The 55508-nt window shown below is 72.3% G+C and carries 57 protein-coding genes, 3 tRNA genes, 1 other RNA gene and 1 pseudogene (1 of these 62 running past the window's edge); 8 read left to right on the top strand and 54 right to left on the bottom strand.

What is annotated here, in order from left to right:
* From D6718_09330 to D6718_09290, 9 genes are all read right to left on the bottom strand, one after another.
* A protein-coding gene (locus tag D6718_09330) for a hypothetical protein (GenBank protein RMG44803.1) crosses the window boundary here: on the bottom strand, positions 1-928 show its 5' portion. The gene continues 1022 nt to the left of window position 1, outside the view; 928 of the gene's 1950 nt are visible here — the first part of the coding sequence; it begins with the start codon at positions 926-928; its stop codon lies off the left edge, out of view.
* Between the two features lie 37 nt (positions 929-965).
* On the bottom strand, positions 966-1742 hold the full coding sequence (locus D6718_09325) for a hypothetical protein (GenBank protein ID RMG44802.1): 777 nt from the start codon (positions 1740-1742) through the stop codon (positions 966-968).
* 72 nt (positions 1743-1814) lie between these two features.
* The gene (locus tag D6718_09320) at positions 1815-2540 is read right to left on the bottom strand and encodes an AAA family ATPase (protein ID RMG44801.1); all 726 of its coding nucleotides are present in this window, start codon (positions 2538-2540) and stop codon (positions 1815-1817) included.
* Between the two features lies 1 nt (position 2541).
* Positions 2542-3423, bottom strand: a complete 882-nt coding sequence (locus tag D6718_09315) for an RNA polymerase sigma factor RpoD/SigA (protein RMG44800.1) — start codon at positions 3421-3423, stop codon at positions 2542-2544.
* Between the two features lie 177 nt (positions 3424-3600).
* The gene (locus tag D6718_09310; GenBank protein ID RMG44799.1) at positions 3601-4026 is read right to left on the bottom strand and encodes an Hsp20/alpha crystallin family protein; all 426 of its coding nucleotides are present in this window, start codon (positions 4024-4026) and stop codon (positions 3601-3603) included.
* 95 nt (positions 4027-4121) lie between these two features.
* Positions 4122-6023 carry a molecular chaperone DnaK gene (dnaK, locus tag D6718_09305; protein ID RMG44798.1) on the bottom strand — a complete coding sequence of 634 codons (1902 nt, stop codon included), beginning with the start codon at positions 6021-6023 and terminating at the stop codon, positions 4122-4124.
* 64 nt (positions 6024-6087) lie between these two features.
* Positions 6088-7425 carry a DUF4388 domain-containing protein gene (locus D6718_09300; GenBank protein RMG44797.1) on the bottom strand — a complete coding sequence of 446 codons (1338 nt, stop codon included), beginning with the start codon at positions 7423-7425 and terminating at the stop codon, positions 6088-6090.
* Between the two features lie 3 nt (positions 7426-7428).
* Positions 7429-9381 carry a hypothetical protein gene (locus D6718_09295; protein RMG44796.1) on the bottom strand — a complete coding sequence of 651 codons (1953 nt, stop codon included), beginning with the start codon at positions 9379-9381 and terminating at the stop codon, positions 7429-7431.
* Positions 9381-9824 carry a DUF1844 domain-containing protein gene (locus D6718_09290; GenBank protein RMG44795.1) on the bottom strand — a complete coding sequence of 148 codons (444 nt, stop codon included), beginning with the start codon at positions 9822-9824 and terminating at the stop codon, positions 9381-9383. The genes D6718_09295 and D6718_09290 overlap by 1 nt, the downstream gene beginning before the upstream one ends.
* A 177-nt stretch (positions 9825-10001) precedes the next feature.
* On the opposite strand from D6718_09290, the gene D6718_09285 reads away from it, so the two are divergent.
* Positions 10002-10784, top strand: a complete 783-nt coding sequence (locus D6718_09285) for a nucleoside triphosphate pyrophosphohydrolase (GenBank protein ID RMG44794.1) — start codon at positions 10002-10004, stop codon at positions 10782-10784.
* Positions 10785-10800: 16 nt separating this feature from the next.
* Here the strand turns inward: D6718_09285 and D6718_09280 are convergent, their stop codons facing one another.
* The 4 genes from D6718_09280 to murJ all read right to left on the bottom strand — a co-directional run bounded on the left by D6718_09280 (position 10801) and on the right by murJ (position 14790).
* Positions 10801-11751: an acetyl-CoA carboxylase carboxyltransferase subunit alpha gene (locus D6718_09280; GenBank protein RMG44793.1), complete on the bottom strand. Its 951-nt coding sequence runs from the start codon at positions 11749-11751 to the stop codon at positions 10801-10803.
* 104 nt (positions 11752-11855) lie between these two features.
* Positions 11856-12731 (bottom strand): site-specific tyrosine recombinase XerD, encoded by an 876-nt coding sequence (xerD, locus tag D6718_09275; GenBank protein RMG44822.1) that lies wholly within the window; start codon positions 12729-12731, stop codon positions 11856-11858.
* Between the two features lie 20 nt (positions 12732-12751).
* Positions 12752-13213 (bottom strand): D-tyrosyl-tRNA(Tyr) deacylase, encoded by a 462-nt coding sequence (locus tag D6718_09270; GenBank protein RMG44792.1) that lies wholly within the window; start codon positions 13211-13213, stop codon positions 12752-12754.
* Entirely contained in the window at positions 13210-14790 is a 1581-nt protein-coding gene (murJ, locus tag D6718_09265) for a murein biosynthesis integral membrane protein MurJ (GenBank protein ID RMG44791.1), read from the bottom strand. Before murJ ends, D6718_09270 begins: the two co-directional genes overlap by 4 nt.
* Between murJ and ssb the strand changes: the two genes are divergently transcribed.
* Both ssb and D6718_09255 read left to right on the top strand, forming a co-directional pair.
* Complete coding sequence (gene ssb, locus D6718_09260) at positions 14657-15325, top strand: single-stranded DNA-binding protein (protein RMG44821.1); 669 nt, start codon at positions 14657-14659, stop codon at positions 15323-15325. The two genes, murJ and ssb, sit on opposite strands and share 134 nt — an antisense overlap.
* A gap of 56 nt (positions 15326-15381) precedes the next feature.
* A complete protein-coding gene (locus tag D6718_09255; GenBank protein ID RMG44790.1) occupies positions 15382-16281 on the top strand; it encodes a hypothetical protein in 900 nt (299 codons plus the stop codon).
* Positions 16282-16291: 10 nt separating this feature from the next.
* Here D6718_09255 and D6718_09250 read toward each other — a convergent pair whose 3' ends face one another.
* From D6718_09250 to D6718_09205, 10 genes are all read right to left on the bottom strand, one after another.
* Positions 16292-17008 carry a hypothetical protein gene (locus D6718_09250; protein RMG44789.1) on the bottom strand — a complete coding sequence of 239 codons (717 nt, stop codon included), beginning with the start codon at positions 17006-17008 and terminating at the stop codon, positions 16292-16294.
* Positions 17009-17033: 25 nt separating this feature from the next.
* Positions 17034-17110: transfer RNA gene (locus D6718_09245), tRNA-Arg, on the bottom strand.
* A 60-nt stretch (positions 17111-17170) separates the two neighbouring features.
* Entirely contained in the window at positions 17171-17692 is a 522-nt protein-coding gene (locus tag D6718_09240; protein RMG44788.1) for an adenine phosphoribosyltransferase, read from the bottom strand.
* Positions 17679-17996, bottom strand: coding sequence for an acylphosphatase (locus D6718_09235; protein ID RMG44787.1), 318 nt, complete (start codon positions 17994-17996; stop codon positions 17679-17681). The genes D6718_09240 and D6718_09235 overlap by 14 nt, the downstream gene beginning before the upstream one ends.
* Complete coding sequence (gene rocF, locus D6718_09230) at positions 17993-18883, bottom strand: arginase (GenBank protein ID RMG44786.1); 891 nt, start codon at positions 18881-18883, stop codon at positions 17993-17995. Before rocF ends, D6718_09235 begins: the two co-directional genes overlap by 4 nt.
* A gap of 58 nt (positions 18884-18941) precedes the next feature.
* Positions 18942-19018: transfer RNA gene (locus D6718_09225), tRNA-Pro, on the bottom strand.
* Positions 19019-19085: 67 nt separating this feature from the next.
* Positions 19086-19715: a DedA family protein gene (locus tag D6718_09220; GenBank protein ID RMG44785.1), complete on the bottom strand. Its 630-nt coding sequence runs from the start codon at positions 19713-19715 to the stop codon at positions 19086-19088.
* Between the two features lie 17 nt (positions 19716-19732).
* Complete coding sequence (locus D6718_09215) at positions 19733-20359, bottom strand: protein-L-isoaspartate(D-aspartate) O-methyltransferase (GenBank protein RMG44820.1); 627 nt, start codon at positions 20357-20359, stop codon at positions 19733-19735.
* Positions 20360-20394: 35 nt separating this feature from the next.
* Positions 20395-21159: a 5'/3'-nucleotidase SurE gene (gene surE, locus D6718_09210; protein RMG44784.1), complete on the bottom strand. Its 765-nt coding sequence runs from the start codon at positions 21157-21159 to the stop codon at positions 20395-20397.
* Between the two features lie 69 nt (positions 21160-21228).
* Positions 21229-21879: an OmpA family protein gene (locus D6718_09205; protein ID RMG44819.1), complete on the bottom strand. Its 651-nt coding sequence runs from the start codon at positions 21877-21879 to the stop codon at positions 21229-21231.
* A gap of 138 nt (positions 21880-22017) precedes the next feature.
* Between D6718_09205 and D6718_09200 the strand changes: the two genes are divergently transcribed.
* The gene (locus D6718_09200; protein ID RMG44783.1) at positions 22018-23163 is read left to right on the top strand and encodes a sulfotransferase; all 1146 of its coding nucleotides are present in this window, start codon (positions 22018-22020) and stop codon (positions 23161-23163) included.
* Positions 23164-23198: 35 nt separating this feature from the next.
* Here the strand turns inward: D6718_09200 and D6718_09195 are convergent.
* The 7 genes from D6718_09195 to hprK form a co-directional block, all read right to left on the bottom strand.
* Positions 23199-23275 (bottom strand) — tRNA-Pro (locus D6718_09195).
* A 44-nt stretch (positions 23276-23319) separates the two neighbouring features.
* A complete protein-coding gene (locus D6718_09190) occupies positions 23320-23979 on the bottom strand; it encodes a hypothetical protein (GenBank protein RMG44782.1) in 660 nt (219 codons plus the stop codon).
* A gap of 57 nt (positions 23980-24036) precedes the next feature.
* Positions 24037-25878, bottom strand: coding sequence for a phosphoenolpyruvate--protein phosphotransferase (gene ptsP / locus D6718_09185; GenBank protein RMG44781.1), 1842 nt, complete (start codon positions 25876-25878; stop codon positions 24037-24039).
* Positions 25878-26153, bottom strand: a complete 276-nt coding sequence (locus tag D6718_09180; GenBank protein RMG44780.1) for an HPr family phosphocarrier protein — start codon at positions 26151-26153, stop codon at positions 25878-25880. The genes ptsP and D6718_09180 overlap by 1 nt, the downstream gene beginning before the upstream one ends.
* Positions 26150-26683 carry a PTS sugar transporter subunit IIA gene (locus D6718_09175; GenBank protein ID RMG44818.1) on the bottom strand — a complete coding sequence of 178 codons (534 nt, stop codon included), beginning with the start codon at positions 26681-26683 and terminating at the stop codon, positions 26150-26152. The genes D6718_09180 and D6718_09175 overlap by 4 nt, the downstream gene beginning before the upstream one ends.
* Positions 26560-27441 carry an RNase adapter RapZ gene (gene rapZ, locus D6718_09170; GenBank protein ID RMG44779.1) on the bottom strand — a complete coding sequence of 294 codons (882 nt, stop codon included), beginning with the start codon at positions 27439-27441 and terminating at the stop codon, positions 26560-26562. The genes D6718_09175 and rapZ overlap by 124 nt, the downstream gene beginning before the upstream one ends.
* Positions 27438-28388, bottom strand: a complete 951-nt coding sequence (gene hprK, locus D6718_09165) for an HPr(Ser) kinase/phosphatase (GenBank protein RMG44778.1) — start codon at positions 28386-28388, stop codon at positions 27438-27440. The genes rapZ and hprK overlap by 4 nt, the downstream gene beginning before the upstream one ends.
* A gap of 159 nt (positions 28389-28547) precedes the next feature.
* Here hprK and D6718_09160 point away from each other — a divergent pair, with 159 nt between their 5' ends.
* On the top strand, positions 28548-29627 hold the full coding sequence (locus D6718_09160; GenBank protein ID RMG44777.1) for a hypothetical protein: 1080 nt from the start codon (positions 28548-28550) through the stop codon (positions 29625-29627).
* 220 nt (positions 29628-29847) lie between these two features.
* Here the strand turns inward: D6718_09160 and fabF are convergent, their stop codons facing one another.
* From fabF to mutL, 9 genes are all read right to left on the bottom strand, one after another.
* On the bottom strand, positions 29848-31131 hold the full coding sequence (fabF, locus tag D6718_09155; protein RMG44776.1) for a beta-ketoacyl-[acyl-carrier-protein] synthase II: 1284 nt from the start codon (positions 31129-31131) through the stop codon (positions 29848-29850).
* Between the two features lie 21 nt (positions 31132-31152).
* Positions 31153-31401 (bottom strand): acyl carrier protein, encoded by a 249-nt coding sequence (acpP, locus tag D6718_09150; GenBank protein ID RMG44775.1) that lies wholly within the window; start codon positions 31399-31401, stop codon positions 31153-31155.
* Between the two features lie 32 nt (positions 31402-31433).
* Entirely contained in the window at positions 31434-32219 is a 786-nt protein-coding gene (locus tag D6718_09145; protein ID RMG44774.1) for a beta-ketoacyl-ACP reductase, read from the bottom strand.
* 1 nt (position 32220) lies between these two features.
* Positions 32221-33192: a [acyl-carrier-protein] S-malonyltransferase gene (gene fabD / locus D6718_09140; GenBank protein RMG44773.1), complete on the bottom strand. Its 972-nt coding sequence runs from the start codon at positions 33190-33192 to the stop codon at positions 32221-32223.
* Positions 33189-34220, bottom strand: a complete 1032-nt coding sequence (gene plsX, locus D6718_09135) for a phosphate acyltransferase PlsX (protein ID RMG44772.1) — start codon at positions 34218-34220, stop codon at positions 33189-33191. Before plsX ends, fabD begins: the two co-directional genes overlap by 4 nt.
* 28 nt (positions 34221-34248) lie before the next feature.
* Positions 34249-34434 (bottom strand): 50S ribosomal protein L32, encoded by a 186-nt coding sequence (locus D6718_09130; protein RMG44771.1) that lies wholly within the window; start codon positions 34432-34434, stop codon positions 34249-34251.
* A 3-nt stretch (positions 34435-34437) separates the two neighbouring features.
* Positions 34438-34998 carry a DUF177 domain-containing protein gene (locus D6718_09125; GenBank protein ID RMG44770.1) on the bottom strand — a complete coding sequence of 187 codons (561 nt, stop codon included), beginning with the start codon at positions 34996-34998 and terminating at the stop codon, positions 34438-34440.
* A 60-nt stretch (positions 34999-35058) separates the two neighbouring features.
* Complete coding sequence (locus tag D6718_09120) at positions 35059-35754, bottom strand: lytic transglycosylase domain-containing protein (protein RMG44769.1); 696 nt, start codon at positions 35752-35754, stop codon at positions 35059-35061.
* Positions 35755-35829: 75 nt separating this feature from the next.
* On the bottom strand, positions 35830-37524 hold the full coding sequence (mutL, locus tag D6718_09115) for a DNA mismatch repair endonuclease MutL (protein RMG44768.1): 1695 nt from the start codon (positions 37522-37524) through the stop codon (positions 35830-35832).
* A gap of 674 nt (positions 37525-38198) precedes the next feature.
* Between mutL and D6718_09110 the strand changes: the two genes are divergently transcribed.
* Together D6718_09110 and D6718_09105 are read left to right on the top strand one after the other, a co-directional pair.
* Positions 38199-38645 (top strand): sigma-70 family RNA polymerase sigma factor, encoded by a 447-nt coding sequence (locus tag D6718_09110; GenBank protein RMG44767.1) that lies wholly within the window; start codon positions 38199-38201, stop codon positions 38643-38645.
* Between the two features lie 125 nt (positions 38646-38770).
* Positions 38771-38878: pseudogene (locus D6718_09105) on the top strand (molecular chaperone DnaJ).
* An 83-nt stretch (positions 38879-38961) separates the two neighbouring features.
* Here the strand turns inward: D6718_09105 and D6718_09100 are convergent.
* Positions 38962-40311: a hypothetical protein gene (locus tag D6718_09100; protein RMG44766.1), complete on the bottom strand. Its 1350-nt coding sequence runs from the start codon at positions 40309-40311 to the stop codon at positions 38962-38964.
* A 118-nt stretch (positions 40312-40429) separates the two neighbouring features.
* Between D6718_09100 and maf the strand changes: the two genes are divergently transcribed.
* The gene (maf, locus tag D6718_09095; GenBank protein RMG44765.1) at positions 40430-41035 is read left to right on the top strand and encodes a septum formation protein Maf; all 606 of its coding nucleotides are present in this window, start codon (positions 40430-40432) and stop codon (positions 41033-41035) included.
* Between the two features lie 365 nt (positions 41036-41400).
* On the opposite strand, the gene gcvP is transcribed toward maf, so the two are convergent.
* From gcvP to rnpB, 14 genes are all read right to left on the bottom strand, one after another.
* Positions 41401-44286 (bottom strand): glycine dehydrogenase (aminomethyl-transferring), encoded by a 2886-nt coding sequence (gcvP, locus tag D6718_09090; GenBank protein ID RMG44764.1) that lies wholly within the window; start codon positions 44284-44286, stop codon positions 41401-41403.
* Positions 44287-44320: 34 nt separating this feature from the next.
* Positions 44321-44707, bottom strand: coding sequence for a glycine cleavage system protein GcvH (gene gcvH / locus D6718_09085; GenBank protein RMG44763.1), 387 nt, complete (start codon positions 44705-44707; stop codon positions 44321-44323).
* A gap of 55 nt (positions 44708-44762) precedes the next feature.
* Entirely contained in the window at positions 44763-45899 is a 1137-nt protein-coding gene (gene gcvT / locus D6718_09080; GenBank protein RMG44762.1) for a glycine cleavage system aminomethyltransferase GcvT, read from the bottom strand.
* Positions 45900-45953: 54 nt separating this feature from the next.
* On the bottom strand, positions 45954-46388 hold the full coding sequence (locus D6718_09075) for a hypothetical protein (GenBank protein ID RMG44761.1): 435 nt from the start codon (positions 46386-46388) through the stop codon (positions 45954-45956).
* Complete coding sequence (locus D6718_09070; protein RMG44760.1) at positions 46373-46972, bottom strand: hypothetical protein; 600 nt, start codon at positions 46970-46972, stop codon at positions 46373-46375. The genes D6718_09075 and D6718_09070 overlap by 16 nt, the downstream gene beginning before the upstream one ends.
* Positions 46969-47712: a helix-hairpin-helix domain-containing protein gene (locus tag D6718_09065; GenBank protein ID RMG44817.1), complete on the bottom strand. Its 744-nt coding sequence runs from the start codon at positions 47710-47712 to the stop codon at positions 46969-46971. Before D6718_09065 ends, D6718_09070 begins: the two co-directional genes overlap by 4 nt.
* 134 nt (positions 47713-47846) lie before the next feature.
* Complete coding sequence (gene rseP, locus D6718_09060; GenBank protein ID RMG44759.1) at positions 47847-49220, bottom strand: RIP metalloprotease RseP; 1374 nt, start codon at positions 49218-49220, stop codon at positions 47847-47849.
* On the bottom strand, positions 49217-50398 hold the full coding sequence (locus D6718_09055; protein RMG44816.1) for a 1-deoxy-D-xylulose-5-phosphate reductoisomerase: 1182 nt from the start codon (positions 50396-50398) through the stop codon (positions 49217-49219). The genes rseP and D6718_09055 overlap by 4 nt, the downstream gene beginning before the upstream one ends.
* A 41-nt stretch (positions 50399-50439) precedes the next feature.
* On the bottom strand, positions 50440-51423 hold the full coding sequence (locus tag D6718_09050; protein ID RMG44815.1) for a hypothetical protein: 984 nt from the start codon (positions 51421-51423) through the stop codon (positions 50440-50442).
* Positions 51246-52070, bottom strand: a complete 825-nt coding sequence (locus D6718_09045) for an isoprenyl transferase (GenBank protein ID RMG44814.1) — start codon at positions 52068-52070, stop codon at positions 51246-51248. Before D6718_09045 ends, D6718_09050 begins: the two co-directional genes overlap by 178 nt.
* 112 nt (positions 52071-52182) lie before the next feature.
* The gene (truA, locus tag D6718_09040) at positions 52183-52986 is read right to left on the bottom strand and encodes a tRNA pseudouridine(38-40) synthase TruA (GenBank protein ID RMG44758.1); all 804 of its coding nucleotides are present in this window, start codon (positions 52984-52986) and stop codon (positions 52183-52185) included.
* Entirely contained in the window at positions 52983-53906 is a 924-nt protein-coding gene (locus D6718_09035) for an LD-carboxypeptidase (protein RMG44757.1), read from the bottom strand. The genes truA and D6718_09035 overlap by 4 nt, the downstream gene beginning before the upstream one ends.
* Positions 53903-55135, bottom strand: coding sequence for an amidohydrolase (locus D6718_09030; protein ID RMG44756.1), 1233 nt, complete (start codon positions 55133-55135; stop codon positions 53903-53905). Before D6718_09030 ends, D6718_09035 begins: the two co-directional genes overlap by 4 nt.
* A 34-nt stretch (positions 55136-55169) precedes the next feature.
* An RNA gene (gene rnpB, locus D6718_09025) (RNase P RNA component class A) lies at positions 55170-55508 on the bottom strand; the annotation flags it as partial.

The following is a 55508-nucleotide window of genomic DNA, read 5'->3' as shown; positions in this document are numbered from 1 at the left end:
CCTCCTCGGCTTCGAGCCGCCCGAAGGAGGCGGAGCCGGCGGCGCCGGCCGAGGAGGGCCGGTACAACACGCTCACCGGATCGCCGGCGGCCGCGCGGCGCGGCGCCTCCCGATCCGGGGTGACCGTCAGCTCCGGTGCGGCGAGCTGGGCCGTGGCGCCGCCGCTCGCGTCGGAGAGGAGGACCGGGCCGCCGATCCGGACGGTCTCCCCCGACTCTTCGGCGTCGAGCGGCAGCGTCGAGGGCCCGCCCAGCAGCCACCGGTCCCGGTCGCCGACGCGGAAGGGCCCGTCGAACACCACCTCGCCGGTCGCGATCCGATAGCGGGCGCGGGACGCTTCGATGTGGAGGGGACGTCCGCTCCAGCTGTCGACGATCAGGCCGCGGTCCGTCTCGACCACTCTTCCGTCCGGCCGGTACACGAAGCCACCGACCCGCGCGAGGATCCGCTGCCCTCTGATCGTCGCCGGTTCGGGTGAGCTGAGGACCCGCGTGTCGGCGTCGTAGACCAGTCGGGCGGTCCGCAGGGTCAGCCGATCGGGATCGCGGACCTCGACGTCCCCGGAAAGGGTGATCAGGAAGCCTCGCCGGCCCCGGTCCTCCACGCGGCCCCTCCGCGCGCGCAGGTCGACGGCCCTGCCGTCCTCGAGATAAGCGCGGAGCCGGCGCACCTCGTCGAAGAAGCGGACACCCCCCTCCCGCGCCCGGAGCGTGCCGGCCGAGAGCTCGAACAGGGGCCGTCCTTCCCGACTCGCCACCCAGGTCAGGCCGCCCTCGATCCGCTCGACCTCGCCCGGATCGGCCGGCGGCGCGCTCTCGACCGGTGGCGCCGCCGGCGGCCGCTTCCGTAGCGTTTCGTAGAGTCCTGCCGCCGAGACCGCGAGGAGGGCGGCGGCGATGACGAGCCAGGAGCGGCGGCGCCCGTTCACGGCGGTTCCCGCCCGCGTCCCGCGCCGGGTCCGTGCCTCAGCGGCCCTGGAATCGCGCGGGGCGCTTTTCGAGGAAGGCCCGGGTCCCTTCCCGCATGTCCTCCGTGCCGAACGTGACCCCGAACAACGCCGCCTCGTAGGCCAGGGCCTCGGGGAGCGGCATGTCCAGGCCGTGGCGGACGGCCTCGATGCAGAGGCGGACCGCCAGGGGCCCTTTCCCGGCGATCTCCCGGACGAGTTCCTTCGCGCGGGCCACCGGATCCTCGGCGACCTCGTTGACCAGCCCCCACGCGTGGGCGGTCGAAGCGTCGATCGGGCGGCCCGTGAGGATCATCTGAAGGGCACGACCCTCCCCCACGAGCCGCGCCAGGCGCTGGGTGCCGCCGAACCCGGGGATGAGCCCGAGACCGACCTCCGGCTGCCCGAAGCGGGCCTTCGGCGAGGCGACCCTGAGATGGCAGGCGAGGGCCAGCTCGCAGCCGCCTCCCAGGGCGTAGCCGTTGACGGCGGCGACCACCGGCTTGCCCGTTTCGTCGATGATCCGGCCGAGGCGCTGGCCCTCGGCGGCGAAGGCGCGCGCCTGCTCGGGCGAGAGTCCGGCCATCTCGGCGATGTCGGCGCCGGCGACGAAGGCCTTCTCCCCCGCCCCGGTCACCACCAGGCCGCGGACGCTCTCCTCTTCCCCCGCGTCCCGGAACGCCTGGACCAGTTCCCGGATGACCCGGCTGTCCAGGGCGTTCAGCTTGTCCGGGCGGTTGATCGTCAGCGTCGTCACACCGTCTTCGTCGGTGCGGAGCACGAGCGGTTCGGGCATGGCATTCCTCCCGCGGCATCACCGCCCGCTCAGGATAGCGCGGAGCCCGGCTCGGCCGCCGCCCCGCCCGGCTCACCGGAACTCGGCGGCCTTGATCTTGCGGCGGAAGTCCTCCCCCTCCATGCGGACCGTCACGCACATCTCCGTCAGGCGCGAGGCGAGCCGCTCCCCGATGCGATCCGCCAGCGATTCCCGCTCGGGGCCGGAGGACATCGGCCGGTTCGTCGTGATGAGGGTGAGGCGCTCTTCGTTGTACCGCTCGTTGATGATCAGGCCGACCGTGTCCTGCATCCAGGGCGTCATCCGGGTCGCCCCGAGATCGTCCAGCAGCAGCACGTCGGCCTCGAGGGCGGGCTCGAGAACCTCCCAGCTCGGAACCTGCGACCGGCGGTCATAGGTCTCCACCAGTCGCCGCAACAGGTCGCCGACCTCGGCGAAGAGCCCCCTGGCACCCCGGTGCTCGACGAGTTCCCGGAGCACCGCCACGGCGAGGTGGGTTTTCCCCACGCCGCACGGGCCGGTGAAGAGGAGGCCGAAGTCGGAACCCGGAAACGACTCGACCACGCGGCGGGCGTAGGCCAAGGCGGTGCGGAGCGAATCGTTGAGAGGGTCGAATTGATCGAGGGTGCAGTGCTCGTAGCGGCGAGGTATGCCGACACCGGCGCGCCGGCGCGCGTCCGCCAGAAGGCGCCGGCAACGGCAGGGTTGCGCCACCGCCGCGTCTTCCGAGCGCTCGACGACGAAGCCGGTCCCGCCGCAGAGCGTGCAGGATCCGGCGTCCGGACCGCCCCCGGCCATGTCAGTTGAGGTAGCTCTGGAGCTGCTGGCACTTGGCCGAGCGGTTGAGCTTCTTCAGCGCCTGCGCCTCGATCTGCCGGATCCTCTCCCGTGAGAGGTTCATCATCTCGCCGATCTCCTTCAGCGTCTTCGGCTCCTCCCCCGTGAGCCCGAACCTGAGGAGCACCACCTTGCGCTCCTTCTCGTCGAGCTCCGCGAGAGCCTGCCGGACCTGGGTCCGGAGCGCCTCCCGCATCAGCACCGCATCCGCCGACGGTATCGTCTCCTGCTCGAGCTTGTCCGACAAGTGGAACTCGTGCTCTTCGTCGATGACCGCCGAGAGGGAGATGTTCTCGTCCGAGACCTGCAGGAGCGTGTTGACGTCCTTCGGGTCGACGTCCATCGCTTCGGCGATCTCCTCGACGGACGGGCGCCGCTGGAGCTCCGACATCAGGGCGGACTGGGTCTTCCCGATCCGGTACAGCAGGTTGGCCTGTTTCTGCGGGAGCCTGAACGGTCCGCTCTGATCGGACAGCGCGTGGATGATCGACTGGCGGATCCACCAGACCGCGTACGTGATGAACTTGACGTTCTTGGACGGATCGTAGCGTTTCGCAGCCTCGATCAGCCCCACGTTCCCCTCGTTGATCAGGTCGAGGAACGACAGGCCGCAGCCGCGATAGCGCTTGGCGAAGGACACGACGAATCTGAGGTTCGCCTCGACCAGCTTCTTGAGCGCCTCCGTGTCGCCGTGTTCGCGGATCCGCCGGCCGAGCTCGCGCTCCTCCTGGACGCTGATCCGCGGGAGCTTCGCGATCTCCTTGAGGTACTTCTTCAGCGATTCGGGCGAGCCCTGGTCACGCTTGCGACGCTCGGTCTTCTCCCCGGTGAACTCGTCCGGCATGCACCCTCCCTCGTCGCACCGCCGTGCGGCCGGGCTCCTTCACACCGGGCGGCGGCGAGCCGGACCGCCGGACGCGGTCCGCTCTCTCCTTATCGGCCGGCGCCGGGGATTATAAATAGGCCAGCTCCGGATCGCCCCGCGGGTGTCCGCCGGGGTCCGCCGGTGGGCGCGACCGCCTCAGCGGGGCGCGGGCGCGGCGGCGCGGAGCGGGATCCGGATGCGGAGGAGGCCGTCTTCGAGGGCTGTCTCCACGGAGGAGAGGTCGACCGGCTCCGGGAGCTCGAACTTCCGGAGGAAGTGCCCGTGGGGCCGCTCCACCTGATGGTAGGTCCAGGACTCGTCCCCCGCTCGATTCCGCGTCCCGGCCACGACGAGCACGTTGCCCTCGGCGTGCAGCTCGACGTCGTCCCGGGATAGACCTGCCAGCTCGCAGGAGATCTCGACGTGCTCGGGGCCGCGCGCGACCTCCGCCACCGGACGCCAGTACCCGGCGTCCCCGTCGGCCACCTCCGCGGAGACGGGAGCCGACAGGAGGTGCTCGAACAGCTTGTTCATGCGGTCCTGGATGGTCAGGAGGTCCGCGAAGGGGTCCCAGCTCTTCACCGCCGCCTCCCCCGCCCGGCGCGCGGGCGGACGCCCCGGCGCGAAAGAGGGCGGCGCGAGGCGCCGCCCTCCGCCGCCGGAAGGCAAACCTAACGTTAATGGCTCGAGCCGGAGTCGTCCACGACCTCCGCGTCGACGACCTGCTCGCCGTTGCCGCCCCCGCCACCTTCCTGGGTCCCGGCGGAACCCGCGCCGGCGCCGGCCTGCCGGTACAGATGCTCCGCGACCTTCTGCCCCACCTGGGTCAGCCGGTCGGTCGCCGAGGCGATCCGTCCGGCGTCCTCCTTCTCGAGGACCTCCTTCGCCTCGGCCACGGCGCTCTCCGCCTCCCCTTTCAGGTCGGCGGGCAGCTTGTCCGCGGCGTCCTTGAGCGTCTTCTCCATGTTCCAGACGAGGTTGTCGAGCCGGTTCCTCGCCTCGACCTGCTCCTTGCGGCGCCGATCCTCCTCGGCGTGGGCCTCGGCCTCCTTGATCATCCGCTCGATCTCGCTCTGCTCGAGGCCCGAGGAGGCCTGGATGGTGATCTTCTGCTCGCGGCCGGTCGCCTTGTCCTTGGCGGAGACGTGCAGGATGCCGTTCGCGTCGATATCGAAGGCGACCTCGATCTGAGGGATTCCGCGCGGAGCCGGCGGGATGCCCGTGAGGCGGAACCGGCCGATGGTCTTGTTGTCCCGCGCCATCGGACGCTCGCCCTGCAACACGTGGATCTCGACCTCGGTCTGGTTGTCGCTGGCCGTGGAGAAGATCTCCGATTTCCGCGTCGGGATCGTCGTGTTGCGGGGGATGAGCGTCGTCATGACTCCGCCGAGCGTCTCGATGCCCAGCGACAGCGGCGTGACGTCGAGGAGGAGGACGTCCTTCACCTCGCCCGCGAGCACGCCGGCCTGCACGGCGGCCCCGACCGCCACCACCTCGTCGGGATTGACTCCCTTGTGCGGCTCCTTGCCGAAGAACTCCTTCACCTTCCGCTGCACGAGGGGAATCCGCGTCGATCCGCCGACGAGCACCACTTCGTCGATATCGGACGCGGTCAGGCCGGCGTCCTTCAGAGCCTGGCGGCACGGCTCCATCGTCCGCTCCACGAGATCCTCGATGAGCTGCTCGAACCGCGAGCGGGTCAGCTTCATCACCAGGTGCTTGGGCCCGGAAGCGTCCGCGGTGATGAAGGGCAGGTTGATCTCGGTCTCCTGGGCGGTGGAGAGCTCGCACTTGGCCTTCTCGGCGGCTTCCTTGAGCCGCTGGAGGGCCATGGCGTCGCCGCTGAGATCGATCCCCTGCTCCTTCTTGAACTCCGCGACGATCCACTCGATGACCCGCTGATCGATGTCGTCGCCTCCGAGATGCGTGTCACCGTTGGTGGCCTTGACCTCGACGACCCCCTCGCCCACCTCGAGAATCGAGATGTCGAAGGTGCCGCCGCCGAAGTCGAACACGGCGATCTTCTCGTCCTTCTTCTTGTCCAGGCCGTAGGCGAGGGCGGCGGCGGTGGGCTCGTTGACGAGGCGTTCCACCTTCAGGCCGGCGATCTGGCCGGCGTCCTTGGTCGCCTGCCGCTGCGCGTCGTTGAAGTACGCGGGCACGGTGATGACCGCGCGGTCGACGGAGTGCCCGAGGTAGGCCTCCGCGTCCTGCTTCAGCTTCTGCAGCACCATCGCGGAGATCTCCGGCGGGGCGTACTGCTTGCCGTCGATCTCCACCCGGGCGTCGCCGTTGGCGGCCTCGACGACCTTGTAAGGGACGCGCTCCGCCTCTTCCTTCACCTCCGCGAATTTCCGACCCATGAAGCGCTTGATCGAGAACACGGTCCGGGCGGGGTTGGTGACGGCCTGGCGCTTGGCCACCTGGCCGACGAGACGCTCGCCCTTGTCGGTGAAGGCGACCACGGAAGGCGTCGTCCGGCCCCCCTCCGCGTTCGCGATCACCGTCGGTTTTCCACCTTCCATCACGGCCACCACCGAGTTGGTGGTCCCGAGGTCGATTCCGATGATCTTCGACATGACGATCAGCCTCCCGGCGGCACCACGAGCCGCGCGCGTTACCTAAGACCGGCCGCCGGGGCCGTCAAGGAGCCGGCGCGGGGCCCCCCGGCGCGCCGGGGCCGGGGGCGAGCCGCCGCTCCCTGACCTCGGGGCCCGGGACGCCGGGAATCGGTCCCGCCTCCGCCAGCCGGTAGCCGCCGTCGATCGGCTCGTACCGGTACGGGCGGCCCCACGGATCGCGGAGGAGCCGGGCCGGGGCCAGCCCGGCCTCGACCAGTTCCTCCAGGCGGCGGGGCCACCGGCCGCTCGCCAGGTACCGCACGCGGAGGGCCCGCTCGAGCCGCGTCAGCCGCGCGCGGCTCACCGCGGCGCGGATCGCCTCGAGATGGCCGGCCGCGGACACGGCCTGGGCCGGCGCGAGCGTGGCGGGCAGCGGCAGCCGGGGCGTCCCGGGCCAGGCGGCGGCGGCCAGGGGATGAAGGGCCGCCACCACTCCGACGGCGGCGGCTAGCGCGACGAGGAGCCCCGCAGCGCGGGCCGGAGCGGCCCGGGCCATGAGCCGCGGTCTCCTCGGTGCCGCCGGGACCTCCCCGTCTCCCTCGGGGGGGACGATCTCCACCAACTCGAGCTCCACGAGCCGGACCAGGGTCTTGAAGGCCTCGAAAGTGCCGAGCTCCGACAGGTCGGCCACCTCGCCGGCCGTTCTCCGGCCGTCCACCCACCGGAGAACCCTCAGCTCAGCCTGGGACAGACCCTTGGGGCCCGAGCTCCGCTCCCCCGCGAGGGGATCCTGGGGGATGAGGTCGAAGTCGATGTCCTGCTCGTAGATCGATCCCGCCGACTCCGGGGCCGAGCCCACCGAGGCCAGAATCTCGGCGGCGGCCGGCCGGGGCCGTGGGATCACGTCCCGGGAGGGGATGGTGCGCTCGATGATCGGCCACTCGTCGACCATCCGCGCGCCTTCCATCAGGAGGTGTTCGGCGGGGATGGGCCGCACGAACTCGCGGTTCCAGTCGACGCGCTCCCCCGGCCGGAAGTCGTATTCGCCGCTGCGCCAGCGGAGGGTGTCGTAGACGGTCTCCGCCATCTGGAGTTCCAGTTCCCGGCGGATCGTCTCGTGGTCGACCCAGCCCTGTTCGACCAGGACGTGGCCGAGCCGCTTCAGGGTGTCCCGCTGGATCCGCAGCGCTTCTTCGAGGCGGGCCTCCGTCAGCTTGCCCCGCTTGACGAGAAGGTTGCCGAGCCGATGCTCGGTCGGCCGCGAGCTCGACTCCGCCGAGACGACGCGCCCCGCGTCGAAGCCGAGGGTCACGCGCTCTCCTTCCCTCTCGAGGACGAGCACGCCCGTCTTCCGCTGCAGGCCGATCAGCTGCAGGATGTCGGTGAGCGAGAAGTCGCCGAGAGTGCCCCGAAGCGCCATCGGTCAGCTCCTGCCCCGCCAGGCCGCGGGGTGCGGCCGGAACCGGGGCATCTGGACGGCGATCCAGAACAGCGCCGCGAAGACCCGAGCGGGGGTTCCCGGCGCCCACGGCTCCACCGTCCGGACGGCGGGCATGAATCCTTCGGGGAAGAGCGCGCCGAGCAGCAGAAAGGCCCACAGGGTGGCGAGAAGGTACCCGGCCCAGGGGCGTCCGTCGTGCACCTGGCCCAGGCCCGGCCAGACGGTGTGGAGAAAGAGCCGCGTCCGGCGCACCCTCCGCAGGTGGCTGTCGATCCGCCGGGTCTGCCGTTCGCGGGCCGCGGGCGCGAGCCCCTCTCTCCGCGTCAGGAGCTGCGTGCAGGCGGCGCAGTTTCCGTCCCCTTCGGCCTCGGCGTGGCATCGCGGGCAGAAGGCACGGCCGCACGACCGGCACCTGCGGCTCGGCAGGCGTCCCGCGCGCACGCGGATCGCCGCGGCCGCCGCGAGGGCCAGCAGTGCGGCGAGGGTCGCCGGGCTCGCCGGATGCAGTGCCGCCCGCATCCCCGGCAGCGCCTCGTCCCGGATCAACCCGCGGGCGACGTCCCGGACGCCGATCTCCGGGTCGGCGACACCGTCCTCCGGGACCTCTTCCTCCAGGCGCGAGACGAGCTCGGCGTCCCGCCGCCGGGCCTCGGCGAGCAACTGCTCCGCCTGGTCGAACTCGAAGTCGGCCAGTTCCACCTGTGCGAGGTTGAACAGGGCATGGACGTCGGCAGGGTCGGTGTCGAGCGCCGCGCGGTACTCGACCGCGGCGGCTTCGCTCTTCCCGATCCGGTACAGCACGTTGCCCAGCAGCACGTGGAGGCGGGGGTCGCTCGGATCGTCCTCGATCGCCGCCCGGAGCAGTGCCACGGCCCGCTCCGGGTGGCGGGCCGCGATCATCCGCGCCTGGAGCACCTTCCACAGCGGGTCGTCGGGGTGCTCCAGCTCGAGTTCCCTGAGCATCGCGAGCACATCGGGACGGAACGATCCTTCGGCCGCCTCGACGGCGACGCGGGCGGCAGGGGAAGCGAGGGCGCGGGCGGCGGCGGCGACCAGTCCGGTGGCGGGATCGAGAAGAGCGACCAGCGCCGCCAAGGCGAACAGCAGCCGGCGGGCGGGCGGCGCGGCCACCGGCACGAGCGCCACGAGCCAGATCAGCAGGATCCACGGCCCGAGGACCACGACCGCCGCCGGTGCGAGGACGGCGGCCCAGCCGGCCGTCCGGCGCCAGGCCGGGTGCCAGGCCCGCGGCGTGCGCTCCTCGATCTCGTGGGCGAGCGCCGGCGCGTAGGCGGCGAACAGGACGGCGAAAGCGGCGAGTCCGGCCAGGAACAGCGCCGCGAGGCCGGCCGCGGCGAGATCGAACCCGAAGACCCAGCGCGACCAGAGAGGCTGCCACCGGGCGACCACCGCCCGGCCGGCGAGCGGCACGACCTCCTTGATGCCGCTCCCGGTCCACAGACGCACTCTCGCCTCGTTCCACCAGGCGGCCGCCTGCCGGTCGTCCAGTTCGTGGCCGAGCCGGAAGGCCTCGACCGCGGCGCTCAGCGCCCCCTCGCGCTCCGCTTCCCGCCCCTCGAGGACCGCGGCGTCGGCGAAGGCCGGGATCCGCGCGATGCCCTCCTCGCGCAGGAACTGCCGCAGCTCGAGCGCGGCGCGGGCGGCACCCGCCCGGTCCCCTTCCGCGAGGAGGCGCCGCCGTTCCCACCACCGGGCCTCGATTTCGTTCAGGAGCTCGCCCGTTCCGGCGCTCGCCGCCCTCGCCCCCGCGATTTCCGGGGCTGGGGGTCCCGGCGGAGCGTTCCGGTCCTGGGCGCCGGTGGAAGCCCACGCGCTGGCTCCCATGAGGAGAGCCGCGGCGATGACCGAGCGCCCGGCGCCCGAGCGGGGGCGGCGGAGCGCGGGGCCGACTGCACCGCGGGCGCCCGGCGGCATCACGGCTCCCGGCGGCGCTTCAGCTCGACATACTGCAGCTCGAGCTCGAACAGCGCTTCGGTGAGCAGGCGGTCCTCTTCCTCCGTGCGGCGCCCCTCGGTTTTCGCCTTGAGCAGCCTCAGGCTCTCGATCGCGCTGCGGGCCGCCCCGAGGTCGATCTGGCGGCGGTCGGTCTCGGGGTGCGGAACGACACCGAGCCCGGCGAGACCGAGAAGGAGGAAGGGGCGCACGAGGTCGGCGAAACCGACCGGGAGCCCCTCGTCCCCCCCGCCTTTCTCCATCCGCAGGACGCCTCCGCCCGGCAGGGGAACCTCCCCAGGGGCGCCCCGCTCCGGCCGCCGCTCCCCCGTCGTCGGGTCGAACCGCCGCCGGTCCTCGGTACGGATTTCGCGCGGACGGGAGTCCTCACCTCCCGGCCGGCCGCTCCCGCTCCTCTCGGCCATCGCACCGGCTCCCCTGATGGACGCCACGCTTCAATGTAGGCTCCCCGTCCCGAGGAATCACCGGCGGCCCGCTTCGGCCCCGCGCAGGGCGGGGCGCAGGCGGCGCCGGAGGCAGGATAGCATTGGCGGCGGGGCCGGCGCGGAAGGGATGAACGGCGGCGGATCGGGGCGGATCTCATGGAAAAGGGCCAAAGCAGACCGATCGACGACCTGCTGGCGATCATGGCGAAGCTCCGCGGTCCGAACGGCTGTCCGTGGGACCGCGAGCAGAGCCCCGCGACGCTCCGGAGTTACCTGCTCGAGGAGGCGCACGAGGTCGCCGAAGCGATCGATCGGGGGGATTGGTCGGCGTTGCGCGAGGAGCTGGGCGACCTCCTGCTCCAGGTCGTGTTCCTCGCCCGGATCGCCGAGGAGGAGGGCCGGTTCGGCTTCGATGACGTGGCGGCGGGGATCGCCGAGAAACTGGTCCGGCGGCACCCTCACGTCTTCGGCGGCGCACCCGCCTCCGATGCCCGGGAAGCGTTCGACCGCTGGGAGGCGATCAAGCGCGCGGAGAAGGGCGAGGCGTTCCGTTCCCGGCTCGCCGGCCTTCCGCCCAGCCTCCCGGCGCTGCTCCGCGCCCATCGGCTCGCCGAGAAGGCTTCCCGCGCCGGCTTCCGCTGGCCCGACATTCCGGCGGTGGCGGGGAAGGTCCGCGAGGAGCTCGCGGAGCTCGAGTCGGCCGTGAGGACCGAGGGGCGCGGGCGGGTGGAGGAGGAACTCGGAGACCTTCTCTTCGCGGCCGCCAGCCTCGCCACGCAGTTGGGTCTCGACCCGGAAGCGGCCCTCCAGAAGGCCAACGCGAAGTTCGCCGCCCGGTTCGAGCACGTCGAGCGCGCCGCGGCCGCCGACGGCCGCCATCTCGAAGAGCTCGATCCCGGGACCCTGGACCGGCTCTGGGACGAGGCGAAGGGGGAGTAGGTCCCGAGAGATCGGGTCAGGCCCGGACCTCCGTGAACCGCCCGATCCGGCGGAATCTGCGGTACCGGTCGTCGACCAGCTCTTCCGGCCCCATCCGCTCGAGTTCCGCGAGCTGGGCCGCGAGTCGCTCCCCCACGCGCCGGATCGCGCCGGCCGGATCCGCGTGCGCCCCGCCCGGCGGCTCTTCGATCACGGTGTCGACGATGTCCAGCTCGGCGAGGTCGGGGGCGGTCAGGCGGAGCGCGTGGGCCATCTCCGGAGCGCGGCCGGCGTCCTTCCAGAGGATCGAGGCGCATCCCTCGGGGCTGATGACCGAGTAAATCGCGAACTCCATGATGTTCACGCGGTTCCCCACGCCGATCGCCAAGGCGCCCCCCGAACCGCCTTCCCCGATCACGGTCGCGATGATCGGAACGCGGAGTCGAGCCATCTCCCGGAGGTTGACCGCGATGGCCTCCGCCTGACCCCGCTCTTCGGCGTCGATGCCGGGGTAGGCGCCCGGGGTGTCGATGAAGGTCAGGATGGGCCGCGAAAAACGCTCGGCGAGCTGCATCACCCGGAGAGCCTTGCGGTACCCCTCCGGCCGGGGCATCCCGAAGTTCCGGCGGATCTTCTCCCGCGTGTGACGTCCCTTCTCATGGCCGACGACCGCCACCGCCCGCCCGTCGAACCGGGCGAACCCCGCCACGATCGCCGGATCGTCGCCGAACCGCCGGTCGCCGTGGAGCTCGACGAAATCGGTGGTCAGACCCCGGATGTAGTCCAGGGTGTAGGGCCGGCGGGGATGCCGCGCCACCTGCGTTTTCTGCCACGGATCGAGCCGGCTGTAGATCTGCCGGCGCAAACGCTCCAGCTTCGCCCGCAGGCGGGCGATGTCGGGCGCGAGGGACGGATCCCCCAGGGCCGCCAGCTCCTCGATCCGCTGCTGGAGGTCGAGGATCGGCTTTTCGAACGCGCACTCCGCCACCGACGCCCTCCGGCGGCCCCTGTCCGGTGCCGCCCGCCGCAGGGTCAAGCATAGCGCGGCGCTCCCCGCCGCTGTCGAGCGGCCCCCCGCCGCCGGGGCGGGAATCAAGCGCGGGGATGGTGCCGATCGTACAGCGCCCGAAGCCGCTCCCGCGCGACGTGCGTGTAGATCTCGGTGGTGGAGATGTCGCGGTGGCCGAGCAGCAGTTGGACGCTCCGCAGGTCCGCCCCGTGCTCCACGAGGTGGGTGGCGAAGGAGTGCCGCAGGACGTGGGGCGAGATCCGGTCCGGCGGGATTCCCGCACGGCGGGCGAGGGATCGGAGCCGGACCCAGAAGCCCTGCCGGGACAGGGGCCGGCCGCCGCGTCCCGGAAAGAGGACGTCCCCGGCCGGATCGAGCCCTTCCCGTCCGGCCTCGAGGTAGCGCCGGAGCGCCGCGAGCGCCTTTCGGCCCAGCGGCACCACGCGCTCGCGCCGGCCCTTGCCGGTCACGCGGACGAGTCCCCGCCGCAGATCCACCTCCCGAAGTCTGAGGGAGACCAGTTCCGACACGCGCAATCCGGTCGCGTAGAGCACCTCCAGCATGGCGCGATCGCGGAGCGAGCGCGGATCGTCGCCGCGCGGCGCTTCGAGGAGCGCCTCGATCTCTCGCTCGGAGAGCACTCGGGGCAGCGGGCGGCGGCGCCGCGGGGCCTCGACCGCCCGCAGCGGGTCGTCCGGCCGCTCCCCTTCCTCCCGGAGGAAGCGGAACAGCGCCCCGAGGGCGGAAAGCCGGCGCGCGCGGGTGGCCGCCGACAGCCCGCGGGCGCGCGCCGCCCGCAGCCAGCGCTCGACCTCCTCCGCCCGCACGCGAGCGAGCCCGGGGCGCCCGGACCGCTCCAGGAACCGGGCGAGATCGAGAAGATCGCGGCGGTACGCCTCGACGGTCCGCGGGGAGAGTCCCCGGACGGCGAGGAGGCTGTCCGCGAGCCGGTCGATCAGGGCCCGGTCCCGACCGGGAATCACGGCGCCTCTCCGCACCCGGGCCCGTCGAGAAGGAAGGTCACCGGGCCGTCGTTGACCAGCTCGACTTCCATGCGGGCACCGAACCGGCCCTCGGAGGTGGGCACCCCGGCGGACCGCAGGGTGCCGAGAAAACGGCGATAGAGCGCCTCCGCCCGCTCCGGCGGCGCCGCCGGATCGAAAGAGGGCCGCCTTCCCTTCCGCGTCCGTGCGGCGAGGGTGAACTGCGAGACGACGAGCGCCGCGCCCCCCACCTCCCCCACCGTCTTGCGCCAAAGGCCTCCGCTTTCGTCGGGGAACCACTTCATCGCGGCGACGCGCCGGGCGTACCAGTCCGCGGTCCGCTCGTCGTCACCGCTTTCCACGCCGAGGAAGACCAAAAGGCCGCGGCCGATGCTGCCGACCTCCTCCCCGCCGACGCGCACCGACGCGCGGAGCACCCGCTGGACCAGCACCTTCACCGGAGCCTTCCTCCGAACCAACGGCCTGCCGCCGCCCGCAGCCGCGTCGCCTCGGGCAGGCCGGAGACGAGCACGCCCGCGCCGACCACCGCCAGGCCGACCGCGATCTGCAGGGCGAGCACCGCGGCCTGCCCCACGAATCCGCGGTCGGGACAGGCCCACGCTCCGAGGCGCCCGACCGCCAGCGTGGCGGCGACCATCGCCGCCGAGGAAAGGAGGGCGGTCGTGGCGGCCCGGCCCACCGACAGTCCGGCGAGCGGCCCGGACATCTGCCGGAGGCGGAATCCCGTCCAGGCCGCATTGACCCAAGCGGCGATCCCCGTGGCGAGCGCGAGCCCCCCGTAGGCGAGCGGCCCGATGAACGCGAAGTTGAGGGCGATCTTCACCAGGACGACCGAGGCGGAGATCCGGACCGGTGTCCACGGGTCCTTGAGCGCGTAGAAGGTCGGGACGAAGACCTTCACGAGCGCGTAGCCGGGAAGCCCCACGGCATAGAGCGCCAGCACCTCCGCGGTCGCCCGGGTGTCGGCCGGACCGAAGCGCATGTGCTCGTACACCACGCGCACGATCGGCACCCCGAGGGCGATCAGGGCCGCGGCCGCCGGAACGGTGAGCAGGAGGGTCATGCGGATCGAGGTGGCGAGGGTGGAGCGGAAGCGATCGCGGTCGTTGCGGGCCAAGTCCCGGGACACGCCGGCGAGGTTGGCGGTGGCGATCGCGACGCCGAACAGGCCGATCGGCAGCATCCACAACCGGAAAGCGAAGAAGAGGTAGGAGACGGGACCCTCGCCGAAATACGAGGCGAGTTGGTTGTCGACGAGCACGTTCAGGTAGGTTGCCGCCACCGCGAACATCGCCGGTGCCAGTCGCGCCATGATCTGCCGGAAGGCCGGGTCGGAAAGGTCGAGGACGGCCCGGTGGCGGTAGCCGTCCCGGGCCACCCCGGGGATCTGTGCCGCGAGCTGCAGCAACCCGCCGAGCACCGCCCCCGCCGCCAACCCCGTGACGGCGGGCCATCCGTGCTCGGCGAGCCGCGGCGCGAGCAGCCAGCCACCGGCGAGGACGCCGACGTTGAACAGGGCCGGCGCGAGAGCCGGGACGAAGAAGCGGCCGTGCACGTTGCCGAGCCCCATGAGAACCGCGGCGAGCGACACCGTCACGAGGAACGGCGACATGATCTGGCCGAGTCGCGCCGTCAGCTCGAGCTTCTCGGCGGGAAACCAGTAGGCCACCGACAGGGCGTACCACCGGGCGAAGGCGATCACCGTCAGCGCGAACAACCCGGTGACCACCGCGAGGGCGTTGAGCACCGACGACGCGAGCCGGAAGGCGGCCGCGCGTCCCCGCCGCTCCAGCGTTTCCGCGTACGTCGGCACGAACGCGGACGAGAGCGCGCCCTCGGCGAGGAGGTCGCGCAACAGGTTGGGGATCTTGAAGGCCGCGATGAAGGCGTCGGTCTCGGCCCGGGTGAACAGGGCCGCCATCGTCATCTCGCGGGCCAGCCCGAGAACCCGGCTCATGCCGGTCGCGAGCGACACCGCGCCGGCGGCCCTGGCGATGCTGGGGTGGCGGCTCATGGCGGCCGATTATCGCGCATCCGCAGGCCGTTTCCCGCTGGCGGAACGGCGGCCCGCCGGCGCCTTGACCCCCGGAGCGGCGTGTGCGAGGCTGCCCGCCCGGGCGGCGGCCCGGGAGGAGAGACGACCCATGGCATCGCTGGCCAAGGTGATCCTGATCGGCAATCTCGGGCGCGACGCGGAACTGCGGAGAACTCCCGGCGGCACGACGCTGGCCGATTTCTCGATCGCGACGAACGAGCGCTGGACGGACAAGAACGGCACGCAACAGGAGCACACCCAGTGGTTCCGCGTCACGCTCTGGGGAAGGCAGGCGGAGGCGCTCGCGCCGTACCTGACCAAGGGGAAGCAGGTCTACGTCGACGGCACGCTCCGGGCCCGCGAGTACACCGACCGCGACGGCAACCGGCGGACGAGCCTGGACGTGCGCGCGGACACGATCACGCTGCTCGGCCGGGCCGGGGAGGCTCCGGTGGTCCCCGAGGAACTCCAGCAGGACGACGGCGAACAGACCGACGCCGACATCCCGTTCTGATCCGGCGCGTTTGCCGGCCCGGGACGGGGGCGGTATAACCGCTCGAGCCGCGCGCGATGCGGGAAGGACCGCCCCGCGGCGACGAGAGACGCGTGGGAACGTTCGGGTTCGGCGGCCGTCTTGCGGTCGCGGCCGGCCTGCTGCTGGCCGCCGCGCCGGCGCCCGGTTACGAGAACGAGAAACCGACGCTCCCGGCCGACGGTCAGGTGGTCGGCTCCAAGTTCGAGTTCTACATCGCGGCGGACGGGAAACCCGGTGTCGAGGAGTTCTACCGCGTCGAGGTGGCGACCGAGGACGAGTTCAAGCCGGAGCAGGTCGTCCTCACCATCGACATGCGTGACAACCGGAGGGGATGGGTCCTGGGGACCTCGTACGGCCTGAAGGACGTGCCCGAGGAGTACCGTCCGGTCAACTACGAGGGCATTCACTACAGGGTCTTCAACCGGCTGAAATCGGGCGAGTACTACTGGCGCGCGCTCAAGGCCCTCGGCGGGGGGGAATGGACCCCGCTGGGACGTCCGATGAGATTCCGGGTCGACCGAACCCCGCCCGGCCCGGTGGAGGAAATGCGGCTCGCGCGACGGAAGGACGGCGCGATCGCGATCTCGTGGGCTCCCGTGGTGTCCGATGCCGAGGGAGAACCGGAGCTGGTGGCGGGCTACCGGGTGTACCGCTACGCGAAGCTGCTCAAGAGGTATCCGCCCTCCACGCGGTTCCTCCTGGCCGAGACCGATCGGCTCGAGGTGGTCGTCCCCGCGGATGCGGTCGAGGGCGAGCGGATCGTCTTCTTCCGCGTCCAAGCCGTGGACGAGGTCGGCAACGAACTGAACCGGCCGCTGCCGGCGCCGATGGGCAGCTTCGAAGCGAAGTTCCATCCGCCGGACGCGGACCTGCTGACCAACCCGGAATACCTCAAGAGGTTGTCGGAGGAAGCCGGGACCGGCGACGACCACTGAGCCCGCCGGTTCACTCGAGCCGAGCGAGCGCGTCTCGCGCCTCGTCGGCGGCGGCGGAGTTGCCGTACAAGTCGATGATCCTCTGGTACGCCTCCCGCGCGCCGTCGGTGTCGCCCGCCGCCTCGCGCGCGCGGGCCAGACCGGCGAGCGCGAGATCGCGGGGGTAGATCTCCCGCTCGGCGTCGGCGAGGCGCTGCCAGACCGTCACCGCCTCCTCGTGCCGTCCCGCCCCCTCGAGCGCCAGGGCGTATGCGGCCTGGATCGGGCCTCCCAGCGTCGGATCGTCCTTCCACTCCGCATAGGCCGCCTCGAGGTCCTCCAGGGCGCCGTCGTCCCCCGCCTGCAGGCGGGCGATGCCCCGGAGGGCGCGGGCCAGGCGGGCGGGCGGCGCGCTCCCCTCGGCCGCTTCCGCGAGGCGAGCCACCGCGGCGCGGGCGCGGGCGGCGGGGTCCGCGAAGCTCGGCCGGTACGGATCGGCGGGACGCGCCTCGTCCGGGGAGGCGAGCGGGGCGGTGATGGCGGCGAGACCCTGGGAGACCCACTCCGCGGTGCGGGCCCGGCGGGCGGCGCTCATGCTCCAGTAGCCCCACGCGCCCAACACCACCACCACGACGACCGCGGCTCCGACGAGGAACGGCTGCGGGTTCGCGCCGACCCGTTCGACCAGCTGCATCGTCCGCTCGACGAACTCGTCGTGCTTCATCTGGTGGCGCTCGGTTCGATCCATGAGGTCCTCCCCGTTCGAGGGCTGGTGGTAGGCCCGGCAGGACTTGAACCTGCGACCTTCGGTTTAGGAAACCGCTGCTCTATCCGACTGAGCTACGGGCCCTCCGGCCGTGCAGGTTAGGCCGTCGGCGAGCGCGCGACAAGTCGCGCCCGGCCGGCGGTCTCAGTATCTCAAGAGGCTCACCACCGGGCCGTCCTCGAGGCGGGAGCGGCCGGCGAGCGCCTCGAGCTCGATCAGGAAGAGCAGGCCGGCGACCTCTCCGCCCGCCCGGCGGACCAGCCGGCACGCCGCGGCGGCGGTCCCGCCGGTCGCCAGCAGATCGTCGACGATCAGCACGCGCCGGCCGGGGCCCACGGCATCGGCGTGCATTTCGAGGCGGCCTTCCCCGTACTCCAGCGAGTAGCTCTCCTGAAGGGTCCGGGAGGGCAGCTTCCCCGGCTTCCGGATCGGGACGAACCCGGTGCCCAGCTGCCTGGCCAGCGGCGCCCCGAGGATGAATCCACGCGACTCGATCCCGGCGACCAGGTCGGGCGAGAGCGCCTCCGCCTCCCGGGCCAGCCGCTCGAGGGCGGCGCCGAACGCCGCCGGGTCGGCCAGGAGCGGCGTGATGTCGCGGAACAGGATCCCGGGCTTCGGGAAGTCGGGGACGTCCCGCACGTAGCGCTTGAGGTCATCCACGCTCATCGACATCCTCCGGCGGAACCTCGTCGAGAACCTCGAAACCGCTGAGCCCGCGGGCGGGAGCTTCCTCTTCCTCGACGCGATCCACGCGGGCGAAGCGCGCGCCCCGCGACAGGTCGAAGGCGAACTCCGCCAGCCGCTCCGGCGTTCCTTCGGCGCGCACGATCAGGGACCCGCCCTCGCCCGGCGCGATCCACCCGGCGATACCGAGGGCCCGGGCACAGGTGCGCGCGAAGGTCCTGTAGCCGACCCCGCGGACCTTTCCGTAGACCCTGAACGTGCGGCCGGCGGTCACCGTCGGCCTCACAGGATCCGTTGCCCGACGAGGGAGGCCAGCAGCTCCACGCCGATGTTGCCCGTCCGGTTCCGTTCGTCCAGCATCGGGTTGATCTCGACGATGTCGGCCGAGCGCACGCGGCCGTCGTCGGCCAGGAGCTCCATGAGCAGGTGAGCTTCGCGGTAGGTCAGGCCGCCGGCCACGGCGGTCCCGACGCCCGGGGCCGTCATCGGGTCGAGGGAGTCCATGTCGAAGCTCACGTGGATCCGCCGGTGGTGGCTGAGCCGGACCAGGGCCTCGCGGGCGCAATCGGCCACTCCCCTCTCGTCGATCTCCCGCATCGTGTAGGCGCCGACGCCGAGCCGCTTGAGCAGCTCCCTCTCGCCGGGGTCGACGTCGCGCAGCCCGAACAGGATCACGTCGGCCGGACCGAGCTTCGCTCCCGCCCTCCCCACGTCGACGAGCTCCGCGAGGCCGTAGCCCAGCAGGGCCGCGAGGGGCATCCCGTGGATGTTGCCGGACGGGGAGCTCTCCGGGGTGTTGCAGTCGGCGTGGGCGTCGATCCAGAGGACTCCCGCGGGCTCCGCGTGCGTCACGCCGCCGATCGAACCGATCGCGATCGAGTGATCGCCCCCGAGGAACAGCGGGAACCGCCCCTCCTCCACCGCGCGCCGGGCGAGCCGGTAGACGCGCTCGCAGACTCCCCGGATCGCCGGCACGCAGGCCAACCCCCCCGCCTCCCTCACCGAACCGCGGACCGGCACCTCGACGTTGCCGGCGTCTTCGACCTCGTACCCGAGGCGGGAAAGCCGTGCCTGCAGGCCCGCGTAGCGGAGGGCGCTGGGGCCCATGTCCACGCCCCGCAGAGCCTGTCCCAGGTCCTGGGGGACGCCGATCAGCCGGATGTGAGAGGCCATCGCGCTGCTCCCCGTCCCGGGTCCCGGGCCGTCCTGGTCGTTCGGCGAGGGGGAAGGTTGGTCGGGGCGCCCGGATTTGAACCGGGGACCCCTTGCTCCCGAAGCAAGTGCGCTACCAGGCTGCGCTACGCCCCGACCGAGAGCGTGGGACCGCTGCGAACGAGGCAAACTAGCGGACGCGCGCCGCCCTGTCAACGCCCGCTCAGCGGAGGGCGTGCAGCGCCGCGAACCCGGCCGCTCCGAGGAGGAAGACGGCGAGCGTGACCCAGCCCAGGTGCCTGTCGACGAACGGCTTCACCGTCGGGCCGAACAGCCGCAGCAGCCCCGCCACCAGGAAGAACCGGCTGCTCCGCGATACGGCAGAAGCAAGCAGGAAGACGGGGAAATCGATCCGGGCGACGCCGCCGGCGATGGTGAAGACCTTGTAGGGAATCGGCGTGAATCCCGCGCCGAACACGATCCAGAAATCGTACCTGGCGTAAAGGGCGGCCACTCGCTGGTAGAGCTCGGGGGTGAATCCGGGAACGTAGCGGTAGAACAGTTCGGAGACCGCTTCCCACACGCCCCACCCGATGAGATATCCGGCCGCTCCGCCGGCGATCGACGCGAGCGAGCACACCAAGGCCGCCCGAAGCCAGACCTCGCGGCGCGCGAGCACGGCGGCAGCCAGCAGCACGTCGGGGGGCACGGGGAAGAAGCTGGCTTCGGCGAACGAAACCGCTCCGATGACGCCGATCCCGCTCTTCGAGGCGGCCCATTCGAGCAGCGCCCCGTAGGCCCGCCGCCACCACCGCGAACCCGCCGGTCCCCGACCGTCGACGTCGTGGGCCATTCGTTCCTCCGCGCCGCTCAACTCCGCCCGGGCGGCGTGGGGTAGCCGAACCTACCGATCAGCGGCACGAACGAGGCCGGCCCGTGATCCTCCTCCACGAAGCGCTTCCCCTGCCGCGTCACCACCAGCAGACGCTGGCGCCCGTCCCTCGCGATCGGCATGACCAACCGCGCGCCGTCCCGCAATTGCCGGAGGAGCGCGGGGGGGACCTCGGGCCCGCCGGCGGTGACCACGATCCCGTCGAACGGGGCTTCGGCGGCCCAGCCGTAGGTGCCGTCGAAGTTCTTCACGGTGACGCCCAGGAAGCCGAGTTCCCGGAGGCGGGCGGCGGCGGACCGGGCGAGTGCGGGCCGGCGCTCGAGCGAGAAGACCCGGAGGCCCATCGCAGCGAGGACGGCGGCCTGGTAGCCGCTTCCGGTTCCCACCTCGAGGACCTTGTCCCCGGCCGAGACCTGCAGCAGCTCCGCGAGCCGGCCCACCGTCCAGGGGTGGCTGATCGTCTGCCCCTCCCCGATCGGCAGGCGGGCGTCCTCGTAGGCCCTGGAGGCGAGCGCCTCGGGAACGAACCGCTCGCGGGGCACCGCGGCCAACGCGGCCAGCACCCGCGGGTCCCGCAGACCCTGGCGCCGCAGCCTCGCGACCATCGCTCGCCGGTGCTCCGCCGCTGCCGCGACGCGCTTCACGGGCCCTCCTGCGGAAGGCCCCAGCCCTCGACGACCGGGATGGCCCGGTGGTGCGTGAGGTCGGAGTGGAGGGGGGTGACCGACACGTAGCCGTCGGCCACCGCCGTGTGATCCGCCTTCGGGTCCGGCTCCCATTCGGACGGCGCGAGGCCGATCCAGTAGTACTCCCGGCCCTTCGGGTCACGGCGGGCGATCAGGCCCTTCCGATACCGGCGCCTTCCCTGCCGCGTCACGCGGAAACCGCGGGCTCCCGGCGGCACGTTGACGTTCAGGAAACCGTCCCGGGGGAGGCCGCCGTCCAGCAGCCGTTCCGCCAGATCGAGGGCGATGCGCGCCGCCTCGCGGTACAGCTCCTCTCCCGCCTCGGGATCGGTCGAGACGGCCAGGCCCTGGGCGCCGAGGATCCGGCCCTCGAGCGCTCCGGCCACCGTCCCCGAGTAGGTGACGTCGTCGCCGAGGTTGTAGCCGCGGTTGATCCCGGAGACGACGAGATGCGGCGGCTCCTCGAGGACTTCGTGAAAGGCGAGGTTCACGCAGTCGGTGGGCGTTCCTTCGACCGCGTACCAGCGCTCGGACAGGCGCTCGACCCGAAGGGGGCTGCGGATCGTCAGCGCATGGGACGCGCCCGACTGTTCCCGGTCGGGAGCGACCACCACCACCCGGTCGTACCGGGATTCGAACGCCTCGGCGAGGACGCGGAGCCCGGCAGCCCGGATCCCGTCGTCGTTCGTCAGCAGCACCGTCGCGTCACGCCCCGCCATCGCTCCGTCCGCCGGGCGAAGGGTAGAAGCCCCGGCCCGGGCGGTCAATGGCGGCCGCACCGCCTGGGATCAGCGCGCCTTCGCCTTGAGCAGGATGGTCACTCGCCGGTTGAGCCGGCGTCCCTCGGGCGTGTCGTTGGGGGCCACCGGATGCCGCTCGCCGTATCCCACGGCCACGGTGCGGGCCGGATCGATGCCGAGGGTGATGAGCTGGTTCCGGACGGCTTCCGCCCGCCGCTCCGAGAGCCGCTGGTTGTACTCCTCGCTGCCGGTGGCGTCGGTGTGCCCCTGGATCACGACGGCCGTCTTGTCGAACTCGCGCAGGACCGCGGCGACCTCGTCGAGGATGTTCAGGGCCGACTCGCTCAAGGCGGCCGAGTCGAAGTCGAACAGCAAGTCGGAGTCGAAGCGGACGAGGAGAACGTCGTCCTCGACCCGTTCCACGGTCGTGCCCGGAATCTGCGCCAGGCGCTCCTCCTGGGCATCCATGTAGGATCCGATTCCGGCCCCGATGCCCGCCCCGATGGCCGCTCCGAGGAGGATCTCGTCCGCCTTCCGCTTGCCGAGCAGGATCGCCGCCGCCGCGCCCGAGGCGGCGCCGATCCCGGCGCCCTTGGCCGTCTTGTCCCGCCTGGTCAAGCGCTCTCCGGCGCCCTCGAGTGACGCGCACGAGGCGAGAAGGGCCGCGCCGGCTGCCGCCGCCGCGAGCCGAACGACCATTCCCCGGGGAGCGAACACCGCCGCACCTCCTCGGCGGGTCCCGCGGATGCCGGGCCCGCCGCGTCTCCACCCGCGCAGGATAGCATCCTCCCGCCGGCCGGCCCCGCGGCCCGGCCGGCCGGGAAATCGGAGCGGAAGGTGGGAGGCGGATCGCTGCGATCGCGTCCGAAAGACCTCCGGGAGTGGGCGGCGCGCTGGCTGTTCAGCCCGCTGGACGGCGCGAGGTTCGGCGATTTCGCCCGGGTGCTGCTGCAGAACCGGCTCCGCGTTCACCCGCTCTACCTGCCGCGGCTCGCGCTGACGGTGCTGTCGTCCATGTGGACATCGGCGCGTGCGCGGCGGGAGGAGCGCGTGTGGGCCGGTCGCTTGGCGCGGGTCCGGGTCGAGCGCCCCCTCTTCGTGCTCGGCCACTACCGGTCGGGAACGACGCTGCTGCAAGGGCTGCTCGCGGCCGATCCCCGGTTCGCCTATCCGAGCTACTTCGAGGCCAGCTTCCCCTGGACCTTCCTCACCGCCCCGCGCAGCACGTGGGAACGCTTCCGCAGGCTGACGCCACCGCGGCGGCCGCACGACGACGTCGAGGTCCGCCTGGACGCCCCGTGCGAAGACGAGATCGCCCTCGCCTCGATGACCTTTCTCTCGCCGCACCTGTGCTGGCACTTTCCCGCCCGCGAGAAGGTCTACCGGCGGTACGTCACCTTCGAAAGAGCGCTGCCCGAGGAGCGGCGGCGATGGCAGGAGGCGGCACGCCTGTTCGCCGCGAAGCTGACCGCGCGGCACGGCCGGCCCCTGGTGTTCAAGTCACCCTGCCACACCGCCCGGATCCCTCTGATCCTGGAGGCGTTTCCCGACGCCCGCTTCGTCCACGTGCACCGGCACCCCTTCGATGTCCTCCGCTCCACGCTGCACATGGAGCGGATGGTCCCGCCCCTGATGCGCTATCAGCGCCCCCGGGAGGACGAGGCGGCGCTCGAGGACCGGGTGCTCTGGCGCTACCGCGAGATCTACGGGGCGTACCTGCGCCACCGGGCGTCGATCCCCGCCGGTCGCCTCTGCGAGATCACCTACCGGGAGCTGGTCTCCGATCCCCTCGGCGCGCTGGAACGGATCTACCGGGAGCTGGAACTCCCCGGCTTCGGTCCCGCCAGGAACCCCGTCGCCCGGTTCCTCGAGAGGGCCCGCAACTACCGCCCCACGGCTCACGCCGAGCTCCGGCCGGAGTTCAGGCGGCGGGCCGCGCGGGAACTCGCCTTCGCCTTCGAGACCTTCGGCTACCGGCCGTGATGGCCGCCGCCGCGCACGGGACGCCGGTGAGGATCTGGTCGGGGCGGCCGGATTTGAACCGGCGACCACTCGCACCCCAAGCGAGTGCGCTACCAGGCTGCGCCACGCCCCGACGCCGCGGGCGGGAACACTCTCCGCCCGCGAAGCGCGCGGATTCTAGCACCGACGGCCGGCGGCGTCGCCCGGCGCCGGGTCGGCGTCGCCCGAAGGGAACAGCGGAGGTTGTCCGCCCTCCCGGGCGGTCTCCTCTCCCTCCGCGGGGCCGAGGAGCCCCGCCGCGAGCGCCTCGATCTCCTCCAGCTCGCGGCAGGCGGCCTCCAGCTCCCGCTCGAACGCCGAGACCCGGGCCTCCCGCTGCCTGGCGGCCTCACGGGCCTGCTCGAGTTCGCGCTCCAGGCGGCGGACCTCCTCGGCGAGCCGCCGCCTCGCGGCCACCGCCTCGCGGAGCTGCCGTTCGAGGTCGGCCTGCGCGGAGAGCTGGCGTTCCAGGTCGCGGATCCTCGCGCGGGCCTCGGCCAGGTCCTCGGCCGCCGGCGTCGCTTCCTTCCCCGCGGGAGGCCTCTCCGCCCCCAGGGGATACCGGCGCGCGATGTGCTCGCGCGCCTGCGCGATCGTTCCCTTCTCCACCTCGATGACCCGGTGAATCTCCGCCGCGATCTCACGCTCGAGCGGGCCGTACAGCCGCTTGCGTCCGACGCGCTCCCCGAGCTGCGGAATCTCGCCCTCCCAGAACTTGAGGACGTAGGGCTGGATCCGGAGCTCCTGGCACACCTGCGATGGCCGCATCGTCGCCCGGCCGTGCGCTTCGTTCTTCACGGTCGCCTCGTCCTCCGGGCGCGATTCTACCCCGGCGGACCTCCGCGGCCCGCCGGTTCAGCTCCGGCCCCGGTCGCCGAGACCGCGCGCCGCCGGCGACCGTCTGTCGCGGCTCACCGCTCCGAGGACGCCGGCGAAGCCGCGGGCGAGCTCCCGGCGGATCTCCGCGCCGGTCGCGTGGCGGGTGCGGGCCGCGGCGACGAGACGGGTCGCCTCCCCGGCGTCCGCCGCCCGGAGCACGGCACGGATGGCGGGTACCGCACCGGAGGTGCAGGAGAAGACACGGAGCCCCAGCCCCAGGAGCGTCAGCGCACCGAGCGGGTCGGACGCCATCTCGCCACACAGGCTCACCGGTTTCGACCGCCGCTTTCCGGCCTCGACCGTCCGGGCGACGAGGTCGAGCACGGCCGGATGCCACGGATCGCCCAGCGGGGCCACTTCGCGGTCCCCCCGATCGACGGCGAGGGTGTACTGCACGAGGTCGTTCGTGCCGATCGACAGGAAGTCGGACTCCTCGGCGAGGCGGTCCGCGACGAGAGCGGCCCCGGGGAGCTCGACCATGGGGCCGAGGGGAACCGGGCGGGAGGCGAACCCCTCGCGTTCGAGCTCCGCCGCGACGCTGCAGACGAACCGGCGCACCTCGCGCCATTCCTCGAGGCTGGAGATCATCGGGAACACGATCTCCACGTTGGGAAACCGCCAGGCCACCCGGAGCATGGCCCGCAGTTGGGTGCGAAAGATCTCCGGGTGGCGGAGGCAGTACCGCACCGCCCGCAGGCCGAGCACCGGGTTGGCGCGCCCGTCCTCGCGATGGAGGACCTGGTGGAAGTACTTCTCGCCGCCCAGGTCGAGCGTCCGCAGCGCCACCGGTCTCCCCTGCGCCGCCTCGGCGATGCGCCGGTAGGCCGCCTCTTGCTCCTCTTCGCCGGGCAGCCGTGGTGCCGCCGCGAGGTAGAGGAACTCCGAGCGGTACAGGCCGATCCCGTCGGCACCGCTGCGGCGCACGGCCGCCATCTCCTCGGGGAACTCGATGTTCGCCGCGACCCGGAACGGAACGCCGTCGCGGGTCGCGCAGGGCCCCGGCTCCCCCCGCTCCGCCTCGGCGGCGGGAGGCGCAGCGGAAGCCGTCCGGTACCGCGCGAGCGTGATTTCGTCGGGCCCGAGCAGCACCTCCCCTCGGGCCGCGTCGACGACGACCCACTCGCCGTCGCGGGCGATCTCCGTCACGTCACGGGCGCCGACGAGGGCGGGAATCTCCAGCGCATTGGCAATGATGGCGGTGTGCGATGTCTGGCCGCCGGCTTCCGTGACGAAGCCGACGATCCTCGGTTGCTGGAGCCAGGCGGCGTCGGACGGGGTGAGCCGGGATGCGATGATGATCGTGTCCTCGTCCAGCTTGAGATCGCGCCCCCGGGGGTCGTCCTGCCCGGCGAAGATGCGCTGCAACCGCTCGTGGACGTCCGCCAGATCGCCCCCGCGCTCGCGGAGGTAGGCGTCCTCGACGCTCTCGAACGCGCGAAGCAACCGCCGCACGCCCGCTGCAAGGGCCCACTCCGCGTTCATCCGCTGCTCGCGGATGCGCCGCATGGTCTCGCGCGCCAGTTTCCGGTCGCCGAGAATCATCAGGTGGGCGTCGAAGATCGCCGCGTACCGCTCGCCCAGGCGCGCCAGCGTCTTGTCACGCAGCGCTTCGATCTCGCGCCGGGCCTTGCGACGCGCCCGGTGGAACCTCCGGATCTCCCGGGGAACGTGGATCGGCTCGATGCGGTAGCGCGGAACGTCGATCTGCCAGCTGTCGAGGACGAGTGCCCGCCCCACGGCGACGCCCGCCGAGGCGACCACCCCCCGCACGATGCGCGGGCCGCCGGCGTTCGGGTCGCCGGGACGCCGATCCCCCATCACGGAGCGGCTTCCCCGAAGCCGGAGGCGATCAGCTCCGCCAGCACGGCCACCGCCGCCTCGGCGTCCGGCCCCTCCGCGACGAGCCGCAGGCGGGATCCCCGGGCTGCGGCGAGGGTCAGCAGCCCGAGAATCGACTTGCCGTCCGCCGCCTCCCCCTCCCGCCGCAGCTCGATGCGCGATTCGAACCGGCTCGCTTCGTCGACGAATCGAGCCGCGGCCCGGGCGTGGAGGCCCAGCCGGTTGACGATCTCGACGTCGCGCTCCGCTCTCACCGGCCGTCTTCCTCCGCGGCGAGGATCTCCCCCGCGACGGTGATGTGAGAGCGGCCCTTTTCCGCGATCAACCGTGCCGCTTCGGCGAGACCGACACCGGGAGGAAGGTTGTTGAACTTGATCAGCATCGGGAGGTTCACCCCGGTGACGACCTCCACCCGGCCCGGTTCGAGGAAGGCCATGGCGACGTTGGCGGGAGTTCCTCCGAGCATGTCCGTCACCACGATCACACCTTGGCCCTCATCGAGCTCGCCGATCGCCCGCTCGATCCGCCGGCTGGCCTCCTTCACGTCGTCGTCCCAGGCGAGGCTCACCGACATCATCGGCGCCGGGTCCCGGACGATCCGGCGTGCGGCAGCCACGAGCTCGTCGGCCAGACCTCCGTGCGTCACCGCCAGCAATCCGATCACGAGGTTCTCCTCTCCCGCTCCACGTCCCGGTGGGTCACCGCGCAGTCGTATCCTTCCCGGCGGAGGAAGGCGGCGATCCGCTCGGCGGCCGCAACCGACCGGTGCTGGCCCCCGGTGCAGCCCACGGCGATCGTGACCACGCTCTTGCCCTCCTCGACGAATCTCGGCATCACGAACGCCAGCAGCGCCTCCACCCGCTCGAGGAAGCCGCGGTACACGGGTTGACTCTCGAGGAATTCGACCACCGGCCGGTCCGACCCGGTGAGCGGTTTCAGGGCCGGCCGGAAGTAGGGGTTCGGTACGAATCGGACGTCGAAGACCATGTCGGCGTCCCGTGGCAGGCCGTGCTTGAAACCGAAAGACACGACATGGCACCGGAGGGCCGAGGAAGCGGCCGGGCCGGCCATCTCCGTCCGGATGAGGCGCCGCAGGTCGTGGGGCGAGAGGTCGTCCGTCACGATGATCCGATCGGCGAGGGCCCGCACCGGAGCCAGCAGCTCGACCTCCCGCCGGATCGCCTCGGCGACGCGGGCCGGCTCGTTCTGGGCGAGCGGGTGCGGGCGGCGCGATTCGGAGAAACGGCGCACCAGCACGTCTTCCGCCGCCTCGAGGAAGATCACGGTCAGCGACACGTCGGGACGATCCCGCAGCTCCTGGACCAGCGCGGGCAGGGAAACCAGGTGTTCGCGCTCGCGCGCGTCGGCGACGAACGCGGCCCGCGGCTCTTCGTCGCCTCCCCGCTCGAGCAGTTCGATGAAGGGGGGGATCAAGGCGACGGGCAGATTGTCGACGGTGAAGTAGCCCAGGTCCTCGAGGCTCTTCATGGCGAGCGTCTTGCCGGAGCCCGACAGACCGCTGACCAGAACCAGCCGCTTCATCGGTCGCCGTCCCGCCGCAGCCGCGCCTCGAGCTCATCCGCCAGCCGCGAACCCGTGTCACGCCCTCGCTGGCGGAGCAGCTCCTGGCGTGCGGCGACTTCGAGAAGCACCGCCACGTTGCGGCCCGGCGCCACCGGTAGCCGGGCCAGGGGGATCTCCACCCCGAGAACCTCCCAGCGCCGCGTCCCCCGGCTCAACCGGCCACCCTCGGGCGCCGCCGCCAGCGGCACGAGTTCGACCGCGAGATCGACGCGCTTGCTGTCGCGCACCGCGGCGGCCCCGAACAGCTCGCGCGCATTCACGATCCCGAGCCCCCGGACCTCGATGTGGTAGCGGCTCAGTTCGGGGGCCTCCCCCACGAGTTCCCCTTCGATGAGGCGGATGTCGACGGCGTCGTCCGCGACGAGCCGGTGGCCGCGCGAGATCAGCTCGAGAGCGCATTCGCTCTTGCCGATGCCCGATTCGCCCAGAAGCACGACGCCGAGGCCGTGCAGATCCATCAGGACGCCGTGAATCCGGACCCGGGGGGCGAGGGCCCGGACCAGGAACCGCTCCAGCACGAGGAGGGCGCGCGAAGCGGGCGTGTCCGTGGTGACGAGGACGATCCCCGCCTCGGAGGCGGCCCGGTCGAGACCCGGGGGCACGGCCACCGCGTCGGCCAGCACGATCAGCGGCGGCCGGGCGGCGCAGAGGCGTCGGACCCGCTCCGGTCCCGCGGCCCGGTCGCCGAGGAGGTCGATCTCCTCGCGCCCGCACACGAACACCCGGTCGGAAGCCAGGGGCGCCTCCGCCCGGAGGCCGTCCGCCGGGCGCAGCGGGCGGGCGTGCCGGATCGCGCGCCCTCGCACCACTTCGTCACGAACCGCGAGGTTCCGCAAGTGCGCGCGCAACTCCAGCGGGAGCACGCCCGCGCGCACGTCCTCTCGTGTCGGCTCCGGCGACCGCAACGTTGGCCTCTGGGATCTTTTGGCGCGAGTTTAATAGCCGAATTGGAGCGGTTATAGTAAACTTAAACCTTACAATTTGTCAAGTTTCGCGCAGCCGCTACCGCCCTGGGTCTCGGACGGGCGCCGCTGCGGGCGGCGCCGTGTTGGGGGAACCCACTGATGGACAAGAAGGTGGTTCATGTCGTCGGAACCGGCACGATCGGGGAGCCGCTCATCGGACTGTTGTGCGACTTCAAGGAACCGCTCGGGATCGACGAGGTGACGTTCCACAAGAGGACGCCCTCGCTGACCGATCGCTCCAAGGTCCGCGCCCTGATCGCCCGCGGCGCACGGTTCGTCACCGATTCGAAGTCGTTCGACGGCTTCCGGGAGATCGGCCTGGAGCCGGAGCTCGAGACCCATGAAGCGCTCGACAGGGCCTCCGTGGTCATCGACTGCACGCCCTCCGGCGTCGGCAGAAAGAACAAGGTCGAGTACTACGAGCGCTTCAAGCACAACACTCTCGGGTTCCTCGCCCAGGGAAGCGAGTTCGGCTTCGGCAAGCCGTATGCGAGGGGCCTGAACGACACGGCCCTGGTGCCGGGGGAAGACCGGTTCATCCAGATCGTGTCCTGCAACACGCACAACATCGCGGTGCTGTGTCACGCGGTGGCGCTCGCTGACGGCGGTCCGGACAACTTCGTCCGCGGCAAGTTCGTCTGCATCCGGCGGGCGAACGACATCAGCCAGGAGGGCTCGTTCATCCCCGCTCCCGAGGTGGGGTCCCACAAGGACGAACGGTTCGGCACGCACCATGCCCGCGACGCGTGGCATCTGTTCAACACCCTCGGCTACGACCTCGACCTGTTCAGCTCGGCGCTGAAGATCAACTCGCAGTACATGCACGCCCTTTGGTTCTCCATCACGGTTCGCAACAAGACGTCGGTCGACGACGTGATCGCCCGCATGGAGGCGAACGACCGCATCGCGCTGACCCACAAGAAGACGGCCAACCTCGTCTTTTCGTTCGGGCGGGACCACGGTCACTACGGCAGGATCCTCAACCAGGCGGTCGTGGTGCGGAAGTCGCTGACCGTGAAGCAGAACGAGGACGGCTACGAGGTGGTCGGCTTCTCCTTCACGCCGCAGGACGGGAACAGCCTCCTGTCCTCCGTGGCGGCGGCCTGCTGGTTGCTGGATCCGGAGACCTACGACCGGCGGGTGCAGTGCCTGGCGAAGTACTTCTTCGACGAGGTGTGACGAGGTTCGGCCGTGCGGGGAGCGGGTGGCGGCCCGCGCGCCCGTCTCCCCGCGCGCGCCGGACATTCCGGCAGCGTCACGTTGGCACCGGCGCGTCGACCGGGAGAGCCCCGCCGGCCGGGCCGACCCGAGACGGGGCGGGATGGCCTCGATCGGTGATGTGTGGCGGTTCGTCCGGCGTCCGCGCCGCGGCTCCCGGCGGGCCGCGGTTTCCGGAGCGTCAGGCCTTCCGGAAGACGAGCGTCGCGTTCGTTCCGCCGAAGCCGAACGAGTTCGACAGCGCAGCCCGGATCTCCGCTTTCCGCCCGCGACCCGGGACGAACCGGTCGGCAGCCAGGCCGATCTCGCCGCCCTCGGCGAGCGGGCGGGCGATCTCCGGATCGAGCTCCTCGAGGTTCGCGGTCGGGGGGGCGGTGTCCCGGGCGACCGCCAGCACCGTGATCACCGCCTCCAGCCCCCCCGCGGCCCCGAGGAGGTGTCCCGTCATCGATTTCGTCGACGAGACGAGAAGCCTGTCGGCGTGCGAGCCGAACACCCGGCGCACGGCCCGCGCCTCGATCGCGTCCCCGACGGGGGTCGAGGTTCCGTGCGCATTGATGTAGTCGATCTCCTCCGGCCGGATCCCCGCGTCACGGAGGGCCGCCTCCATCACCCGCACCATTCCCATCCCGTCGGGTGGCGGCGCCGAGATGTGGTAGGCGTCTCCACTCATCCCGAACCCGGCGAGTTCGGCGAGCGGCTCGGCGCCCCGCCGGCGGGCGTGCTCCTCCGATTCGAGGAGGAGCAGGCCGCATCCCTCCCCCATCACGAATCCATCGCGCCCGGCGTCGAACGGCCGCGAGGCGCGGGACGGCTCTTCGTTGCGGGTGGACAGGGCGCGCATCGCGCAGAACCCGCCTACGGCCAGCGGGGAGATGACCGCCTCCGTTCCCCCGGCGATCATCAGGTCGGCGTCGCCGTGGCGGATGTAGCGGAAAGCGTCCCCGATCGCGTGGTTGCCGGATGCGCAGGCGGTGACGGTGGCCGAGTTCGGTCCCTTGAGCCCGAAGAGGATCGACACCATCCCGGCGGCGAGGTTGATGATCATGCCGGGTATGAGAAAAGGCGAGAGCCGGCGGGGCCCTCGTTCCAGCAGGATCCGGTGTTGCCGCTCGAGAAGCTCCAAGCCGCCGATCCCGGACCCGATGACGACGCCCGCCCGTTCGGGATCGAAAGACCCCTCCTCCAGGCGGGCGTTCTCGAAAAGCATGCGGGCGCAGGCGACGGCGAACTGCGTGAACCGGTCGGTCTTCTTGACGTCCCGCCGATCGAGGAACCGCTCCGGGTCGAACCCCCGCACCTCACCGGCGATCCGGCAGGGGAAGTCGGAGGCGTCGAACCGCGTGATCGGCCCGATCCCCGACCGGCCCTCGACGAGGCCCTGCCAGGTCTCCTCGGCGTCGAGTCCCAGCGGGCTGACCGCGGCGACTCCCGTGACGAGCACTCTGCGCTCGGGCGCGCTCACGCCGTCGCCCCGCGTCCGCCGTCAGCTCTTCACGTGTTCCGCGATGAACTTCACCGCATCGCCGACGGTCCGGATCTTCTCCGCGTCCTCGTCGGAGATCTCGATTCCGAATTCCTCTTCGAGCGCCATGACGAGTTCGACCGTTTCCAGGGAATCGGCCCCGAGGTCGTCGGTGAACGACTTTTCGTCGGTGACGGCGCTCGGCTCGAGCTTGAAGTTCTTCGCGATCGTGTCGACGACCTTGGCACGAATCTCTTCGGTACTGACCATCGATTCGCTCTCCCCGCGGGATGTCCTCCCGCTCACATGTCCATACCGCCGTTGACGTCCAGCACCTCGCCGGTGATGTAGCCCGCCAGATCCGACAGCAGGAAACACACCGCCGCCGCGACGTCCTCCGGCTGGCCCAGCCGGCCCAGCGGCACCAGCCGGAGCAGGTTGTCTCGCGCCGATTCGGGCAGCGCGCGCGTCATGTCCGTGTCCACGTACCCGGGAGCCACGGCGTTGACCGTGATCCCCCGCGATCCGAGTTCGCGCGCGAGGGAACGCACGAACCCGTGCAGGCCCGCCTTCGACGCCGCGTAGTTGGCCTGTCCCGGATTCCCCATGCGGGCCACCACGCTCGAAACCACCACGATCCGTCCACGGCGGGCCCGGATCATACCCGGGAGCACCGCCTTTGTCACCAGATAGGCACCGGTGAGGTTCGCGGTGAGGACCTCCTGCCATTGGTCGAGAGACATGCGCATCAAGAGTCCGTCGCGGGTCATCCCCGCGTTGTGGACCAGCAGGGAAACCGGCCGGGATTCCTTCGTCCGGCGGGCGAACTCGGCGAGCACGGCAGCCGCTCCGGCGGAATCGCTCAGGTCGAGGCCGAGCCCCTCCGCCCGGCCGGCGCCGCTCGCCGCGGACCCTGTCACGTTGAGCTCGTCGGCGGCGGCCGCGGCGCGCTCGGAGGTCCGCGCCGTCACGGTCACGTGGGCTCCCGATGCGAGCAACTGGCTCGCGATCGCCCGGCCGATGCCGCGGGAACCGCCGGTCACCAGCGCGTGGTGGCCGGCGATGCCGGGCCATCGAAGGCTCTGCATGTCAACCCTCCTCCCTTCCCGCCAGGGCTTCGACCGCCTCCCGCATGCTCTCGGCGGAACCGGCCGGGCGGACCGCGAAGGGCGCCCCCGCGCGCCGCGCCAGCCCCGCCAGGACGCGGCCCGGGCCGAGTTCCAGTGCCTCGGTCACCCGGAGCTCCGAACCGAGGGTCCGGAGGACGTCGACCCACCGCACCGGCGCGACGACCTGGCGCACGAGACGGTCGCGCGCCTGCGCGCCGGTCGTCACCGGGCGGGCGTCCACGTTCGCCACCACCGGGAACCGCGGTTCCCGGAACTCGATCCCGTCGAAAAAGCGCGCCAAGCGTTCGGCCGCCGGGGCCATCAGGGGGCAGTGGAAGGGGGCGCTGACCGCGAGCGGGACGACCCGCTTCGCTCCGCGCCCGCGCGCCGCCGGTCCGAGGCGCTCCACGGCCGCGGCGTGGCCGGCGACGACGATCTGGTCCGGCGCGTTGATGTTGGCCGGCACGAGGACCTCCCCCTCCCGCGCCGTTTCGGCGCAGAGGGCCGCGACCGCATCCGGCTCGAGACCGATCACGGCCGCCATCGCGCCTTCCCCGACCGGCACCGCCTCCTGCATCGCCTCGCCACGCAGCCGGACGGCTCGCACGGCGTCTTCGAAGGCGAGCACGCCGGCGGCCACGAGCGCCGTGTACTCCCCGAGGCTGTGGCCCGCCGCGGCGGCGGGTAGCGGGACGCGCCCTTCGAGCACCCGCCAGCAGGCCACCCCGACGGTCAGCAGGGCCGGCTGGGTGTTTCGGGTCAGCCGCAGCCGCTCCTCGGGCCCCTCGAAGCAAAGCCGGGAGAGAGGCTCCCCCAGCGCGTCGTCGGCGGCGGCGAACACGGCTTCCGCTTCCGGCCATGCATCCACGAGGTCCCGGCCCATTCCGACACGCTGGCTTCCCTGGCCGGGAAAGAGCGCCGCCCACGCTGGAAGCGCTTCCGCGCCGCTCATGCCGTCGCTCCGAGTCGCTGCTCCGCCTCGTGCAAGGCTTCGATGTCCGCGGCGATTTTCTGCACCATCTCGAGCCGGGCCGCCGTCTCGGCGACCTTCAGAGCGTTGCGAATCGCTTTGGCCCGCGACCGGCCGTGGGCGACCACCGCGACGCCGTTGAGGCCGAGGAGCGGCACGCCCCCGTACTCGGCGTAGTCCAGCTTCCGCATGAGCACGCGGAACACCGGCTTGAGCGCCAGCGCGCCCAGCCGGCGCAGCGGCCCCCGGGCGATCTCGTCGCGCAGCTCGTTCACGATCGACTCCGCGATCCCCTCGGAGACCTTCAGGACCACGTTTCCCACGAAGCCGTCGCACAGTACGACGTCGGTGCGCCGGGAGAAGATGGAGTTGCCCTCCACGTTCCCGATGAAGTTGATCTTGGTCGCCTTGAGGATGTGCTGGACCTTTCGGAGGACCTCGGTTCCCTTCGTGTCTTCCTCTCCGACGCTCAACAGGGCGACCCGCGGCCGTTCGATGCCGAAGACCCGCCGGGCGTAGTGGTGCCCCATGACCGCGAACTGGCGGAAGTGTTCCGGCCGGCAGTCGAGGTTCGCTCCCGCGTCGAGAAGGATCGCGTAACCTCCGCCTCGCTGCGGAAGGGGAGCCGGCAGTGCCGGGCGGTCGACGCCCTCCAGCAGTCCGCAGATCACCTTGCACACCGCCATCATCGCTCCGGTGTGCCCCGCGGAGACGAATCCCGCCGCGCGGCCATCCCGGAGCAGCCGCGCCCCCACATGGATGGAGGAGTCCCGCTTGGTGCGGATGCTGGTGATCTTCTCCCCCATCTCGATCACCTGCGAGGCGGGGACGATCTCCAGGCGGTCGCTCGGGCGGCCGCCGCAGCGGGCGAGGGCGGCCTCGAGCTCGTCCGGCCGGCCGACCACCAGCACGCGGTTCCCGGTGTCGCGCGCGTATTCGAGCGCCCCGCGCACGATCTCGTGCGGAGCGTGATCGCCGCCCATCCCGTCGACCGCCAGCGGTAGGGACATGCGTGCCGAGGGTGTCACCGGGATCGGTTCAGACGCTCTGGCCGGTGCTCAGGATCTCGCGGCCCTTGTAGTGGCCGCAGGCGGGGCAGACGCGGTGCGGGAGCTTCGGTTCGCCGCACCGGTCGCAGCGCGCCAGCGACGGGATGGGAAGGGCGTCGTGAGCGCGCCGCTTGTCGCGCCGTGCCTTCGAACTGCGACGCTTGGGATTCGCCATCGGTCAGTCTCCTCCGGAGCGGCGTCCGCTCCTCAGGGATTCGATCAGTTCCGCCAGCCGGGTGACCTCGCCCCCGCCCCGCCGTTCCGGAGCGCATCGGCAGGCTTCCCGGTTGAGATTCGCGCCGCAGCCGGAGCACAGCCCGCGGCAGCTCTCGTCGCACAGGGCGCGGAACGGAAGCGCCAGATCGACCTGTTCCCTGGCCACCGCCGTCAGATCGAGTTCCTCGCCTTCGAGGGGGTAGACGTCGGCCGCCTGGGGATCGTCCTCGGGGAGGATCCGGTACGGGTCGAAGGTGTCCTCCGCGTTGGGGATCAACAGCAGGTGGAAGTCCTCTTCCACCGGGCGCTCGAAGCTCTCGAGGCAGCGCACGCACACGAGAGTCACCACCGTGCTGATGTGCGCGTCGAGGTCGATGCCCCGGGAGGCGCGGGCCAGCCGGCCACTGAGCCGGACCGGACCGCAGACCACCTCTTGTCCGCCCTCCCAGCGGAAGGCGGCAACTTCCACACGCCGGTCCAGCCAGACCGGCCCACGGTCCAAGTCGCTGATATCCAACAGCATCGATGTCTCTCGGGGGGCGGGGATTATATCAGCCCCCCAGGCCCGGACCAAGAACCGGCTTCAGGCGCCGCTCTCCGACCGCAGGCGCTCGACGTGGCGGTAGATCCGCCGGAGGTACTCCTGGGTCTCCCGGTACGGCGGGACGCCCCCGTAGCGTTCCACCGCACCCTCCCCCGCGTTGTAGGCCGCCAGGGCCAGGTCCAGGTCCTCGTTGAAGCGGTCGAGCATCCGCCGGAGGTAGCGCGCCCCTGCCTCGATGTTGGCGGCGGCGTCGAAGGCATTGTCGAGCCCCATCTCGCGGGCGGTGCCCGGCATGATCTGCATGATGCCCTGGGCGCCCTTGTCGCTGAGCGCGAAGGGGTCGAGGTCCGACTCGACCAGCGCCACGGCCACGAGGAGTTCCGGGTCGAGGCGGTACCGCTCGGCGGCCCGCGCGATGGTCTCGGCGAACGGCCCCGCCTCGACGCGCCAGGGGGGCGGTGCCGGCCGGTCCCCGGAATTCGGGCGCGAGGGACCGCGGATCTCCGCGATCCGCGAGGCGGGAACCTGGAGGCGGTTGCCGCCGCCCAGGTCGAGCTCGACGACCGCGCCGGCACGGCGGGCGGCGAGAACCCTCATCGTCCGGGAGTCCTTGAAGACGACAAGGCGGCCGGATGCGGCCGCGGGGACCGCGGCCAAGGCGAGCGCCATCAGCGCTGCGATCAGGCGCGCGGCTGCGACGGCGAACGGATCGGCGGGAGAGTTCCTGAGCGTCATGTGCGGTTCGTCCCGGGCCCTCTCCTCCGGCTCCCGTCCGTATACCGCGGAAAGGCAGGCGAGTCCACCCCCTTGTCAGGTCCGGCCGAAGGCCCTTTCGAGCCGATCCAGTTCGATCCGGATCGAAATGGCCCGTCCGTGGGGGCAGTGAGCCGGGACCTCGCAGCAGCGCAGGCCTCGCAACAGGTAGTCCATCTTCTCCCGCGTCAGCGGCATACCCTTCTTCACCGCCGCATGGCAGGCGATGGTGGCCAGAAGCCGCGGCACGAGCTGCTCGGCCCCCACCCCGTCCCCGCGACCCAACGCGGCGAGGACTTCCCTCAACGGCCCCTCGACCGGACGGCTTCCGAGGATCTGCGGCGCCTCGCGGATCACCACCGTCCGGTCGCCGAACGGCTCGATCCGGAAGCCGATCCGCTGCAGCGTGCCGGCGTGGCGCTCGACCAGCTCCCCCTCCTCCGGTCCGAGCTCCACCGTCGGCGGAAAGAGAAGCACCTGGCGGGGCAGCGGGCCGGACGCGGCGTCGCGCAGCAGACGCTCGTACAGGAGCCGCTCGTGCGCGACGTGCTGGTCGACGACGAGAAGGCCTTCGGCGTCCTCGGCGACGATGTAGCAGTCGCGGAACTGGGCGAGGGCTCGGACCGAATCGGCCGGCGGCTCCGCCACGCCTGGCGGCTCCGGCGCCGCCGCCCTCGCGTCCCACAGCGTGGCTCCGCTCCCTGCGGGAGGAGCCGCCGGCCCGGTGGGGGATGCGGAGGGCGGCCCGAGCCGGGGCAGCGCGTCCGGCCGCGCGAGAACGCCGCGCAACGCCGCGACGACCGCACCCCTCACCCGCCTCGGTTCGGCGAAGCGAACCTCGGTCTTGGTCGGATGCACGTTGACGTCGACCTGTTCCGGCGGAATCTCGAGGTAGACCACCGCCACGGGGTACCGCCCGGAGGGGAGCGACGGGCCGAACGCGTCGCGAACGGCCCCGAGGAGCAGCGGATCGCGGACCGGCCGCCGGTTGACGAACAGATGCAAGCCGGCGCGCGTCGGCCGATGCACGTCGGCGGGAGCGGCGAAGACCTGCACGCGGAGGTCGCCGTCGGCGAGCCGGCCTTCGACGAGCCGGGCCGCCCAGCGGCTCCCGAGGACATCGCCGATCCGCTCTCTGATTCCCGCGGCCGGCGGGGCCACGAGCAACGGTTTGCCCGCATGTCGGACGCGGAAGCCGGTCTCGGGATGGGCCAGCGCCGATCGGGTGCAGACCCGCAGGCAGTGCTCGAGCTCGGTGCCGACGCTCTTGAGGAACTTGAGGCGCGCCGGCACGTTGGCGAACAGCCGCTCGACGGTCACCGTCGTGCCGCGGGCGCGCGCAGCCGGCTCGCGCCCGACGAGCCGTCCGTGGTCGAAGAGGACGCGACAGCCTTCCGAGCCCTCTCCGGGGCTGGTCACCAGTTCGACCCGGGCCACCGACGCGATGGCGGCGAGCGCCTCGCCCCGGAAGCCCAGCGAACGGATCGCCCCGAGGTCGTCCGGTGCGGCGATCTTGCTGGTGGCGTGCCGCTCGAAGGCGAGAAGGGCGTCGTCGGGGTCCATGCCGCAGCCGTCGTCGGCCACGCCGATGCGCGCGCGCCCTCCCTCGACGAGGTCCACTTCGATCCGGCGCGCTCCCGCGTCGAGAGCGTTGTCGAGCAGTTCCCGGACGACCGAGGCCGGCCGCTCGACGACCTCCCCGGCCGCGATGCGGTCGGCGACCGTCTGAGGAAGCACCCGGATCCGGCCCATCGCGTTGGCTCCTCCCGGCGAGGGATCGCCCGAAGGCTACCCCGTCTTCACCGGCGGGTGCACCCAGCCGGGCCGGGGACCGGCGGGGCGCCGGCCGGGACCCTGCGCTCCCGCCTCCGGCCGCCGGGTCGCGCGCCGGGCGACTCGCCGGCCCGCGCCCGGCGCCCCCTGTCGCGCGGGGCGCGACACCGGTCCCCGAGTGGAGTCCCGGGACGCCGCCCGGGAGCCCCACGGACCCCACGGCCACGGCTCGCGCCGGCGCGGAAACCGTCGCGCCTCGGGGCTCGCGCGGCTCTCCGGGCCCGCGCTGCCGTCGGCCCGGCCTCCGTGCGGTGCACCCTCGTTGGCGAACCCGGCTCGGTGAATCGCGGAGAGCTTCCCGGCCTCCCCCCATCCGGCGCCGGCCCGCGGAGGCAGCTTCCCGGCACCCGGCGAGTTGGGCGGAGCTTCGTACCTTCGGGGAGGTGCCGGCCGACCGGCCGGGGCCGAAGGCGTCTCGCCGGGGGGCGTCGCGAGCGGTCCGCCGCCGCCGGCCGGAGAGGGGCCGGACCCACGCGGGAACGGGTGGACATCGTCAAACAGTCGCCGTATAATTCGTTTGTACGTTAGAGGTGGCATCGGCCTGCCGACCGTGCCAACTCGGCGGGCCGCGCCAAATTGACGCGGGTGGAGCGATGAAAACCCTTGAAAATCGGGCCCCGGGGGCTGGCACCCGGATTGCACAAGGCCGGGGCGGCAAGCGACCCGAGGACACGACGACGATGTGGATTCCCTGGCTGCTGAAAGAGAAGTCCCTGGACGACTTCGTCGACCACGACGGCGAGACCCGGCTGTCCCAGCTCATGGAGGACTCCGGGACGGCGCGGCCGGAGGACAGCCTGTACAAGAAGGAGCTGGTGGAGATCACCCGCCAGGCTCTGGAGGAACTCCCCGAGCGGGAGCGGCTGATCCTCCTGAAGCGCTTCGGAGTCATGGGCAATGACGAGATGACGCTCGAGGAGATCGGCAAGATCCTGGGCCTGTCCCGCGAGCGCGTCCGGCAACTCGAGAAAGAGGCCAAGATGAAGCTGCGCGAGCGCCTCGGCTCCTTGCGCCAGCAGCTCCAGTTTTCTCTGACCTGACCTCCAGCACCCAGGGGCCTTTCGCGAGGCCCCCGGGAGGAGAAACCCTCCCCTCCCAACCGACCTCCTCCCAATCGCACCCCCTGGCCCGCCGGTTCCCCAGCCGGCGGGCCGTTTTTTTCCCCGGGCCAACTGCGCCGGGCCGGGCCCGTCGACCCGCGGACGGGCGTCGCACCGCGCCCGCACGCGCCCGGCCCGCCCGACAGGGCGCCGGGAGCCGGCGCGCGGCTCCCTCGAATCCGGCGTTTCGGCTCGGCGCGGCCGCGCCGGGGAGAAGGGTCGATCCCGGGGTCGGGCGCAGCGTTCTCAGGACTCCTCAGCGCCCGGAGGCGCCGTGGTCCACGAGGTGCCTCGCCTCGTAAAAGTTGAAAGAGGGATCCTGTTCGGCCGTGTGGCACGCGGTGCAGGTGGGCAGCGTCACCTTTCCGTACGGCTGGGCGGGGCGCGCGACATGTCCGGCCGCCGGTCCGTGGCAGGCCTCGCAGCCCACCTCGGCCAGGTGAGGCGTCATCTCCCGATCCACGAAACCGCCCGGGCGCCCGTAACCGGTGCTATGGCAGGCCACGCAGTTCGGGTGGGCCCTGCCCGCCCGCGCGAGGAGATTCCGGAAGGCGGCGGCGTGGGCCGTTCGGGACCAGGACTCGACGATCTCGGCGTGGCATGGCGTGCAAGCTCCGCTGCCCAGGTATCCGCCGCTGCCGACCCTCCCCTCGCCACCGTTGGAGGGGAGGGCCGTCAGCCGCATCCTCTCCGCCTCCTGGGCCTCCGCGAGAACGGAGACCATGTGCTCTTCCAGCGTCGGATCCGGGGCGATCGCGCGCGTCAGCCCGATCGTCCGGCCATCGAACCGCAGCCGCCCGTCGGGCTCCCGGAAGACGTGGATCTCCGCCAGGTGCTTGCCCTGGTCCCCGGTGTAGAGCACGAGTGTGCGCCCGACGCGGACGGGGTCGGCCGTCAGGCGGTCCCCGTAGGCTCCCACCACCACGTCGATCCCGGGAACGGCCTCCACGAGCCGGCGGGTCTCCTCGAGGGGAAGCAGGGCGAGAAGGACGACCATGTCCGCCCTGCCGCGCAGCCGCGGAACCTCCTCGGCGAGCGCCTCTGCCGGGTCGCGCGTCACCACGTGCCCGCCGTCAGGCAGCTTGAGGCGCAGCAGCGGGTTGTGGCGCGTCACCGCGGTGACCGCCACCTGGAGTTCCCCCCGGCGGAACAGCCGCCCCGGGTCGATCCACGTCCGGCCGTCCTCCTCGCGGACCAAGTTCGCCGAGAGGAACGGGAAGTCGGCTTCCGAGGTGACGGCGCGGAAGTGCTCGACACCGGAAGCGAGGTCCCGCTCCCCCACCCCCGACGCGGCGTAGTCGAGGAGATTCATTCCCGTCACGATGCCGCGGGTCTTCACGTCGCCGCCGGGCCCCGGGATGTCGGCGAAGTTCCCGGCGTCGAGCAGGAGGAACGGCACGCCCCCCCACGCGCGCCGCAGCGCCGAGACGTAACCGCCGCGCTTGTCCAGCCCCCCCATGGGGGCGCGGGGACAACCGCACTCGTCGACATAGCCGACGACGTTGCCGGTGGCCAGGATGATCAGATCGGGTCGCGGGGCCCCGCGCGCGTCGGCCGCGACGAACACAGCCGCCGTCGCGGCGAGGGAGGCGAGGGCGCTCCGCACCGGAATGCCCGGTGCCCGCCTCCGTTTCGACAACCGCCGTCCCTTCCGTCGATTCGGCACGGGGGCAGAATAGAGCCCGCCCCATCCGGGCGCAAAGCGCCGGTCGCTGGAGGATCCCGTGCGCCCCGTTCCCCCTCTCGTCCTCGCATCGCGCTCGCCGCGCCGCCGCGAACTGCTGCGCCGCGTCGGGTTGACGTTCCGGACGGCGTCGGTTTCGGTCGACGAAAACCTGCGGCCCCGCGAGAGCGGCCGAGCGGCCGCGCGAAGGCTCGCCAGGGCCAAGGCTCTGGCCGCGGCCGCGCGGTGGCCGGGCTGCGACGTGCTCGCCGCCGACACCCTCGTCCTCGTGGACGGATCGGTCCTCGGAAAGCCGGCAGGCCGCGAGGAGGCCCGGAGGATGCTGCGCGCTCTTTCGGGGCGCTGGCACCGGGTCGTGACCGGCGTGACGCTCCTGACCGCCGAGGGGCACCTGCACGAAGGGCTCGCCTGCAGCCGGGTGCGCTTCGCCCGGCTCACGAGAGCCGAGATCGACGGGTACACCGCGACGGCGGAGCCCTACGACAAGGCGGGCGCCTACGCGATCCAGGGGGCGGCGGCCTGGTTCGTCGCCGAGGTGCGGGGCTCGGTCAGCAACGTGATCGGACTCCCGCTGGAAGTCGTCCGCGACCTGTTTCGGTCGGCCCGGCGGCCGCCTCCTCCCTTCCGGTCGACGTCCCGGCGCTGAGCGGCTCCCCCCGCACGGAAGGGGCCGCCCCGACGGCGCGGCATCGCACCCGGCGAACGTCCGGCCCGGGGACGTTCCGCCCGGCCTTCCCTCCGAGGACGCGCGCGCCGGCCGACCGTCCGGCGGCACACCCCGCTTCCCGCCCTCCTGCCGGCCTGCTTCCCCGAGCGGGGCCTCGCTTCTCCCGCCGTCGCGGGGGGCCGCCCGCCGCTTCGAGGCCCGCTGCGCCCCGGCTCGGCAGGTGGGGCCGGTCGCCCCGGGCCCGCTCCCGCTCGGGGAGAACCCCGCCGCCGCAGCGATCCGGAGGCGAATCGTGCCCGCGGAGGTCGGGCGCAACCACCCGCGAGGGTGCCCTTCGCCCGGCTTCAGCCCGCGAACTGCTCGATCGGCGGGCACGAACAGAAGAGATGCCGATCTCCCCAAGCGTTGTCGATGCGGCCCACCGGGGGCCAGAACTTCCGTTCTCGCACCCACGGCTTCGGGAAAGCCGCCCGCTCCCGCGAGTACGGGTGAGTCCAACGCTCGGCCGCGACGGCCTCGGCGGTGTGCGGCGCGTTCTTCAGCAGATTGTCGTTCGGGTCGGCTTCGCCCCGCTCGATCTCCCGGATCTCCTCCCGAATGGCGATCATCGCCTCGCAGAAGCGGTCCAGCTCCTCCTTCGGCTCGCTCTCCGTCGGCTCGATCATCAGCGTGCCCGGGACGGGCCAGGACATCGTCGGTGCGTGGAAGCCATAGTCCATCAGGCGCTTGGCCACGTCCTCCACGTCGATCCCGGCCGACCGTTTCAGCGGCCGGAGATCGACGATGCACTCGTGGGCCACCCGCCCGCGCTTGCCGCGGTACACGACGGGATAGTGGGGCTCGAGTCGCCGGGCGACGTAGTTCGCGTTGAGGACCGCGATCTCGCTGGCCTTCCTGAGCCCGTCCGGCCCCATCATCGCGATGTAGGCATACGAAATCGGGAGGATGCTCGGACTGCCGTACGGTGCGGCGGCGATCGGTCCGATCCCCTGCTCGCCGCCGCCGCGAACGAGCGGGTGTGTGGGCAGGAACGGCGCCAGCCGCGACGAGACCGTGATCGGCCCCATCCCCGGCCCCCCGCCTCCGTGGGGGATGCAGAACGTCTTGTGGAGGTTGAGGTGGCAGACATCGGCGCCGATGTCACCCGGCCGGCAGAGGCCGACCATGGCGTTCATGTTCGCCCCGTCCAGGTGGACGAGGCCTCCGGCTTCGTGGACCTTGCTGCAGATGGAGGCGATCTCCTCCTCGAAGACCCCGTGCGTCGACGGATAGGTCACCATCAAGGCGGCAAGCTCGCCGGCGTGGGCCTCGATCTTCTTCTCGAGATCGGCGAGATCGATGTCGCCGTCCCGGTCGCACTCGACCACCACGACCCGCATGCCGGCGAGCACCGCGCTCGCCGGGTTCGTCCCGTGCGCCGATCGCGGAATCAGGCAGACGTTCCGGTGCGCCTCCCCCCGGGACCGGTGCCAGGCGCGGATGACGAGAAGGCCGGTGTACTCCCCCTGGGCTCCGGAATTGGGCATGAAGGAGATCGCGTCGTGTCCGGTGATCTCGAGCAGCCACGAGCCGAGGCGGTCGAGCAGCGAGCGGTACCCCGCAGCGTCCTCCGGCGGGGCGAACGGGTGCGGCGCGCTGAAGCCCGGTTCGGTGATCGGGAGCATCTCCGCCGCAGCGTTCAGCTTCATGGTGCACGACCCCAGCGGGATCATCGACGATGCGAGCGTGAGGTCGCGGGATGCGAGTCCCTGGAGATAGCGCATCATCGCCGTTTCCGACCGGTGCCGGTGGAACACGGGGTGCTCGAGGAAACCCGTGGTGCGCCGCAGCTCCTCCGGCGGCTCGCTGCCGCTGTCCCGCGCCGCGCTCTCCACCGCGGCGGCGCCCCCCGCGCCGCCGAACGCCTCGGCCAGTGCGGCAACATCCGCCGCTCCCACCGGCTCGCCCAGCGCCACGCCGACGGCGCCGTTCGCGTGCCGGCGCAACGCGTATCCCTTCCGCCGCGCGCGATCGACGATCTCGGCGGCATCGAGCGGCCCGCGCCGCACGGTGAGGGTGTCGAAGACCTCCTCCCTCCCCGTGTCGTAGCCGAGGTCCTCGAGAACCCGGCGCAGCGCGAGGGTCCAGCGCCGGATCCGCGCCGCGATCCCTGCCAGGCCTTCCGGTCCGTGGTAGACGGCGTACATCGCGGCCATCACCGCCGGAAGGACCTGCGCGGTGCAGATGTTGCTCGTCGCCCGGTCGCGCCGGATGTGCTGTTCGCGCGTCTGGAGCGCGAGACGCAGCGCGGGCCTCCCGGTGGCGTCCCGCGACACGCCGACGAGACGGCCCGGGAGCTGGCGCTTGAGGTCGTCCCTCACCGCCATGAAGGCGGCGTAGGGGCCGCCGTAGCCGATCGGAAGGCCGAACCTCTGCGTGCTCCCGACGGCGACGTCCGCCCCCCAGGCGCCCGGCGGCTCGAAGAGCGTCAGCGCCAGGAGATCGCAGTGCACGACCGCCAGTCCGCCCGCGTCGTGGATCCGCCGGCACAGCTCGCGTCCGCTCCTCATCGCCCCGAAGGTATCGGGGTAAGCGATGAGGATCCCGAGATCCCGGGGGCCGGGATCCATCTCTTCGTCGTCGAGCACCGCGATCTCGATCCCCAGCGGCTCGGCGCGTGTTTCGACCACCGCGATCACGTGGGGGTGGCAGCGCGACGACACGAGAAACCGGTCGCGGCCGTCGCGGCCCGACACCCGCCGGCACAGCGTGACCGCCTCCGCCGCGGCGCTGGCCTCGTCGAGCAGCGACGCGTTGGCGATGTCGAGCCCGGTGAGGTCCTGCACCATCGTCTGGAACACGAGCAGCGCTTCGAGCCGCCCCTGCGAGATCTCGGGCTGGTACGGGGTGTAGGCGGTGTACCACTGGGGGTTCTCGAGCACGTTCCGCCTGATGACGGCGGGCGTGATGCACTCGTGGTAACCGAGCCCGATGAACGGGCGGAGGCAGCGGTTCCGGCCGGCGAGCTCGCGAAGTTCGGCGAGCACATCGGCTTCGCTGCGGGCCGCCGGGAGATCGAGATCCCGGCGGAGTCGGATCGGACCGGGAATCGTCTCGGCCACGAGCTGCTCGAGGCTGTCGGCGCCGACCTCGCGGAGCATGGCCTCGACATCGGAGGGGCGCGGGCCGATGTGGCGGGCCGCGAAGCCTCGCTCCGCCCCGGGGCGGCGGGCGTGCTCTCCGTCGTTCATACCGATCCTCACCTGCCGGCGGCGCGCCGGCGTCTCACGCGCTCGTCTCGAGGAACCGCTTGTAGGCGGCGTGGTCCATCAGCGCCTCGAGCTGCGCCGGGTCCGCCGGCCTGAGCTTCACCAGCCAGCCCGCTCCGAAGGGATCCTTGTTGACCTGCTCCGGTGCATCGGCGAGCGCGCCGTTCACTTCGGTCACCTCGCCGTCGATCGGCGCGAAGATCTCCGCCACCGCCTTGACGGACTCGATGGTCCCGAGTTCCTCTCCCTTGGCGACCTTCCGCCCGGGCTCCGGCAGCTCCACGTACACGATGTCACCGAGTTCGTCCTGGGCGAAGTCGGTGATCCCGACGGTAACGCAATCGCCCTCGAGGCAAGCCCACTCGTGAGACTCGGTGAAACGGCAATCCTCCGGCCGCGGCATCTCCACGTCCTCCAGCCGAGCCCGGCCGCCCGTCGAGGCGGCTTCGGGCCCAGCCTCAAGTGCGCCGGCGCCGAGGCCGGCGGTAGAAGGGCAGCTCGACGACCCTCGCGCCCACGCGCCGGCCGCGGATGTCGATTTCGATGCCGGTTCCCGGCTCGGCGGCGGCGGGCGGAAGGTAGCCCATCCCGATCGCCCTCTCGAGCGTGGGCGACCAGCTTCCCGACGTCACGTTTCCGGCGCTCCGTCCTTCCCAGTAGATCTCCTGTCCGGCGCGCGCGATTCCGCGGCCCTCGACCGCGAACCCGATGCGCCGCTTCGCGAGGGGACCGCTCCGCGCGTCGAGCAGGGCGCTCTTCCCGACGAAGTCGTCCTTGTCCCAGTCGACGATGAATTCGAGCCCCGCCTCGAGGACGTTGGTCGACTCGTCGATATCGTGTCCGTACAGCGGCAGCGCCGCCTCCAGCCGGAGCGTGTCGCGCGCTCCCAGGCCCGCCGGCAGGAGCCCCCGATCCGAGCCCGACTCGAGCAGCGCATCCCAAACGGCGCCGGCGTCGCCGGGGTCCAGAAAGATCTCGAATCCGATCTCCCCCGTGTATCCCGTCCGGCTGACGAGTGCCGGCCTTCCGGCCACCCGCCCCTCGGCCACCCGGTACGAGCGAAGCGCGCGCGCGTCGAACCCGGAGGCCAGCGGGGCCAGGATCTCCCTCGACTCGGGGCCCTGGAGCGCTAGGAGGGCGTAGTCGTCCGATCGATCGGAGAACTCCGCCCTGTGGCCGTCGAGACGGCTCTCCACCCAATCGCGGTCCTTGTTCCGGTTCGCGGCGTTGACCACGACGAGGAAGCGCTCCTCGCCCACGCGGTAGACCAGGATGTCGTCGACGAATCCGCCGGTGTCCGTGGTGAACGCGGTGTACCGCGCGCGTCCCGGCTCCAGGGCGCTGATCCGGGACGGGGTGAGCCGATCGAGCAGCGCGGCGGCTCCGGGGCCGGTGATGTCGAACTCCCCCATGTGGCTCACGTCGAACAGCCCCGCCCGCGTCCGGACGGCCCGGTGCTCTTCGATCTGCCCCGTCCTGTAATGGATCGGCATCAGATACCCGGCGAAAGGAGCGATCTTCGCTCCGAGGGCGGCGTGCCGATCATGGAGCGGGGTCTTCCGGACCGCCTGGGAGGCGCGCTCCGATCGATCCATCCGTTTCTCCGGCGGCGTTTCGGGACGCTCCGCGCCGCGAATCGGGCGGCGATCCTACAACCGGCGCGCGGTGCCTTCAATGAGCCCTCGAGATCCACCCTCGGAGATCGCGACCTGAGCCTCCCGCTGCAGCTCCGCCAGGCGGCGGTCGAGGACGTCGAGCCCGCCGGCGAGCACTTCGAGTTTTCTCGCCCGATCCGGGGCGAGCCGGCCCGCGACCGCGAGCAGCCCGCGACCCATCAGGACCTCCCGGCGTGCGGCGGCCAGCATCGCCGGCCGGGCTTTCGGCGGCAAGCGCGTAACGAGTGCCAATCGCGCCGCAGCGGAGACGAGCGTTGCCAGCAGCCTCTCCAGCGCGATCCCCGCGGCGCGACCGGGCTCTCCTTCCAGCTCGCGCTCCAGGCGCACGCACAAGCGCGCCACCTGCCGCGCGGCCGCCGTGCACCGGTCCGGCAACGGCCAGGCCAAGGGTGTCAGCGGCGCCGCCATGCGCCGCCCGCGGACAGGCAGTAGATGCGAATCCGAAGGGCCGCTCCATGGATCACCACGGCGCAGACCGATCCACCGGATGTGACGAAAAGAGAGCCCGGAGTCGCGTGTCCCTCCGCGGTGACCACGGCCATGCGGCTCGGACCGAATCGGACCGCTGGGTCGTCCGGCTCGATGAACCCGGTCGACGGCGGCACCGCCGGCAGCCGGCGCCGTGGCTTGCCGATGCGGGCGCCGGGATGGTCACGCGCGATCGTGAAGGGCGGGCCGGCGGCATCGACCCCGCGGGCGATGTCGTCCCGCCCGACGCCGTCGCCGTCCCCATCGGCCGCCTCGACCAGCGGCTCGTCGCCGCCGGAAAGCGGAAAGACGATCGCTCGATCGCGGCCGTCGGCGCGGGCCGCCCGGGCGAGCGACCTCCATCGCGCCGCCAGATCCCTGGCGGCGGCCAACGCCGCCGGCCCGCGGGCGGCCGGGGCGAGCCGCGCCGCGGCGGCCGCCGCCAGGAGCGCGAAGACCGCGAGGGCGACGACCAGCCCGGCGAGGCTCCCGCCCCGCGCCGCGTTCGAGACGTTTCGCCTCACTTGGGGGGCGTCCTCCCCACCGTCAGCCGGTCGCGGAGCCTCTCGAGCAGGCGCGGGCCGATCCCCTTGACCGCGAGCAGCTCCTCCACCTTCCGGAACGGGCCGTGCTCCTCCCGGAAGGCGACGATGCGGCGAGCGAGCTTCGGCCCGATACCGGGCAGGGCGCTCAGCTCGGCGATACCGGCACGGTTGACGTCCACCGGAGCCGGCGCCTGCGCGCGCGGCCGGGCGGTGTCGCCGGAGGACGCCGCGAGCGCGGGAGCCGCCGCGGCGCCGAGCAATGCAAGGGCCAACCAGAGTCGACGCGTGTCCATGCGATGTCCTCCTCGGGCGGCCTGTGGGCCGCTGGGGGAGGTCGAGGCAATCGCCATGCCCGCCGGACAGGTCCCAGCGCTCACGTTCCGTGACGCGGCGCGTCCGCCGGTGGACGCGCCGGCGTCCGAGCGGACGGGCAGGCGAGGCTCGGTTCGGGCCGAAGCGCCGGAGCGGGCCCGCGGACCGTATCGCGCGGGCAGCGAGGTGCGCCCCGGCGGTGCGAATCGGTGCGCGATTCCGCGAGAACGGGAGAACAGGCCCGCGATCCCGCCCGCGGCGGCGAGCCGGTGGCCGCGACGGCCGGAGGGTCCGGGGACGGATGGAATCGAGCGCCTTTCGGGATACCCCCGACGCGGAGAGGGCGAAGCCCCGCGAAGCGCTCGTCCAGCGGACGGCTCGCCCCGCGGCTCCGAGGGGAGCGGCATCCCGGCGCGAGGGGCCGAGCGCTGCGCATCCCGCGCTTCCGCGCGCGAACCTCCACGACGCTTCCGCGCCCCGTCCTCCCCCTGCCGGGAACCGCGCGGAGGAATTCCGGCGGCGGCGAGGGCGGTTTCGGCGGTCAACGCCCCGGCGGGGCGGACTGTTCGCCGGCGGCGGCCGGCCGGCCCGCGGGCTGCCCGCGGTTCAGACCCTTGGCGACGTCGAGGGCGATGACGGTCGCCATTAGGGCGAGGAGAACCAGCAGTCCCGCCAGCATCACCTTTTCCTTCACCTCGACCGGAAGATCGCGGCGCCGGATTCCTTCGACGAGCAGGATCAGGATCTGGCCACCGTCGAGGACCGGAATCGGAAGAAGGTTGAGGATCCCCAGTTGCAGGCTGATCATCGCCATGAACCGCAGCGTGGCCGCCAGGCCCACCGAGAGCCGGTCGGCGGACATGCGGGCGATCTCCACGGGCCCGGACAGAACCTTCACGCCCAGCTCGCGCTTCACGAGACCGCTGACGGTGCGGAACAGAAGGTCCGATTCCTCGACGGCGGTGCGGAGCGCGGCCTGGAGCGCCGCTACCGGGCCGTAACGGACGAAGCGTGTCGGCAGGCCCAGCAGCACCGCGATGCGGGCGCCCCCTTCGGCGGGCTCGGGAACGACGGCGATCTCGAGGACCTCTCCTCCCCGCCCGATCGACAGCGTGAGGGGGCGGCCGGGACTCGCCTTGATCGCCGCGACCAGGTCGTCGACGCGCTCGAGCGCCCGGCCGTCGACGCCGAGCACCAGGTCGCCGGGGCGCAGCCCCGCCCGGTCCGCCGGCCCGCCTGGGATCACCTCCCGGATCGCGATCGGGGTTTTCGGATAGACCCCGTCCCAGCCGATTCCGGTTCGGGGATCGGCCGCGATCTCCACCTCCAACTCGAGCCGGGATCCGTCCCGCTCCACCAGGTAGCGAGCCCGCTGCCCCGGCCGGAAAGCGATTTCCTTCTGGTATTCCTCGATGGAAGTGATCGCCTTCCCGTCGATGCGCAGGATCCGATCCCCGGGATGCAGGCCTGCGCGGGCCGCCGGAGCGCCGTCCGCGAGCGCCTGCACGACCGGCGGGCCGCTCGGGAGGTCCAGTTCCTCGGCCCCGTGCATGAACAGTCCCCACCACAGGACCACGGCCACCAGCGCGTTCATGGCCGGCCCGGCGAGCAGGATCGCCAGGCGCTGCCACCTCGGCTTGCTCGTCAGCAGGCGCGGATCCCCGCTCGCGGCGCCGCCGCCGTACTCCCCGGCCATGCGCACGTAGCCGCCGAGGGGAAACGGGGCCACGCGGTAGTCGGTCTCCTGGCCCCGGAAGCCGAAGAGCCTCGGCCCGAACCCGATCGAGAAGACCTCGACACGGACCCGGAACGCCTTCGCCGCGAGAAAGTGCCCGAGCTCGTGAAGGAAGATCAGCGGTGCCAGCACGGCGACGAAGGCCAGGACGAACAGGAGCGCTCCCCCCACAGCGCTCATCTCCGGATCCTTTCCGAGCCGATCACCGCCCGCGCTCGACGCCGCGCCTCGCGGTCTGCGGCCAGCACGTCCTCGACACTGTCCGCCGGCGAGCCGTCCTCTTCGGCGAGAACCTCTTCGATAACGGCCGGGATGTCGACGAAACGGATCTGCCCGGCCAAGAACGCCGCCACCGCGACCTCGTTGGCGGCGTTGAGCCGGGCCGGCGCCGTCCCCCCCCGCCGCAGGGCTTCGCGGGCGAGCCCGAGGCACGGGAAGCGCTCGTGATCGGGGGGCTCGAACGTGAGCGCGCCGACCTCGAGGATGTCCAGCGGCGCGACCGCCGACTCCCACCGCTCCGGCCAGCTCAGAGCGTACTGGATCGGGTGTCGCATGTCGGCGGCGCCGAGCTGCGCGACCACCGAGCCGTCACGGAACCGCACCATGCTGTGCACGACGCTCTGGGGGTGGATCACGACGTCGATCCTCTCCGCCGGAATCCCGAAGAGAAAAGAAGCCTCGATCACCTCGAGCCCTTTGTTCATCAGGGTGGCGGAGTCGACGGTGATCTTGGGCCCCATCGACCAGGTCGGATGCCGCAGCGCTTCCTCCACGGACACCCGCTCCAGTGCGCTCCGGTCCATCCCCCGGAACGGGCCCCCCGAGCCGGTGAGGATGATCCGGTCGACTTCCTCCCGCCGGCCGGCGCGAAGGCACTGGTGGATCGCGTTGTGCTCGGAGTCGACCGGCAGGAGCTGCGCTCCCGCCTCCCGGGCGGCCCGGACCATCAACTCTCCGGCGACCACCAGAGACTCCTTGTTGGCGAGGGCGACCGTGATTCCGGCCGAAAGAGCGGCGAGCGTCGGCAGCAGTCCGGCGGCACCGACGATCGCGGAAACGACGAGGTCCGCGCCGCTGGCCACGGCGACTTCCGTCGCGCCCGCGGTTCCCACTCCGATCCGGGGACGCGCCCTGCCGTCGAGCCTCGCGGCGAGATCGCGCGCGGCGCGCTCGTCCTTGACGGAGACGACCGCCGGCCGGAAACGGAGGATCTGCTCCGTCAAGCGTGCCCCGCCGCTTCCGGCCGCCAGGCCGACGACCTGCAGCCGGTCGCGGTGCCTCGCCACCACGTCGAGCGTGCTGCGGCCGATCGATCCCGTCGATCCCAGGATCGCGATCTTCTTGGGCGCGTTCCGCATCTTCACGTCCGCGATTCTACCCGGGCGCGCCGCCGCGCGAATCAGGCGACATCGGCCACCAACCGGGCGTACCAGTACACGACCGGCGCGGCGAACAAGAGGCTGTCCAGGCGGTCGAGAAGGCCGCCGTGGCCCGGCAAGAGCGCTCCCGAGTCCTTCACTTCGGCTGCCCTCTTGAACAGCGATTCCGCGAGGTCGCCCAGGATCCCGGCCGAGCCGGCCGCCGCGCCCAGGGCGAGGGCGTGGCCCCACGGAAGCGCCCGGAAAAACCACAGCGGCGCGAGGAGAGCCGCGCCGGCGGCCAGGGCGACGCCGCACACCGCGCCCTCCACCGTCTTGCCGGGCGACAGGCGCGGCGCGAGCCGGTGCCGTCCCAGCGCCCTCCCTCCGTAGTACGCGCCGACGTCGCCCGCGTAGACGGCGAGCACCGCGAGCATCAGGAGATCCCGCCCCCGCTCGGCGTTCGCCGGCTGTGCGAGCAGCCCGGCGACGTGGCCGAAGGTCAAGCCGAGGTAGAGGGCCGAGGCGATCGTCCCGGCGAAGCGCCGCAGGCGCTCGCGCGGCTCCCCGGCGGCCACCAGGGCCGACCCGAGGCCCGCGAGAAGCAGCCCGGCGAGCGCACCCTGCAGCGCTCCGCCGCCGAGCACGAAGGCGACACCCGCGACGACCGCCCCCGGGATGGCCACCGCGGGCCACGGTTCGAGGCCCACCCGGCCGAGGAGCCGACCCAGTTCCACCGCGCACCCGACCGCAAGTCCCGCGACGACGGTCTCGGCGAACCACGGCGGCGCGTACCGGATGGCCGCGAGCGCGACGAGCGCCAGGGTCAGTCCGGTGGCCAGCCGCTTCACGAAACCGTCAACTCCCGCGGGCCGCCGCCGGAGGGGCCGTCGTCCGGTGCCGGGACTCCCCCGAACCGCCGTTCCCGGCGCTGGTAGTCGATGATCGCCTCGTAGAGGTGGCGCCTCCGGAAATCGGGCCACAGCGTCGGTGTGACGTACAGCTCCGCGTAGGCCACCTGCCACAGAAGGAAATTGCTGATCCTCTGTTCGCCCGAGGTCCGGATGAGAAGGTCCGGATCGGGCAGCCCCGCCGTGGACAGTCGGCCGGCGATCGTCTCCTCATCGATCGCCTCCGGATCGAGGCGGCCGGCGCGGCACTCGGCGGCCAGCGCGCGCGCGGCGTCGACGATGTCGGCGCGCCCGGAGTAACTGAGCGCGATGAGGAACCACATCCCGTCGCCCCCCTCGGTCTCCCGGCGCGCGCGCTCGAGATCCCTCTGCACCGGCTCGGGGAGCTCGCGGAGCCTTCCGATCGGCCGGAAGCGGATCCCGTGCCGCTTGATGGCGGGTAGCTCCTTGTCGAGGTACTCCCTGAGGAGGCGGAAGAGCGTGTCGACCTCCCGCTTGGGCCGCTTCCAGTTCTCCCGGCTGAAGGCGTAGAGCGTCAGGACCTCGATCCCCAGCTCCGCCGACGCCTCCACCACCGCCCTGACCGCGGCGATCCCCGCCCGGTGGCCGGCGATCCGCGGCATGCCGCGCCGTCTCGCCCAGCGGCCGTTGCCGTCCATGATCACCGCCACGTGGCGAGGCAGGCGCTCCTTGTCGATCGCTTCGAGCAGCTTGCGCTCCGCTGCCGTCGGGGCCCGCGCGGCGGAGCCGCCGTCCGTCACCTGCCGCCTCTTCGTCACCGACTCCCCGCTCGCTCGACGCCCGCCTCCTCTCCCTTCCCGGTCGCGCGCGCTCGGCCGGACTGTACCACCCCGACCGCACGATTCAAAAGAATCACGGCGGCACCGCCTTCCAGTCCACCGGCGGATCGTAACGCACCTCCGCGAGCGCCAGGCCCCGCGCCGGCGCGGGGGGTGGAAGAGCCCGCCGATCGCCGCCGGCGACCCGCGCCGCCGCCTCGTCCGGGCCGAGGCGACCGGTCCCGACCGCCACCAGCAGACCGACGAGGTTTCGCACCATCCGGTAGAGGAACCCGTCGGCCGCGGCGACGATCTCGAGCGATCCCTCGCCGCGCTCGATCGCCTCGAGCCGGTGAAGCGTCCGGACGGTGCCGCGCGCGGCGCCTCCGGCGGCCGCGACGGCGGCGAAGTCCCGGCGTCCGACCAGCCCTTCGGCCGCGCTCCGCATCGCGGCCACGTCGAGCCGATCGCGGATCCCCCAGGTCCAGGGCGCCTCGAACGGCAGAACCACGCGGCCGTGGGCGATCCGGTAGCGGTATTCCTTGAGAGCGGCGTCCCTCCTCGGGTGGAAATCCGCCGGCATTTCGGCGATCCCCGTCAAGCGCACCGCGGAAGGGAGCAGGCGCGCGAGACCTCGCGCGAGTTCCGCGAGCGGACGCGCCGCCGGCGGAGCGAACGCCGCCACCTGGGCGAGCGCGTGGACGCCCGCGTCCGTGCGGCCGGCTCCCTGGACCGGAACGGCCCCCGGCGGCAGGCCGTAGAGGCGGGCCACCGCCCGTTCGACCTCCCCTTGCACCGTCGGCCGGCCCGGCTGCCTCTGCCACCCCGAGAACCCGCTCCCGTCGTAGGCGAGGCGCAGCGCGACGCGGCACGACGCCGCCGGGACCCGGACCGTCATCGCGCGCGGGCCGGCGGCCGGTACGCGAGGACGCGCGCGCGGCCGTCGAGGTCGGCCTCGTATCCCAACGGAAGCGGTCGCGAGGCCCGGCCGTGGCCGCACGGAAAGCCGGCGACGCAGGGAACGCCCGCCTCCCCGGCGAACTCCCTCAGAACCTCGCGCAGGCTACGGGAAGGCCGGCCGGGCGGCGGCCGGCAGGCGGTGAACTGGCCCAGCGCCAGGCCCCGAACGCCCTCCAGCATGCCGGAGGCGCGGATCTGCCACAGCATGCGGTCGATGCGATACGGGGCCTCTCCCACCTCTTCGAGGAACAGGATCGCCCCGCGAAAGTCCGGCTGCCACGGCGTTCCGGCGAGCGCGGCGAGCAGGCTCAAGCAGCCGCCCGCCAGGCGGCCGCGCGCCCGCCCCGGCCGCAGCACCGGCCCGCGTGCGGAGATCCGCCCCGGGACCTCGGGTGATTCGAGCATCCGGCGGAGCGCGGCGGCGGCGTATCGTTCGGGACGTCCGAGGTCGGCGACGAGCGGCGCGTACCACGTGCACCAGCCGTGGCCGACGAGGTGGTTCTGGATCGCCGTCAGGTCGGAAAAGCCATAGAGCCATTTCCGCGTGCCGCCTCGGACGAGCGCCGCCGGCAGGCCCCCGAGCAGCCGGGCGCCGCCCCAGCCGCCCCGCGCGGCCCAGACGGCGTCGATGCCGTCGTCGCTCAGCGCCCAGACGAGGTCCGCCAGGCGCACGCGGTCGTTTCCGGCCAGGTCGCCCCGCCGCGCGCGGAGGTGGGGGGCGGCGACGGGGCGGTAACCCCAGGAACGAAGCCGCTCCATCCCCGCCCGGAGCGCGGGCGGGTCGATCGGGGACCCGGGCGCGACCACGGCGATCCGCGCACCCGGAGCGAGTCCCGACGGGAGGGATCGGGAACTCACGGCGCTCCCGCCTCGACGATCAACGGCGCCTCCCGCACGGCCCCGCTCCCCTTCCTCTCCGCCTGCGCCTCGGCCACCGCCGCGGGGTCGGCGAGCAGGTCGAGCGCCGTCAGCGCCAGCGCGCGGCAGACCCGTGCGGCCGCGTCGAGCGCGGTCCCTGACGCGGCCGCGCTCGCGAAGGTCTCGGTGTGGCTGGCGAGATCCGGGGGGCCGATCCGGAACAGGGGATGAAGCACCGGAACGCGCTGCGAGAGACGCCCCACGTCGAGCGACCCGAAGGGACGGCCTGGCCCGGGACGAACGGCGAGCCCGAGCTCGCTCGCGTGGCGCTCGTAACGGCGCGCCAGCGCCTCGCTGCAGGTGAACTCGTGGTAGAGGTTGTCGACCGGCTTCACCCGGGCTCTCGCTCCCGTCTCCCGCGCGATCTTCGCCACCATCGCCTCGAAGGCGGGAACCACGCGGTCCACCAGCTCCCGCGCGGTCGCCGCCCTCAGGCTGAAACGCGCCCGCGCCCGGTCGGGAACCACGTTGGGACGCACCCCGCCCTCGAGGATCACCCCCGGCATCCGCACCTCCGGCCCGAGCTCCTCCCGGAGCGCGTCCCGCGCCACGAAGAGCCGGATCATCGCATCGAGCGCGTCGATCCCCCGTTCGGGCGCCACCACGGCGTGCGAGGCTCGCCCCTCGAAGAGAACCTCCATCGACCACGAAGCCAGGCTGTCGACGCGGACGAGGTCCTCTCCCGCGGGATGGGCGAGAAGCGCCGCGTCGATCCCGTCCAGCTCCCCGCGCGCGTCCAACACCACCTTGCCGCCGATCGTTTCCTCCGCGGGGGCGCCGACGACGAGAATCGTCCCGCCCGTCTCGGAGACGACCGAGCCCAGCGCGGACGCGGCCGCGTAGGCGACGGCCGAGACCAGGTTGTGCCCGCCGGCGTGCCCCAACCCGGGCAAGGCGTCGTACTCGGCGAGGAAAGCCACGGCCGGCCGCCCGTGCCCGCGGCGCGCCTTGAACGCGGTGCGCAGCCCGCCGATCCCCACGGTGGCCTCGAACCCGTCCTCTTCGAGTTCCGCGGCCAGCCGGCCGGCCGCGTGTTCCTCGCGGAGGCCGAGTTCGGGACGCCGGTGGAGGTCCGCGGCGAGGTCGCGCATGCGCGGCTCGATCCGCTCCAGTTCGGCGAGCACGCGTTCCCGGAGCCTGCGCACGCGGTCCAATCCGCTCGCCTCCATTCGCCGGCCTCCCGGGAGCGGGAGATCGAGGTGTCGGGGGAGCCGGACGTAAGCCGGATTCTGTTCTCCCCTGGGGGGAGGAGGATCATTCCTCTGGGACGGCGGTTGCCCGCCGCCTCGAGCGGCCTACCCGGGGGCGGCGCGGGTCACGCCATCGCCCCCCTATTTGGCCTTGCTCCGCGCGGGGTTTGCCGAGCCGCCCCGGTCACCCGGGACGCTGGTGGGCTCTTACCCCACCGTTTCACCCTTGCCCGCACCGGCCGAAAGCGGCCGGCCGCTGGCGGTCTGCTCTCTGTTGCACTTTCCGTCGGGTCACCCCGCCTGGGCGTTACCCAGCGCGCTACCCTGTGGAGTCCGGACTTTCCTCCGCGGG

The sequence above is a fragment of the Acidobacteriota bacterium genome (genome assembly GCA_003696075.1).
Classification (GTDB): Bacteria; Acidobacteriota; Polarisedimenticolia; order J045; family J045; genus J045.
Note: the sequence above shows the minus strand (reverse complement) of the source record. Positions and strands in the feature narration are given on the sequence as shown.

What these genes read in the sequence shown, in the direction of transcription:
- ssb (RMG44821.1), top strand. Translation starts at nt 14,657, where the DNA reads ATGAAGGCGTCGGTCTCGGCCCGGGTGAACAGGGCCGCCATCGTCATC.
- plsX (RMG44772.1), bottom strand. Translation starts at nt 34,220, where the DNA reads ATGTCCCTACCGCTGGCGGTCGACGGGATGGGCGGCGATCACGCTCCG.
- rapZ (RMG44779.1), bottom strand. Translation starts at nt 27,441, where the DNA reads ATGAAGCGGCTGGTTCTGGTCAGCGGTCTGTCGGGCTCCGGCAAGACG.
- gcvP (RMG44764.1), bottom strand. Translation starts at nt 44,286, where the DNA reads ATGAACGACGGAGAGCACGCCCGCCGCCCCGGGGCGGAGCGAGGCTTC.
- D6718_09110 (RMG44767.1), top strand. Translation starts at nt 38,199, where the DNA reads ATGAAAACCCTTGAAAATCGGGCCCCGGGGGCTGGCACCCGGATTGCA.
- D6718_09290 (RMG44795.1), bottom strand. Translation starts at nt 9,824, where the DNA reads ATGGCCGAGAGGAGCGGGAGCGGCCGGCCGGGAGGTGAGGACTCCCGT.
- dnaK (RMG44798.1), bottom strand. Translation starts at nt 6,023, where the DNA reads ATGTCGAAGATCATCGGAATCGACCTCGGGACCACCAACTCGGTGGTG.
- D6718_09030 (RMG44756.1), bottom strand. Translation starts at nt 55,135, where the DNA reads ATGGAGGCGAGCGGATTGGACCGCGTGCGCAGGCTCCGGGAACGCGTG.
- mutL (RMG44768.1), bottom strand. Translation starts at nt 37,524, where the DNA reads ATGGGCCGGATCCGGGTGCTTCCTCAGACGGTCGCCGACCGCATCGCG.
- murJ (RMG44791.1), bottom strand. Translation starts at nt 14,790, where the DNA reads ATGAGCCGCCACCCCAGCATCGCCAGGGCCGCCGGCGCGGTGTCGCTC.
- D6718_09065 (RMG44817.1), bottom strand. Translation starts at nt 47,712, where the DNA reads ATGCCGCTCCCCTCGGAGCCGCGGGGCGAGCCGTCCGCTGGACGAGCG.
- fabD (RMG44773.1), bottom strand. Translation starts at nt 33,192, where the DNA reads ATGAGCGGCGCGGAAGCGCTTCCAGCGTGGGCGGCGCTCTTTCCCGGC.
- D6718_09075 (RMG44761.1), bottom strand. Translation starts at nt 46,388, where the DNA reads ATGGCGGCGCCGCTGACACCCTTGGCCTGGCCGTTGCCGGACCGGTGC.
- D6718_09295 (RMG44796.1), bottom strand. Translation starts at nt 9,381, where the DNA reads ATGCCGCCGGGCGCCCGCGGTGCAGTCGGCCCCGCGCTCCGCCGCCCC.
- gcvH (RMG44763.1), bottom strand. Translation starts at nt 44,707, where the DNA reads ATGCCGCGGCCGGAGGATTGCCGTTTCACCGAGTCTCACGAGTGGGCT.
- D6718_09220 (RMG44785.1), bottom strand. Translation starts at nt 19,715, where the DNA reads ATGGCCCACGACGTCGACGGTCGGGGACCGGCGGGTTCGCGGTGGTGG.
- D6718_09130 (RMG44771.1), bottom strand. Translation starts at nt 34,434, where the DNA reads ATGGCGAATCCCAAGCGTCGCAGTTCGAAGGCACGGCGCGACAAGCGG.
- D6718_09285 (RMG44794.1), top strand. Translation starts at nt 10,002, where the DNA reads ATGGAAAAGGGCCAAAGCAGACCGATCGACGACCTGCTGGCGATCATG.
- D6718_09120 (RMG44769.1), bottom strand. Translation starts at nt 35,754, where the DNA reads ATGACGCTCAGGAACTCTCCCGCCGATCCGTTCGCCGTCGCAGCCGCG.
- D6718_09325 (RMG44802.1), bottom strand. Translation starts at nt 1,742, where the DNA reads ATGCCCGAACCGCTCGTGCTCCGCACCGACGAAGACGGTGTGACGACG.
- truA (RMG44758.1), bottom strand. Translation starts at nt 52,986, where the DNA reads ATGACGGTCCGGGTCCCGGCGGCGTCGTGCCGCGTCGCGCTGCGCCTC.
- D6718_09205 (RMG44819.1), bottom strand. Translation starts at nt 21,879, where the DNA reads ATGGTCGTTCGGCTCGCGGCGGCGGCAGCCGGCGCGGCCCTTCTCGCC.
- gcvT (RMG44762.1), bottom strand. Translation starts at nt 45,899, where the DNA reads ATGGATCGATCGGAGCGCGCCTCCCAGGCGGTCCGGAAGACCCCGCTC.
- ptsP (RMG44781.1), bottom strand. Translation starts at nt 25,878, where the DNA reads ATGGGGGATCGGCGTCCCGGCGACCCGAACGCCGGCGGCCCGCGCATC.
- D6718_09125 (RMG44770.1), bottom strand. Translation starts at nt 34,998, where the DNA reads ATGCTGTTGGATATCAGCGACTTGGACCGTGGGCCGGTCTGGCTGGAC.
- acpP (RMG44775.1), bottom strand. Translation starts at nt 31,401, where the DNA reads ATGGTCAGTACCGAAGAGATTCGTGCCAAGGTCGTCGACACGATCGCG.
- D6718_09255 (RMG44790.1), top strand. Translation starts at nt 15,382, where the DNA reads ATGCGGGAAGGACCGCCCCGCGGCGACGAGAGACGCGTGGGAACGTTC.
- D6718_09250 (RMG44789.1), bottom strand. Translation starts at nt 17,008, where the DNA reads ATGGATCGAACCGAGCGCCACCAGATGAAGCACGACGAGTTCGTCGAG.
- D6718_09300 (RMG44797.1), bottom strand. Translation starts at nt 7,425, where the DNA reads ATGGCGCTTCGGGGCACTCTCGGCGACTTCTCGCTCACCGACATCCTG.
- D6718_09160 (RMG44777.1), top strand. Translation starts at nt 28,548, where the DNA reads ATGGACAAGAAGGTGGTTCATGTCGTCGGAACCGGCACGATCGGGGAG.
- D6718_09315 (RMG44800.1), bottom strand. Translation starts at nt 3,423, where the DNA reads ATGCCGGACGAGTTCACCGGGGAGAAGACCGAGCGTCGCAAGCGTGAC.
- D6718_09240 (RMG44788.1), bottom strand. Translation starts at nt 17,692, where the DNA reads ATGAGCGTGGATGACCTCAAGCGCTACGTGCGGGACGTCCCCGACTTC.
- D6718_09215 (RMG44820.1), bottom strand. Translation starts at nt 20,359, where the DNA reads ATGGTCGCGAGGCTGCGGCGCCAGGGTCTGCGGGACCCGCGGGTGCTG.
- D6718_09320 (RMG44801.1), bottom strand. Translation starts at nt 2,540, where the DNA reads ATGGCCGGGGGCGGTCCGGACGCCGGATCCTGCACGCTCTGCGGCGGG.
- D6718_09145 (RMG44774.1), bottom strand. Translation starts at nt 32,219, where the DNA reads ATGCAGAGCCTTCGATGGCCCGGCATCGCCGGCCACCACGCGCTGGTG.
- rocF (RMG44786.1), bottom strand. Translation starts at nt 18,883, where the DNA reads ATGGCCTCTCACATCCGGCTGATCGGCGTCCCCCAGGACCTGGGACAG.
- D6718_09055 (RMG44816.1), bottom strand. Translation starts at nt 50,398, where the DNA reads ATGCGGAACGCGCCCAAGAAGATCGCGATCCTGGGATCGACGGGATCG.
- surE (RMG44784.1), bottom strand. Translation starts at nt 21,159, where the DNA reads ATGGCGGGGCGTGACGCGACGGTGCTGCTGACGAACGACGACGGGATC.
- rseP (RMG44759.1), bottom strand. Translation starts at nt 49,220, where the DNA reads ATGAGCGCTGTGGGGGGAGCGCTCCTGTTCGTCCTGGCCTTCGTCGCC.